This window comes from Microbacterium sp. 16-032, assembly GCF_041079455.1.
GTDB lineage: Bacteria > Actinomycetota > Actinomycetes > Actinomycetales > Microbacteriaceae > Microbacterium > Microbacterium testaceum_A.
This window is the reverse complement of record NZ_JBFYGQ010000007.1, coordinates 1-57671: the sequence shown is the minus strand read 5'-3', so window position 1 is coordinate 57671 and position 57671 is coordinate 1. Positions and strand designations below refer to the sequence as shown.

The following is a 57671-nucleotide window of genomic DNA, read 5'->3' as shown; positions in this document are numbered from 1 at the left end:
GGTCAGCTGGGGCAATCAAGAGGCCGCGCTCGCGCTCGGCGTCGTGCCCGTCGCCATGCCGAAGGTCACCTGGGGTGATGAAGACGGCGACGGCATGCTCCCCTGGGTCAAAGACAAGCTCGACGAGCTCGGCGCGCAGACGCCCACGCTGATGGACGAGACCAACGGTTTCGACTATGAGGCGATCGCCGACGCGAAGCCCGACGTCATCCTGGGCGCCTACTCGGGTATGACGCAGGAGCAGTACGACACGCTCAGCAAGATCGCCCCCGTCGTCGCCTTCCCCGAGATCGCCTGGGGTACCACGTGGCAGCAGATGACGCTGACGGATGCCAAGGCCCTCGGCCTCGAAGACCAGGCGCAGCAGCTGGTCTCCGACCTCGAGAAGCACGTGACCGACGAGTCCGCCACCTACCCGGCTCTGGCGGGAAAGAAGGCGCTGTTCACCTACATCGACCCGACGGACCTCAGCACCGTCGGCTACTACTCGACCAAGGACCCGCGCGCGACGTACCTCGACGAGCTCGGACTGGTGCCCTCGTCGGCCGTCGAAGCCTCCAGCGCCACCGGTGACACCTTCTGGTTCACCGAGAGCACCGAGAAGATCGAGAACTTCTCGGACGTCCAGGTCCTCACCGGCTACGGCACCGACGCGACTCTCGCGCAGCTGCAGGCCGACCCGCTGTGGTCGCGCATCCCCGCGATCGCGAACGGCGCCGTGGCGTTCCTGCCCGACAACACCACCTTGGCCGCGGCCGGCAACCCCAGTCCGCTGTCGATCGGCACGCCCTACGGCGACGACTACATCGCGCTGGTCGGCAAGGCCGCCGAGAAGGCCGCGTCCTGATGCGGGCGCGTCCGGCGCGGGCCGTCCCGACGCCGCAGGTCTCGGTGCGGTCCGTCCGGACGCCGCTCGTCACGATGCACGCCCCTCGCCCGTCGGCGCGATGACCGCTCTCGCACCGGCTCCGACCGCCCCCGGCGACGCCCGCCCGCGTCGCTGGGGGCGGCGACGCGTCGTGGGCGTCACGACCCTCGTCGCCGTGCTCGTCGTCGCCGTGGTGCTGTCCGTGACCTTCGGCGCCCGCGACGTCACCGCCGCGGACGTGTGGGCGGGTCTCACCGGCTCCACCGACACGACGTCGGCTGCCGCCGTCGCCAAGCGCATCCCCCGAACGATCCTCGCGGTCCTGGTGGGCGCGGCCCTGGCCGTGTCGGGCGCCGTGCTGCAGGGGGCGACGCGGAACCCGCTCGCCGACCCGCAGATCCTCGGGATCAACGGCGGAGCGGGACTCGCGATCGTCACGGGGATCGCCTTCTTCGGCCTGAGCTCGCCGTCGATGTACATCTGGACGGGCATGCTGGGCGCGGCAGCCGCGGCCGTCCTCGTCTACACGATCGGCTCACTCGGCCGCGGCGGGGCGACACCCCTGCGCCTGGCCCTCGCCGGCGCGGTGACCGCTGTCGCGTTCAGCTCGCTGACGAGCGCGATCCTGCTCCCCCGGACCGACGTGATGAACGTCTTCCGTTTCTGGCAGATCGGCGGCGTCGGCGGAGCCACGGTCGAGACCATCGGCCAGGTGCTCCCCTTCCTGCTCGCCGGCCTGATCATCTGCCTCGCGAGCGTCCCGGCGCTGAACACCCTCGCGCTCGGCGACGAACTCGCCGCGGGCCTGGGCGCCCGCGTGCGCACCGCGCGTCTGGTCGCGACCCTCGGAGCGGTCGTGCTCTGCGGAGCCGCGACCGCCGTCGCCGGCCCCATCGGCTTCGTGGGCCTCATCGTGCCCCACATGCTCCGCCTGGTCGTCGGCGTCGACCACCGGTGGCTCCTCCCCGTCTCGGCCCTCGGCGGTGCGACCCTGCTGACCCTCGCCGACGTCGTCGGTCGCGTCGTGGCCCGTCCCGAAGAGATCGAGGTCGGCATCGTCACCGCTCTCATCGGCGCCCCGTTCTTCATCGCCCTCGTCCGCCGTCAGAAGATGAGGGCCCTGTGACCACGCACCTCTCCCCCCGGGTCGCCGCGCCCGGTCCGGCCCCGGACGCCCTGGCATCCGTCATCGCCGGACGCCGCCGTCGCCGCCGTCGCTGGACCTTCGTCACCGCGACCCTGGCAGCGGCCGTCGTCGCCGCGTTCACCCTCTCGCTCATGCTGGGCCAGACGTTCTACTCGCCCGCCGAAGTGTGGGGCGTCCTCACCGGGCAGCGCGTCGCCGGAGCCTCGTTCACTGTCGGCGAGCTGCGCCTGCCCCGCGCGATGACGGCCCTGCTGACGGGGCTCTGCTTCGGCATGGGCGGTGTCGTCTTCCAGACCATGCTGCGCAACGCCCTCGCCAGCCCCGACGTCATCGGCATCAACACCGGCGCGAGTGCGGCGGCCGTCATCGGCATCGTCGTGCTCGGCTGGGGCGAGACCGCGGTGTCGTTCCTCGCGATGGCGGCGGCTCTGGCCGCGGCGCTCGCGATCTACCTGCTCTCGTATCGCAACGGCAGCTCGGGCGCGCGACTCATCCTCGTGGGCATCGGGGTCGCCGCGATGTGTCAGGCGGTCGTCTCGTACGTCGTCGCGCGCGCCGCGCAGTACGACCTTCCCGCCGCGATGCGCTGGATCACCGGCAACCTGAACGACGCCACGTGGGACCGAGCGATGCCGGTCCTCTTCGCGGTCGTCGTGCTGGGTCCGGTGCTGCTGGTCCTGGCCGGACGCCTCGAGATCCTCCGCATGGGAGACGACACCGCAGCCGCCATCGGTCTGCCCGTCGAACGCAGCCGCCTGCTGCTGATCGTGGCCGCCGTCGGCCTCCTCGCCTTCGGGACGGCGGCCGCCGGGCCCATCGCGTTCGTCTCGTTCCTCGCCGGCCCCATCGCTGTGCGCCTGCTCGGCCCGGTCGGCTCGCCGATCCTGCCCGCGGGCCTCGTCGGAGCCCTGCTCGTACTGGTCGCCGACTTCGCCGCGCAGTACGCCTTCGGCACCCGCCTGCCGGTCGGCGTCATCACCGGCGTGCTGGGCGCGCCGTACCTCATCTTCCTGCTCGTCCGCAGCAGCCGATCCGAAGGGACGTCGCTATGAGCGCCGACCGCACCCCGGTCCACCCCGTCCCCCAGCACCGAGGAGTCACCCGATGACCATCGAGCGCACCCTGACCGCCGAGAGCGTCACGCTCGGCTACGGCGATCGGACGATCGTCGACTCCCTGGACCTCGCCCTGCCGCCGGGGCGTGTGACCGCCATCGTCGGCGCGAACGCCTGCGGCAAGTCGACGCTGCTGAAGGCGATGGCCCGTCTGCTGACGCCCTCGGCGGGGCAGGTCCTGCTCGACGGCAAGTCGATCCATCGCCTGCCGACGAAGCAGGTCGCCCGCGTTCTCGGGCTGCTTCCGCAGTCGCCGATCGCCCCCGACGGCATCGCCGTCAGCGACCTCGTCAGCCGGGGTCGTCACCCGCACCAGGGCGCCCTCTCGCGCTGGACGAGCACCGATGACGCAGCGGTCGCCCGCGCGCTCGAGGCCACCGACGTCACGCACCTCGCCGACCGTCCCGTCGACGAGCTCAGCGGCGGTCAACGCCAGCGCGTCTGGATCGCGATGGCCCTCGCTCAAGAGACCGACGTGCTCCTGCTCGACGAGCCGACGACCTTCCTCGACATCAGCCACCAGATCGACGTCCTCGACCTGCTCACCGACCTCAATCGCGACCGCGGCACCACCGTGGCCATGGTCCTCCACGACCTCAACCTCGCCGCCCGCTACGCCGACCACCTCGTGGCCATGGCCCAGGGGGAGGTGATCGCGGCCGGCGACCCCTCCGACGTCCTCACCGAAGAGACCGTGCGCCGCGTCTTCGGCCTCGACAGTCGCGTCGTGCCCGATCCCCTGACCGGGCGACCGATGGTGGTCCCGATCGGCCGTCACCACACCGTGGCCGAGCCCGAGCAGTCGCGGGCGCAGACGGCCTGAGACGTCGCGAGAACCACGAAGAGCCCCGGCCGCGGCCGGGGCTCTTCGTCGTCGTCATGCCGGGTAATTACGCCGTACGCTCGACCTGCCCGGCGCGCCAGTAGCCCATGAAGGCGACGCGACCGCGGTCGACGCCGCACCCCGAGACGAGCATGCGCCGCAGGAGCTTCACGGTCGACGACTCCCCCGCGATCCACGCGTAGAACTCGCCTTCGGCGTCGGCGGGGCTGTCCCACAGCAGGTCGACATCGAGGTCGATCTCTTCGAGAACCTGCGGACGGGGCGCGGCCGCGCGCTCCAGAACGTCACCGGATGCCGCGGCCCAGGCCTCCATCGCTTCGATCAGCGCCTCGCCGTGCGGGCGTTCGCCCCGCGGGAGCCAGTGGACGCGCGCGTCTCCGCTGCGCACGGGGAGAGCGTCGTCGACGTCGGGCACTTCGATGAACGCGTCGACGTCGAGACCGGGCTCGAGCCCCTCGAGCACGGCGCAGATCGCAGGAGCGGCGGTCTCGTCGCCGGCGAGCAGAATGCGCCGCGCCGTGCCGGGGTGGAAGTCGATCCCCTGCGCCGAGTCGGCGCTGCGCGCGTCGGGGCCGACGACCACCAGGTGGTCCCCCGCCGTCGCCGCTTCGGCCCAGGACCCGGCCGGACCGGCGTCGTGGTGCACGACGAAGTCGATGTCGAGTTCGAGGGCCTCGGGGTCGATGCGGCGCACGGTGTAAGTGCGGAAGGGCATGCGCTCCTCGTCGGGCAGGTCGCGCCAGCGGGTGTACCACTCGCCGTTGGCGATGGCCTCGGGGTCGTCCTGTCCGATGTCGCAGACGGTGCCGTCGCGGCCGGGCAGCACCAGCTTGACGCGCTGGTCACGGCGGTCGGTGCCGAAGACGTCGAAGTCGGGTGAGGTGAACGTCACGCGCACGAAGTGCGGCGAGAGACGTCGCGCGGTCTTCACCACGGCGACGTACGGGCGGTAGGCGGGACGCGTGGCAGTGATCACGAGATAAGGATATCCTTACCTTGCTTCCGGATGCCACGCCGCTGCCTCGACGGCGAGCTAACCGACCCGGCTACGCGCGATCGACGAGCTTCCCGATCCTCGCGATCGCCTCGCGCAGCACCTCGGGAGCGCAGCCCACGTTGATGCGCACGTGGCCGATCCCCTCGACCCCGAACAGCGGGCCGTGGTGCAGGGCGACCTGCGCCTCGCGACGGATGAACGGGGCGGGGTTGTCGCCCCACCCGTACGCCGAAACGTCGACCCACGCGAGGAACCCCGCCTCGGGGATCCGATACCGCGCGAGCGGCAGATGCTCGGCGAGCAGATCGGCGAGCAGACGACGGTTGTCGTCCAGGGCCACGAGCAGAGAGGCCAGCCATTCGTCGCTCTCGGCCGAGAACGCCGCACGGTTCGCGATGACGCCGAACAACCCGGCCCGCCACTCGACCTCCCACGGCAGGGCGCGCACCACCGCCGCGGTCTCCTCCGAGCCGGTCACGATGACGGCGCACTTCAACCCGGCGAGGTTGTAGGTCTTGCTCGCGCTCGTCACGATGTACCCGACCGCGGCCGCCTCGTCACCGGCATCCAGGAAGGGAGTGAAGACCGCGGGGGCGTGCGTGAGCGGCGCGTGGATCTCGTCGCTGACCACGCTGGCGCCGTACCGCTTCGCGAGACGCGCGAGAGAGGCGAGGGAGTCCCGGGAGTGGACGGTCCCGGTGGGGTTGTGCGGGTTGCACAGCAGCACGGCGCGCGCTCCGCCCGACAGGGCCGCCTCGATGCCGTCGAGGTCGAGGTGCCAGCGCTCCCCGTCGTCGATCAGCGGGACGCGCTCCACGACGGCCCCCGCCTCTTCGACCGTGTCGTAGAACGGCGGGTACACCGGGGGCGTCACGATCACCCGATCACCGGGCGAGGTCACCCCCCGCAACACCTCGACGACGCCCATCATCACGTCGCCCGTCCAGCGGATGCGCGCCGGGTCCGGTCGCCACCCCCACTGCCGCTCGGCGAAGTCGGCGAAATCGAGGTCGATGCCGGGACGCGGAGGCGTGTAGCCCGTGTCGCCGATCTCGACCGCCCGATGCAGCGCCGAGGTGATCGCCGGCGCCAGCGGGAAGTCGGTCTCGGCCACGAACATCGGGATGACGTCGTCGTCGTAGGAGCGCCACTTCGTGCTGCTGCGCTGACGCAGGAGCTCGAGCGGCAGGGCCTGCAACGGAGGAACGCTCATGCGAAAAGCCTAACGAGGACCCCGGATGCCGGCACCCTGCGCGTCAGAGGAGGACACACGGGCGCGAGAAGGGCACCGTTCCCCTCACTGGAACACCGAACGCCCACCCCCGGAGGGATGGGCGTTCAGGAACGATTCTGCGGTCAGATCGCGAAACCAAGGGCGCCATCCCTCTCGCCGGAACGCCGAACGCCCACCCCTGGAGGGATGGGCGTTCAGGAAGGATTCTGCGGTCAGATCGCGAAGCCGAGGGCGCGCATCATGTCGCGGCCGTCGTCGGTGATCCGCTCGGGGCCCCACGGCGGCATCCACACCCAGTTGATGCGGAAGCGTTCCACGACGTTGTCGAGGGCCTGGGCCGTCTGCTCTTCGAGCACGTCGGTCAGCGGGCAGCCGGCCGAAGTGAGGGTCATGTGGATGACGAGCGCGTCGTTCTCGTCGTCCCACGCGAGATCGTAGATGAGGCCGAGGTCGACGACGTTGATCCCCAGTTCGGGGTCCATGACGTCTTTGAGAGCCTCGGTGACCTCGTCGTACTTCTCGGGAGCGAGGGTTGCGGTCATGTAACGATCCTACGCGTCGATCGGCGTACCGGCCTCGAGGAAGCGGTCGTAACCCTCTTCTTCGAGTCGGTCGGCGAGCTCGGGCCCACCCTCTTCGACGATCCGGCCCTTGACGACCACGTGCACGAAGTCGGGGCGGATGTAGCGCAGGATGCGGGTGTAGTGCGTGATCAGCAGCACACCGAGGTCCGTCTGCTCCTTCGCGCGGTTCACACCCTCGGACACGATCTTCAGCGCGTCGACGTCGAGGCCGGAGTCGGTCTCGTCGAGCACGGCGATCTTCGGCTTGAGCAGCTCGAGCTGAAGGATCTCGTGACGCTTCTTCTCGCCACCCGAGAAGCCCTCGTTGACGTTGCGCGAGGCGAACTTCGGGTCCATGCGGAGGTTCTCCATGGCGCCCTTGACGTCCTTCGTCCACGAGCGGATGGCCGGAGCCTCGCCGTCGATGGCCGTCTTGGCCGTGCGGAGGAAGTTCGTCACCGTGACGCCGGGGATCTCGACCGGGTACTGCATCGCGAGGAAGAGGCCCGCGCGAGCGCGCTCGTCGACGCTCATCTCGAGCACGTCTTCACCGTCGAGGGTGATCGAGCCGCTCGTGACGGTGTACTTGGGGTGACCGGCGATCGTGTACGCCAGGGTCGACTTGCCGGAGCCGTTGGGGCCCATGATGGCGTGGGTCTCACCGGTGCGCATGGTCAGCGTCACGCCGTTGAGGATCGGGGTCGTACCGTTCTCCGTCTCGACCGTCACGTGGAGGTCGCGGATCTCGAGGACAGACATGGTGTTCCTTACTCGTAAGTCTTCAGGTCGTGGGCGTTGTCGTGAGCGGCGCTCAGGCCGTCGCCTTGGTGACGGCGGGATCGATGAGCACGTCGTCTCCGTCGATCACGACCTCGTATACGGGGACCGGCTCGTAGGCCGGGAGGTTCAGGGGGCGGCCGGTCTTCAGCGAGAACGCCGAGCCGTGGGCCCAGCACTCGAGCGTCTCGCCCTCGACGAAGCCGTCCGACAGCGAGATGTCGCCGTGCGTGCAGACGTCGCCGATCGCGTGGACCTCGCCGTTGCCGTCGAGCACGACCGCCATGGCGACGCCGTCGATCTCGACGCGACGGGCCTCGTCCTGCACGAGCTCGCTCAGGGCGCAGACGCGCGAAGCGCTCACGCGGCGGCTCCTTCGGCCAGCTCGTGCTCGATGGCCTCGATGAGCTCGGTCTCGAGCTCGGGGATGCCGATGCGCTGCACGATCTCGCTGAGGAAGCCGAGCACGACCAGGCGACGCGCCTCGTCTTCGGCGATACCGCGAGCCTGCAGGTAGAACAGCTGCTCGTCGTCGAAACGCCCCGTGGCGCTGGCGTGGCCGGCACCCTGGATGTCGCCGGTCTCGATTTCGAGGTTCGGGATCGAGTCGGCGCGGGCACCGTCGGTGAGCACCAGGTTGCGGTTCGCCTCGTACGAGTCGGTGCCCGTGGCATCCGGTCCGATGAGCACGTCACCGATCCAGACGCTGCGCGCGCTTTCGCCCTGCAGCGCGCCCTTGTAGAGCACGTCGCCGACGGTGTGCGGACCCTTGTGGTGCAGGTAGACCTGCGACTCGAGGTGCTGACCGGCGTCCGAGAACGACAGGCCGTACAGGCGCCCCTCGGCGCCGGGGCCCGAGAGCTCTACCGAGGGGTTCACGCGCACGACACCGCCGCCGAAGCTCACCACGACGTGCGTGAGCTTGGCGTCGCGGTCGACACGGGCCTGGTGGGATGCCGCGTGCACGGCGTCGTCGTTCCAGCGCTGCACCGACACGACCGTGAGGTCGGCGCCGTCGCGCACGATGATCTCGACGTTCTGCGCGTGATTCGCCGTGCCCTCGTGACGCAGCACCACGGTGCCGCGCGAGTTGGGCTGAGCCTCGATCACGACGTGGGCGTGCGCGAGGCCGCCCGTGCCGGTCAAGCGCACCACGACGGGCTCGTCGAGCTCGACGTTCGCGGGGATCCGCAAGAGCGGAGCCTCGGTCTCGTGCGTCCAGGCGAGGGCCGCGGGCAGGTCTTCGGGCCGGAAGTGCTCACCGCGCGGCGCGTCGCAGGCCGCGAGACGCAGCTGCTCCACGGCGTCCGGCGCCTGCACGTCGACGGAGATGACACCGGACGGACCGGCCTCGTCGACGAACAGCGGAGCCAGGCGCGTGATCGGGCTGAGCTTCCAGTTGACCTCGCGCCCCGTGGGGGTGCCGAAGTCGGCCGGGTCGAACGAGGTCAGACGCTCCGAGCGCGTCTGAACCGGAACGACGGATGCCACGAGGGCTGCCGGGTCGATGTGACCCGTACCGGCGCCAGTCGACTGTGCCGTGGGTGATTCGGTCGCAGTCGTCATTTAGCCTACGGATCCTTCCATGCCCATTTCGATGAGCTTGTTGAGTTCGAGCGCGTACTCCATGGGGAGCTCCCGCGCGATGGGCTCGATGAACCCGCGGACGATCATGGCCATGGCCTCGTCTTCGGGCATGCCGCGCGACTGCAGGTAGAACAGCTGCTCTTCGCTGACCTTCGAGACCGTGGCCTCGTGGCCGAGCTGCACGTCGTCGACGCGGATGTCGATCGCGGGGTAGGTGTCGCTGCGCGAGATGGTGTCGACGAGCAGGGCGTCGCAGCGCACGGTGTTGGCGGAGTGGTGCGCGTTGGCGTCCACCCGCACCTCGCCGCGGTATCCGGCGCGACCGCCGCCGCGGGCGATCGACTTCGAGACGATCGACGACTGCGTGTACGGCGCCATGTGGATCATCTTCGCGCCGGCGTCCTGGTGCTGACCGGGACCGGCGAAGGCGACCGACAGGGTCTCGCCCTTGGCGTGCTCGCCCATCAGGTAGATGGAGGGGTACTTCATCGTCACCTTGGAGCCGATGTTGCCGTCGACCCATTCCATGGTCGCGCCCTCGTGGGCGACGGCGCGCTTGGTGACGAGGTTGTAGACGTTGTTCGACCAGTTCTGGATCGTCGTGTAGCGCACGCGGGCGTTCTTCTTCACGATGATCTCGACCACGGCCGAGTGCAGCGAGTCGCTCTTGTAGATCGGAGCGGTGCAGCCCTCGATGTAGTGGACGTAGCTGTCCTCGTCGGCGATGATCAGCGTCCGCTCGAACTGACCCATGTTCTCGGTGTTGATGCGGAAGTACGCCTGCAGCGGGATCTCGACGTGAACGCCCTTGGGGACGTAGACGAACGAGCCGCCCGACCAGACGGCCGTGTTCAACGCCGCGAACTTGTTGTCACCGGCGGGGATGACGGTGCCGAAGTACTCCTCGAAGAACTCGGGGTGCTCGCGCAGGGCGGTGTCGGTGTCCATGAAGATGACACCCTGCTGCTCGAGGTCCTCGCGGATCTGGTGGTAGACCACCTCGGACTCGTACTGGGCGGCGACGCCGGCGACCAGGCGCTGACGCTCGGCCTCGGGGATGCCCAGCTTCTCGTAGGTGTTGCGGATCTCTTCCGGAAGGTCTTCCCAGGTCTGGGCCTGCTTCTCGGTCGAGCGCACGAAGTACTTGATGTTGTCGAAGTCGATCTCCGACAGGTCGGCGCCCCACGTGGGCATCGGCTTCTTGCCGAAGAGCTGGTAGCCCTTCAGGCGCGTCTTGAGCATCCACTCGGGCTCGGACTTCAGCGCCGAGATGCCGCGGACGACGTCTTCGTTGATGCCGCGCTGCGCGATCGCGCCCGCCGCGTCGGTGTCGTGCCAGCCGAACTCGTATTGCCCCAGGCTTTCGAGCTCTGGTCGGTCGATGAGGACATCGGACATGGTGATCACTCTCCTTCTCGGGCCACAACGGTGTCATCCGCCCCGACATTCCGGACTCCGGTCGAAGTCCCAGGAAGGTCGCTGGTGGGCCCGCTCGAAGGCGCTGGCTGCGCGCCTAGACTGTCGTGGGTGCGGTTCGCGCGAGCGCTGCACCCGGACCCTTCGATTCTACAGGCAACACCCGCTCCCGGCATGGCAGGCCCGCTCTCCCGACAGCCCGGAGCACCTCGACGCCAGGAAGCCGTACGCATGCCCTCCGCCTCGTCCCCCACCGCCTCGACGCGCGTCCCCGCACCCCTGCGACGGATCGTCGAGTGGCTCCCGACCGACGTCGACCGCCGTGTGCGCGTCTTCGCGTGGCTGTCGTTCATCGCCGAAGTGCTGATCATCGGCACCGGCGGGGCCGTCCGACTGACGGGTTCGGGCCTGGGCTGCCCCACCTGGCCGCGCTGCACCCCCGACTCCCTCGTGAACACCCCCGAGATGGGCATCCACGGCATCATCGAGTTCGGCAACCGCACACTGACCGGGCTCGTCGGCATCCTGGCCCTCGCCGTGGTCGTGCTGGTGTGGCGCATGCGTCACGAGCGCCGCGTGTTGTTCGTACTCTCGCTCGTCGTGCTCGTCGGCATCGTCGCGCAGGCGGTCGTGGGCGGCATCACGGTGCTCACCGGCCTGAACCCCTTCATCGTCGGGTTCCACTACATCGCGTCGGTGTCGATCGTGGCGGTGTGCGCGGCGTTCCTCGTGCGCATGAATCAGCCGGTCGGGCCGCGCCTGCTCGCCGCCCCGCGCTGGTTCGCCGGGCTCGTCCACGCGACGACCGGCGTCCTCGCCCTCACCATCGTCTTCGGCGTTCTCACCACCGGCGCCGGCCCGCACTCGGGCGACGCCTCGGCCGGACGCAACGGTTTCGATGCCGAGGTGCTCGAGCACGTGCACTCCTGGCCGGGATACGCCCTGTTCGCCCTGACGCTCGTCGTGGTCATCGCGTCCTGGCGCCTGCGCCTGCCGGTGCGCCGCTGGGCCGTCGCCCTGCTGGCCGTCGAGCTGGTGCAGATCGCCGTGGGGCTCTACCAGGCCCGCAACGGCCTGCCCGAGTGGGCCGTGGGCACCCACATGGTCCTGGCCGCTCTGGCCGCCGCGACCATGACGGTCGTCGTTCTGCGCCTCAAGGTGTCCGCGGTCGCGGGGCGTCAGGGTGCCAAGCGCGAGACGGCGGCTGCTCACGGCTGAGGCGCCGACGACGCGCGACCGAGTTGCGCCGAACGGACCGCGTTCCCCCGCGTAAGGCCCACGAGACCCCCTTATACGCTCATAGGCGATTCATCGGCGACCCCTACACGGAGCACTGGCTCGTAGGTCATCGTTGATCGTGGCACTTCCGTGCCCACCGTCCCGTCGTCCCCCGCTTCGGGACCCGCCGCCCGACAACCCCCTGTCGGAACGACAAGGAGTACTCCCCATGAAGACTCGTCCCCGCCTGGTGACCAGCATCCCGTTCTGGGTGCTCGTCGTCGCATCCCTGGCCGCCATCGCCGGCGGACTCGCGATCGTCCTGAACGGGATCGACGCGATGGAGCAGGTGCTCAACGACCCGAACGCCACCGTCGTGCAGGTCTACGTCGGCCAGTCGTGGGTCGTCGTCGGCGCCGCCGTCCTCGGCGCCGGTGCCATCGGCATCGTCGCGGTCCTGGCGCTCGCCGCCGCGGCCACGCTGACCCGCCGCCCCGACGTCGCGATCGAGACGATCGACTGGAACAGCGACGACGAGACGGCCGCCGAGAGCGCCGTCCCCGCCGCTCCGTTCGCTCCGGCGACCACCGCAACCCCCCTCGCGGTTGAGGACGCCGACGTCGAGGTGCCCTCGACGACCCCCGCTCCGCCGCAGGCCGCCGCCGCGACTCACGACGCGCCCAAGCTCGACGCGGGTGACGGTTCGACCGGCCGCTGACTCGCGACGAGAAGGCGCCCGCTCCCTTCGGGGGGCGGGCGCTTTCGCGTACGGGAGTCCTCCACCCGCGGGCGCGGGATCACGACCGAACAGCATCGTGGGCACCGCGGGTCGCTCGAGGACACCCTCCCTCCCCGCAGCACCATCGCCTCGCACCACCGCGGGGTCTGACCGCACGAGTCGGGTCCGCCTCGCCACGCCGATCGCGCGCACTTCGCTGGTGGCGGAACCGCGCGCGCGCACCGTGTCGCGGCGCGAGATCAGCGGAGGACCGCGCCGTCGCCGCGCTGCCCCGGGGCCCGTCGACCGCCGGTTGAACCGGTCGACCAACCCGACGGACGCGCGGGCAGCCGGCATCCCGAAACGACGAAGCGCCCGCCCCGCAGACGGGACGGGCGCTGTCGAATCCGATCAGAACGGAAGTAGCGGGTCGACGGCGATCGCGACGAACAGCAGCGTCAGGTACGTGATCGAGGCGTGGAACACGCGCATCGGGCGGGGCTCGCCCCCGCGCACGGCGCGCGCGTAGAGGCGGTGCGATTCGTAGATGAACCAGCCACCGAAGACGAGGGCCGACACGGTGTAGACGAGACCCATCGGCGCGACCGGGATCAGCAGGAGCGAGCACGCGACGGTCGCCCACGCGTACAGGATGACCTGCAGTCCGACCTGCGAACCGCTGCGGGTGGCGCCCAGCATGGGCACGTCGACCTCGTCGTACTGCGCCGCGTACTTCATCGACAGCGGCCAGTAGTGCGGCGGCGTCCACAGGAACACCAGCGCGAAGAGGATGAACGGCGCCCACGACAGCGAGCCCGTCACGGCCGACCAGCCGATGAGGACCGGGAAGCACCCGGCGATCCCGCCCCAGACGATGTTCTGCTCGGTGCGGCGCTTGAGGATGATCGTGTAGATCACCACGTAGAAGAAGATCGCCGCGGCCGACAGACCCGCCGCGAGGACGTTGGTGAAAGCCCACAGCCACACCGTCGACACGACGGCCAGCGTCCACGCGAAGACCAGCGCGCCGCGGGGCGAGACCTCGCCCGTCACGAGCGGCCGGTTGACCGTGCGCTGCATGTGCGCGTCGATGTCGCGATCGAGATACATGTTGAACGCCGCGGCCGAGCCCGCGCTCAGCGAGCCGCCGATCACGGTGGCCAGGATCAGCCACAGATTCGGCAGACCACCCTGCGCCAGGATCATCACCGGCACGGTGGTCACGAGCAGCAACTCGAGGACGCGGGGCTTCGTCAGAGCGACGTAGGCCCGGAGGGTGCGTCCGACGGAGCGGCGATCGGTCGTCGCAATGACGTGCGACGTCGTCGAGATGTCCATCGTCCCCCGGGGTAAGCGCGTATAGAACCTCAACGATTCTATGCCATCTCCACCACACGACCGGCCGTCTGTCGAGCCCCGTCACGCACCGCAACCTGCACCGGCGTTCTCGCTATGCTGGCGATGAACGCGCGCCCCGCGCCGACACCCCACCCCTCTCCCACTCCTACGGTGGTGAGTGCGGCGTCGGAAGTGAACCCGGGCGCTCAGTATCGAGAAAGGCGACCCAGTTGTCGGACTTCGAATGGGATGACATCGATCGGCGCGCGGTGGACACCGCCCGCATCCTCGCGGCGGATGCCGTCGAGAAGGTGGGCAACGGCCACCCCGGAACCGCGATGTCGCTCGCACCCGCGGCCTACCTGCTCTACCAGCGCGTCATGCGCCACGATCCCGCCGACACGCACTGGCCGGGCCGCGACCGCTTCATCCTGTCGGTCGGTCACTCCTCGCTCACGCAGTACGTCCAGCTCTACCTCGGCGGCTTCGGCCTCGAGAAGAAGGACCTCGAGGCGCTGCGCACCTGGGGCTCGCTGACCCCCGGTCACCCCGAGTACGGCCACACCGACGGTGTCGAGATCACCACGGGCCCCCTCGGCCAGGGCCTCGCCTCGTCCGTCGGCTTCGCCTACGCCGCCCGCTACGAGCGCGGCCTGTTCGACCCGGAGCCGCCGGCCGGCGAGAGCCCCTTCGACCACTACGTCTACGTGATCGCCGGCGACGGCGACCTGCAGGAGGGCGTGACGAGCGAGGCCTCCTCGCTCGCCGGCCACCAGGAGCTCGGCAACCTCATCGCCATCTACGACTCCAACCAGATCTCGATCGAGGACGACACCAACGTCGCCTTCACCGAGGACGTCCAGAAGCGTTACGAGGCCTACGGCTGGCACGTGCAGACGGTCGACTGGAAGAAGACCGGCGAGTACGTCGAAGACGTCGCCGAACTCCACGCCGCGATCGAGCGTGCGAAGGGCGAGACGAGCAAGCCCTCGCTCATCGTCCTCAAGACGATCATCGGCTGGCCCTCCCCCGGCAAGCAGAACTCCGGCAAGATCCACGGCTCGGCCCTCGGCGCTGACGAGCTGAAGGCCACGAAGGAGGTGCTCGGCTTCGACCCCGAGCAGCACTTCGCCGTCGCCGACGACGTCATCGCCCACACGCGCAAGCTCGTCGAGCGCGGCGAGGCCGAGAAGGCCGCCTGGCAGCAGAAGTTCGACGCGTGGGCCGAAGCCCACCCCGAGCGCAAGCAGCTGTGGGACCGCCTGCAGGCGCGCGAGCTCCCCGAGGGCATCGCCGACGCGCTCCCCGCCTTCGAAGCGGGCAAGGACGTCTCGACCCGCGCCGCCAGCGGCACGGTCATCAACGCCCTGGCCGCCGAGCTCCCCGAGCTCTGGGGCGGTTCGGCCGACCTCGCCGAGTCCAACCTGACGACGATCAAGGATGCCAAGTCCTTCATCCCCGCCAGCTGGTCGACGCACGAGTGGTCGGGCGACCCCTACGGCCGCGTGCTCCACTTCGGCATCCGCGAGCACGCCATGGGTGCGATCCTCAACGGCATCGTGCTCCACGGCCCCACGCGCCCCTTCGGCGGCACGTTCCTCATCTTCAGCGACTACATGCGCCCGCCGGTGCGTCTGGCCGCCCTGATGAACATCCCCACGATCTTCGTCTGGACGCACGACTCCGTCGCCCTCGGCGAGGACGGCCCCACGCACCAGCCGATCGAGCAGATCGCCACGCTCCGCGCCATCCCCAACTTCGCCCTCGTGCGTCCCGCGGATGCCAACGAGACCAGCGTCGTCTGGCTCGAGATGCTGCGCCGCACCGCCGGTCCCGCCGGCATCGCCCTGACCCGCCAGAACATCCCCGTCTTCGCCCGCGGCGAGGGTGCGGCATCCGGAGACGAATTCGCCTCCGCCGAGGGCGCGGTCAAGGGAGCGTACGTACTGGCCGAGGCCAAGAACGGCGAGCCCGACGTGATCCTGATCGCCACCGGCTCCGAGGTGCAGCTGGCCGTCGAGGCGCGCGAGAAGCTCGCCGCCGAAGGCGTGCACGCCCGCGTCGTGTCGGCCCCCTCACTCGAGTGGTTCGCCGAGCAGGACGAGGCGTACCGCGAGTCGGTGCTGCCGTCGTCGGTCAAGGCCCGCGTGTCGGTCGAAGCCGGTTCCGCGCTCAGCTGGGCGGGCATCGTCGGCGACGCCGGCCGCTCCGTCGCGATCGACCACTTCGGTGCGTCGGCCGACTACAAGACCCTTTTCCAGAAGTTCGGCATCACCACCGAGCACGTCGTGGAGGCCGCGCGCGAGTCGCTGGCCGCCGCGAAGAAGTAATCAGAGGAGAACCAGAACAATGAGCACTCCCACCGCAGACCTCTCGGCCGCCGGCGTCAGCATCTGGCTGGACGACCTGTCGCGTCAGCGCATCCAGTCCGGCAACCTCGCCGAGCTCATCGAGTCGCGCAACGTCTCGGGTGTCACCACGAACCCGACCATCTTCGCCGGCGCCCTGTCGAAGGGCGAGGCGTACGAGGGCCAGGTCAAGGAGCTCGCGGCCGCCGACGCCAGCGTCGACGAGGCGATCTTCTCGATCACGACCGACGACGTGCGCGACGCGTGCGACATCTTCCTGCCGGTCTTCGAGGCCACCAACGGCGTCGACGGCCGCGTGTCGATCGAGGTCTCGCCCGACCTCGCCCACGACACCGAGGGCACCATCGCCCAGGCGAAGGACCTGTCGGCCCGCGTCGACCGCAAGAACGTCCTGATCAAGATCCCCGCGACCAAGGCCGGCCTCCCCGCCATCACCGAGGTCATCGGTGCGGGCATCTCGGTCAACGTCACGCTGATCTTCAGCCTCGAGCGCTACGAGGAAGTCATCGACGCGTACCTCGCCGGTGTCGAGAAGGCGCAGGCCGCCGGTCACGACATCTCGACCCTGCAGTCGGTGGCGTCGTTCTTCGTGTCGCGCGTCGACACCGAGATCGACAAGCGCCTCGCCGCGATCGGAACCGACGAGGCCGCAGCCCTCAAGGGCAAGGCCGGCATCGCGAACGCGCGTCTGGCCTACGAGCTCTACGAGAAGAAGTTCTCGGAGGACCGCGCCACGAAGCTGCTGGATGCCGGTGCCACGGTGCAGCGTCCGCTCTGGGCGTCGACCGGCGTCAAGGACCCCGCGCTGCCCGACACGCTGTACGTCACCGAGCTCGTCGCCCCCGGCACCGTCAACACCATGCCGGAGAAGACGCTCGAGGCGACGTTCGAGCACGGCGTCATCGCGGGTGACACGGTCACCGGTGCCTACGCCGAGGCGCACGAGGTCTTCGACCGCCTGGCAGCGGCCGGCGTCGACGTCGCCGACGCCACGCAGGTGCTCGAGGACGAGGGTGTCGAGAAGTTCATCGCCTCGTGGCACGAGCTGCAGGACACCGTGAAGACCGCGCTGCAGGCCGGAAGCGCCCAGGCCGCGCAGTGACTCTCGCCGTCAAGGTCACCGGCCACGTCAAGTCGGTTGTCGACGCGGAGCTGCCGGGCCTGACCGGCTCGCTCATCGCGTCGGGGATCACGGCGGCCGACCCCACCCTGTGGGGCGCGGCGGCCGAGGACGAGGCGTCGCGTCGACTCGGGTGGGTGCGGGCGGTCACCGTCTCGCGCCCGCTCGTGGCCGAGATCACGGCCCTGCGCGACGAACTCGTCGCGCAGGGCGTGACCCGCGTCGTCCTCGCCGGAATGGGCGGGTCCTCGCTCGCTCCCGAGGTCATCGCGCAGTCGGCGGGCGTGCCGCTCGTCATCCTCGACTCGACCGCTCCGGGCCAGGTGCTCGCCGCGATCGACGGCGACGCCGAGTCCGGCGGTCTCGAGCAGACCGTGCTGGTGGTCTCGAGCAAGTCGGGCGCGACCATCGAGACCGACTCCGCCAAGCGGGCCTTCGAGGCCGCCTTCCGCGACCTCGGCATCGACCCCGCCGGTCGCATCGTGGTGGTCACCGACCCCGGCTCCCCGCTCGAGCAGTCGGCTCGCGCCGACGGCTACCGGGTGTTCACCGCCGATCCGACCGTGGGCGGACGCTACTCGGCGCTCACAGCGTTCGGGCTCGTCCCCACCGGCCTCGCCGGCGTCGACATCGAGGACCTCCTCGACGAGGCGGATGCCACTCTGCTCGAGGTCGCGATCGACTCCCCCGAGAACCCGGCCCTCGTGCTCGCCGCGGCGATCGCGGGCGGCGGGGTACACCGCCGCGACAAGCTCGGTCTGGTCACCGACGGAAGCCACATCATCGGCCTGCCCGACTGGATCGAGCAGCTCGTCGCTGAATCGACCGGGAAGGAGGGCACCGGCATCCTGCCCGTCGTCCTGCTCCCCGTGTCGCCCGAGCTCGAGTCGAAGCCCGACGACCTTCAGGTCGTGCGGTTCGTCGACGACGCCGAGGCATTCCACCTGTTCGAGCGGCACACCGGCGAAGTGCTCATGAGCGGTTCGCTCGGTGCGCAGTTCGTCGTGTGGGAGTACGCCACCGCGATCGCCGGCCGACTGCTCGGGATCGATCCCTTCGATCAGCCCGACGTCGAGTCGGCGAAAGAGGCGACGCGCGGCCTGCTCGACGCGCAGCCCGCTCCCACCGCCCCGGTCTTCGTCGACCGCGGCGTCGAGGTGCGCGTGTCCGACCCCGCCCTCGCGGCGAGCGGCACGGTCGCGGGCGTCCTGGAAGCGCTGTGGCGGACGGTCCCGGCCGATGGCTACGTCAGCGTCCAGGCGTACGTGAACCGTCTCGAACTGGCGCAGCTCGCGGGACTCCGCGAACTCGTGGCGGCCGACTCGGGTCGCCCCACCACGTTCGGCTGGGGACCGCGGTTTCTGCACTCCACCGGACAGTTCCACAAGGGAGGACCCGCCAGCGGCGTGTTCCTCCAGATCATCGAACGCACCGACGTCGACCTCGAGATCCCCGGTCGACCGTTCACGTTCGGACAACTCATCCAGGCACAGGCCGCGGGCGATGCGAGCGTGCTGGCGGAGGGCCACGGCCGTCCCGTCGTCACGCTGACGCTGACCGACCCGCAGGTCGACGTGCTCTCACTCTTCGAGGCGGCGCAGTAAAGCATGGTCGTAGAGATCACTCCGGGTCACAATCCGTTGCGCGATCCCGAGGATCGCCGTCTGAGCCGGATCGCGGGGCCCAGCGCCCTCGTGATCTTCGGCGTCACCGGCGACCTCTCGCGCAAGAAACTCATGCCGGCGGTCTACGACCTCGCCAACCGCGGCCTGCTGCCCCCGGGCTTCGCGCTCGTGGGCTTCGCGCGTCGCGACTGGGAGGACCAGGACTTCGCCGAGGTCGTGTACGAGTCGGTCAAGAAGTACGCCCGTACGGAATTCCGCGAGGAGACGTGGAAGGAGCTCCTCGAGGGCATCCGCTTCGTCCAGGGCGAGTTCGACGACCCCGAGGCGTTCGGTCGTCTGCGCGAGACCGTCGACAAGCTCGACACCGAGCGCGGGACGATGGGCAACCACGCCTACTACCTCTCGATCCCGCCGAAGGCGTTCCCGCTGGTCACCACCCAGCTGAAGGCGTCGGGTCTCGTGGGCGACGACGAGACGAAGACCTCGGGCTGGCGCCGCGTCGTCATCGAGAAGCCGTTCGGTCACGACCTCGCCTCGGCGCGCGAGCTGAACGAGGTCGTCGAGAGCGCCTTCCCCGCCGACGCGATCTTCCGCATCGACCACTACCTCGGTAAAGAGACGGTGCAGAACATCCTCGCGCTGCGCTTCGCGAACGAGCTGTACGAGCCGATCTGGAACCGCAACTACGTCGATCACGTGCAGATCACCATGGCCGAGGACATCGGTGTCGGTGGCCGTGCCGGGTACTACGACGGCATCGGCGCGGCGCGCGACGTCATCCAGAACCACCTGCTGCAGCTGCTCGCGCTCACGGCGATGGAAGAGCCCATCAGCTTCAACGCCGCCGACCTGCGCGCCGAGAAAGAGAAGGTGCTGGCCGCGGTCCGCGTGCCCGAGAACCTCGCCGAGGCGACCGCTCGCGGTCAGTACGCCGGCGGCTGGCAGGGCGGCGAGCAGGTGCTCGGCTTCCTCGAGGAAGACGGCATGAACCCCGAGTCGGTCACCGAGACGTACGCGGCGATCAAGCTCGAGATCAACACGCGCCGCTGGTCGGGGGTCCCTTTCTACGTCCGCAGCGGAAAGCGTCTGGGTCGCCGCGTGACCGAGGTCGCCGTGGTGTTCAAGCGCGCGCCGCAGCAGCTGTTCTCGCAGAGTCAGACGCAGGAGCTGGGGCAGAACGCCCTCGTCATCCGCGTCCAGCCCGACGAGGGCGTGACGATCCGCTTCGGGTCGAAGGTCCCCGGCGACGGCACCCAGGTGCGCGACGTCACGATGGACTTCGGCTACGGGCACGCCTTCACCGAGGCGAGCCCCGAGGCCTACGAGCGCCTCATCCTCGACGTCCTGCTGGGCGATCCGCCGCTGTTCCCCCGGCACGAAGAGGTGGAGCTCAGCTGGAAGATCCTCGACCCGATCGAGGAGTTCTGGTCCGCCCAGGGCGGTCCGCTCGAACAGTATTCGCCCGGTTCGTGGGGTCCGGCATCCGCCGACGAACTCCTCGCCCGCGACGGTCGCACCTGGAGACGCCCGTGATCATCGATCTGCCCGACACCACCGTCAGCGCCATCTCGAAGAAGCTCGTCAGCGTGCGCGAAGAGGGCGGCGCCGTCGCCCTCGGCCGCGTGCTGACGCTCATCATCGTCACGCACCATGGCGCCGAAGAAGAGGTCATCGAGGCGGCCAACGACGCCTCGCGCGAGCACCCGATGCGCGTCATCGCCGTGCTGTTCGGCGACGACGACGACGAGCCCCGCCTCGACGCCCAGATCCGCGTGGGCGGCGACGCCGGCGCGAGCGAGGTCGTGGTGCTGCGCGCCCACGGCGCCGCGGGCTCGAATGCCGAGAGCCTCGTCACCGGCCTGCTGCTCCCCGATGCCCCGGTCGTGGCCTGGTGGCCGGCCGACGCGCCCGAGGACCCCTCGCACTCCGCGATCGGTCGGATCGCGCAGCGTCGCATCACCGACGCGTCGTCGCAGGCCGACCCGGCCGCCTGGGTCGCCCGGCTCGGCGAGCACTACTCCCCCGGTGACACCGACTTTGCCTGGACCCGTGTGACGCGCTGGCGCGAGCAGCTCGCGGCCGTGCTCGATCAGCCCCCGTACGAGCCCGTCACCGCGATCGAGGTCCGCGGCGCCGCCGACTCCCCCTCCACCGCCCTGCTGGCGGCCTGGTTGGGGATGAAGCTCGAGGCTCCCGTCGACTACGCCTACCTGCCGGCCGAGGAGTGGGCGAGCGGCATCAAGTCGGTGCGTCTCACCCGTCCGAGCGGCGACACGCTGCTCGAGCGGCCCGAGGCGGGGGTCGCGGTGCTCACGCAGCCCGGTCAGCCCACCCACGACCTGGCGTTCCCGCGCCGCACGTTGCGCGAGTGCCTCGCCGAGGAGCTGCGCCGCCTCGACCCCGACCTCCTCTACGGTCGCGTGATCACCGAGGGGCACGACCTGCTGCTCGCCGCGAGCGAGCGGGACGACGCATGACCGACAACGGCTCGGTCAAGCAGGTCATCATCAAGCCGGACGCCGAGACCCTCGCCTCGTACGTCGCCACGCGCTTCGTGAACCGCATCGTCAAGCGGGTCGCCGAGGGCAAGCGCATGCACGTGTGCCTCACCGGCGGCACGATGGGCGGAGCGGTGCTGCGCACCGCAGCGAAGGACGCGCGGGTCGGCGAGATCGACTGGTCGCTCGTGCACTTCTGGTTCGGCGACGAGCGGTTCGTTCCGCGCGACTCGGACGACCGCAACGAGAAGCAGGCCCGCGAGGCGTTCCTCGACCACCTCGACATCCCGGCCGAGAACATCCACACCGTCGCCTCGATCGAGGACGGTCTCGACCTCGATGCCGCGGCGATCGCGTACGCCGACGAGTTGGCGCAGTTCGCTCCCTCGGACCGCAGCGAGACGGGACCCTGGCCCGCTTTCGACATCTGCTTCCTCGGGGTCGGACCCGACGCGCACATCGCCTCGCTGTTCCCCGATCGTCCCGAGATCTCGGTGACCGATCGGGCCACCGTCCCGGTGCGCAACTCCCCCAAGCCGCCGAGCGATCGCGTCTCGCTGACGCGGCCGGTCATCAACTCGTCGAAGCGCGTGTGGATGGTCGTCGCGGGCGCCGACAAGGCCGCCGCCCTGGGTCTCGCCCTCGCCGGTGCGAGCTATCAGAGCGTTCCCGCGGCCGGGGCGAAGGGCCGCCGTCGCACGGCGTTCTTCGTCGACGAGGTCGCGGCCGATCAGGTTCCGCCGCAGCTCATCGACCGCGAGTACTGAGGAGCGGGAGCTCGCCCGACGGGGACTCTCCCCCGCACGCGCCGCGAGTTCACACGCTCGAGCCGGAGGACCGGATGCCACACGGCATCCGGTCCTCCGCGTTGTCCGCGCACGTCTGTAGGGGACTTCCACCCATTGTCTTCCGCGTGGCGCCGATTTACTCTCTTCGTGGGGGGCATCCTGGTCCGCTCGGCGGGGCTCGATCCGTGAGGGTCGATCCGCGACGAACGGCCGACGCAGTAGGGAGCGTTCGGATGCCATTTGTCGGTCGAGATCGAGAGTTGCACGTCGCCGCGAACCTGATCGGTTCGGGCAGCGGCTCCGCGGGTTTGTTCGTCGGTGAAAGCGGGTCGGGCAAGTCCGCCCTGGCACGCGAGGTCGCCGCGCGCCACGACGCCGTGGTGGTCACGGCCAGTCCGAGCGAGCGCATGTGGCCGCTCTCGGGCGTGACCGCGGTGGTGGCGGCGCTCGACGACGGGCGACGAGATGCGGTCGACAGCGTCCTGTCCCGCAGCGGTGACTGGCCGGAGCACCTCCTCGCCGAGGAGATCAGCCGCACCCTCCACCTGCTGCGAGCCGATCCGTGCGTCGTCGTCGTCGACGACCTCGACGAGATGGACAGCGCGAGCATCACCGTGCTGTCGTACGTCTTCGGACGCCTCCGCGGCACCGGCGTCAGCGTCATCGCCACGAGCGGTTCGTTCGAGGGACGCCACGACTTCGCCGGCATGCTGCAGACCCGCATCCAGCGGTTGTCGTTCGACGAGTCCGTGGATCTCGCGCGCACCGTCCTCGGGGCGGGTGCCGACCGCGCCGTGCTGCGGATCGTGGCGGACCTCGCCGCCGGCGACCCCGGCGTGCTGGTGGGGTTGCGCCTCACCCCCGCCGAGGCGAACGGCGAGGAGCCGCTCAGCGTCCCGCTGCGCGTGCGCGAGCAGCGACCCCACCGGCGGCAGCAGCGCGAGTGCCGCGTCATCGACCCGCGCTGGGCGCACGTGCTCGATCTGCTCGCCGTGGGTCCCGTGTACGGCCTCGACCGGCTGCGCGCCACCGCCGGCGAGCACGATGTCGACATCGACGATCTGCTCGATCACGGCATCGTCTCCGTCCACGGCGGTCTCGCCCGCATCGCCGACCCGGCTCGCCGACTGCGCCTGCACGCCGGATTGAGTCCGGAGGAGCGTCGCGCCCTCCACGCACGGGGAGCGGCCGACCACGCCGGCGCGTACCCGGCGACGCGTCGCTGGCACGAGAGCTTCCTCGACCCGACCGCGGACCGCAGCGCCCTTCTCGAAGGTGCCATCCTGCTCGCTCGAGACGCTGAGACCGCCGCCGCCGTGGAGTTCGCCGAGCGGGCGTTGGCCGGGGAGATGGACGAAGCACGTCGCTGCGAGCTCCTCGTCGACCTCGGCGAGGCGCTCGTGCTCGGAGGACACGACCTCCTCGGTCAGCACTACCTCCGGCGGGCCGGGGTGAGCGCCGATCCCGCGACCCGCACGCGCGCCGCGATCGCCCGCCTCCGCGCTGTCGCGGCGGTGGATCACACGGTCGACGACACCGTCCTCGATCACGTCGATCCGCTCGTCGGCGCCGAGGCCGCGGCATCCGAGAGGCTTCTCTGTGAGAGCGCCTGCCTGCACCTGCACCGGGGAGAGGTCGACCTCGCCGTCGAACGGATCGCCCTCGCCGTGAAGCTCGGCGTCGCATCCACCCAGACGGCGCTGCTCGCCGGTATCGCCGAAGAAATGGGCGGGCGCTCCCACGCCGCGGCGGCCATCCGTCTCGAAGACGACGGCGACGACGTCCAGATCGACCACGCCCTGCTGTACGCGGGGCTCACCCTGCTGCGCGAGGACTACAGCACGGCGAGACGGATCATCCGCGCCGAGCTCGATCGTTCCCCGCGACACGCGCCGATGTGGCGAGAGCATCTTCTGCGCCAGCTCGTCACCGTCGAGGTCCGCGCCGGAGACCCGATCGCCGCGCGCGACGCCGTCATCGCCTGGCAGCGCGAGTGGATTCCGGGACGCAGCACCGACGCCGCCAGCACGCTCATCCTCGCCGCCGAGGCGGCAATGCATGAACCGCCCACCGCTGCCGCCGACCTCGTCGAGCGGGGGCGGGAACGAGCCCGTCGCGAAGGCGCGAGCACCCTGACGCCGTGGTTCGCGGCGATCGAGGGATCCCTCGCCCTCGGCGAGGGGCGGCACACCGAGGCCATCCTGCACCTGCGCGACGCCCGCTCCCTTCACGCCGACGACGACCCCGCCGTGATGCGCCTCGACGCCGACCTCATCGAAGCCCTCTGGCTCGACGGTCGGCACGACGAGGCCCTCGAAGAACTGCAACGCCTCGAGCGCGCGGCCGCCGATTCGACGAGAAGGTGGACCCATCTCGCCCTCGCGCGCTCGCGGGCCGTCTGCCGGTCCGCCCGCGAGGGCGCGGCGGCTTTCCGTGACGCGGAAACGCTCTTCCGCGGCGACGACTCTCCTCTCGAGCGGGAACGTCTCCGCCGGGCGGAGGAACGGTGCCTGCCGGACGTCCGCGTGTCGGCCGTCCGCGCGATCGGTGGCGACGCCGTCCCGAACCCCCGACCGAGTCTCAACGCGCGAGAGCTCACTGGCCACGAACGCGAGATCGTCGCCTTCGTCGAGCGCGGGCTGCGCAACCGCGAGATCGCGGCGGCCCTGTTCATCTCACTCCGGACGGTCGAGCTGCGCCTGACCGGCATCTACCGCAAGCTCGGCATCACCTCGCGGGTACAGCTCGTGGCCCACCTTCGCGGAGCGGCGAGCTGAGCGGAGCGGCCGCCGGTTCGACCGACGGCTGCGACATCCGGCGATCGGGGCTGCGCCAGCGCCCGTCGGACGGACGCCCGAGCGCGGCGACGAGGGCACGCAGGCACAGGGTCGCATCCCACACCCGCAGGAGGGGGAACACGAGCATCCGGGGGTGCGGGCGCGTGCGCGACACCGCACAGGTGAACGCACTCATCACAAAGTCGACGATCAGGAACCCCGCGGCCAGGGGAAGCACCGGAAGCGCCGCGGCCACCCCGGCCGCCGTCGCCGCTGCGGCACCGTCGGTGGTCGCCGCGACCAGCGCCGCCAGAGCTCCGACGACCAGGAGCGGAAGCATCGCCACCAGGACCAGGCTCGACACCACCGTCTCGATCGCGAAGACGCCGACCGATGACCAGAAGAGGCCCGGATGGGGACCGTGGCGGCGCACCGTCTGCCAGAACCCCAGGCTCCAGCGCCGGACCTGCGCCGAGTAGTCGCGCAGCACCGCGGGATCCTGCGTCTCGGCGACGGCGCACTCCGGGTGGAAGGCGATCCGTCCGAGCCTCTTGGCGTGGACCTCGAAGGTCATGTTGAAGTCCTCGATCGACAGCCCGGGGGCGTCGATGTCGATGCGATCCAGCACATCGGTGCGGTACAGGCTGGCGAACCCGGGCACGATCGCCACGGCATCCGCTCCCCGCGCCGCCTGCCCGAACTTGTGCAGGTACTGCGTGCACACGTAGGTCCGCTCGCGATACGAGGTGAGGAGGCGCCCCACGCCCGTGGGCGGAGAATCCGCCGACGTGGTCGCCCGACCGGCCACCGCGACGACACCGTCGTCCGTGAACTGCGGAAGCGCGGTACGCAGGTAGTCGGGGCGGGGCCGGGAGTCCGCGTCGAGCAGGAGGAGCAGGGGGAACCGCTCCGGGATCCGGAAGTGGTCGAGACCCGCCCGGATGGCGCCCGCCTTCCCCCGATTCGGCGTGAGGTCCCAGGCCTCGGCACCGGCGGCCCGCGCCCGCTCGACGGTGCCGTCGCGGGAGCCGTCCGACACGACGAACACGTTGCCCGCGGGCACGAGCCGGCGCGCCGCACGCACGGCGTCGGCGATCACGAGCTCCTCGTCGTGCGCCGCGATGAGGATCGCCACCTCGGCGCTGCGGAAGTACATCGACGGGTTCAGCAGCGCGGCGGACGGTCGACGCTCGGCGACGAGACGGCACACCGCTGCCGTGCCCCACACGAGCGTCGAGACGCCGATCGTGCACACCGCGACGAGCACGACGAGTGCAGGGGTCATGGCATCCCACCTCTTCGGGTCGAGGGTTCGGGTCGCGCCTCCGGATCGGGCGACCGGATGACGCGTCGAAGGCGACCGTACGTGACCCGACGCCCGTCGAGGCCGCCTCGACCCGCAGTTGCGGTTGCGGTTTCCCGCAGATCGCGATGCGGGGAGCGGGACCCCGCAGGATCGTCCGCGATTGCTTGACCCGACCCGCGCCGACGACGCACTGTGATCCCCGGATCAGCGTCGACACCCGATCGGACGCCGTCCCACCACCCGAAATCGTCCGAGGGGGCGCTGCATTTCCCCCGCCGCCCCCTCGGACCCTGCCTTGGAGGATGAAGATGTCCACTCTCGATGTCCGGGCCGACGTGATGACCACGCCGCAGCCCCCGGCTCCCGCCCCGACGCGGACGTTCGACTTCGACGTCGCCATCGTGGGACTCGGGTACGTGGGCCTGCCGACCGCCCTGGCCTATCACGCCAGCGGGTCGCGCGTTCTCGCCCTCGACGTCTCGCCGCGACGCCTGCGCGACATCGCCGCGCGCAGCGCCGACCTCATCGACTCCGACCGGCAGCGCCTGGAGACCGCCCTGCACGCGCCGGCCGGCTTCCGCCTCACGAGCGACACCTCCGAGCTCGGCCGCGCGGCCGCCATCGTCGTGTGCGTCCCCACGCCCGTCGACCACCAGCAGGTCCCGGACCTCACCGCACTCCGGGCGGCGTGCGCCACCGTCGTCGCCGCCGTCCGGCCCGGGCAGCTCATCATGCTCACCTCGACCACGTACGTCGGCTGCACCCACGACCTCGTCGAGAAGCCGCTCCGCGAGCGCGGGATGCAGATCGGACGCGACGTCTTCGTCACCTTCAGCGCCGAGCGCATCGACCCCGGCAACGTGGGCTTCGCCCAGGAGATCGTCCCCCGCGTGGTGGGAGGCGCCACCGGGCAGTGCGAAGAAGAGGGCGCGCGGCTACTCGCCCGCTACGCGGCGCGCGTGCACCGGGTGTCGAGCCTCGCCACCGCCGAGATGACGAAGCTGCTCGAAAACACCTTCCGCGCCGTCAACATCGCCCTCGCCAACGAGTTCGCCGACATCTGCGGTGCCCTCGACGTCCCGGTCACCGAGGTGATCGAGGCCGCGAGCACCAAGCCCTACGGCTTCATGGCGTTCTACCCCGGCCCCGGCGTCGGCGGACACTGCATCCCCTGCGACCCGCACTACCTGCTCTGGCAGCTCAAGGCGCTGCACGTCGACGCGGGCGTCATCACCGAGGCCATGACGCGCATCGCGGCCCGCCCTCGCCGTGTCGTCGACCGCATTCGCGATGTCCTCGGACGCGCCGGCAAGGGCACGCTCGGCGCCCGCGTGCTCGTCGTCGGCGTCACCTACAAGCCCGACGTCGCCGACCTGCGCGAATCCCCCGCCCTCGAGATCATCGACCACCTGATCGACGTGGGCGCCGAGGTGCAGTACGTCGACACCCACGCCCCGCACATCCGCCTCGATTCCGGGCGGGAACGCGATTCGCTGCCCGACCCGGCGGCCTTCCATCCCGACATCGTGCTCGTGCACACCCGCCACCACGACGCCGACCTGGGTTGGCTCGACGGCGACGCGGTCGTCGTCGACGGCACCTACCGCAGCGCCGACATCGCGGGGCGGGTGCTCCTGTGAGCGGCGTGACGGTCTACCCGGGTTCCGCCTCGCCCCGGACGCGCACGCTGGTGACCGGGGGCGCCGGGTTCGTCGGCAGCCACCTCGTCGAGCACCTGCTGACCCTGGGTGACGAGGTCGTCGTCCTCGACGACCTCTCGACCGGCTCGGCCCGCAACCTCGCGGGCGTCGCCGACAACCCCCGCCTCGAGATGATCCACGGCTCGATCCTCAACACCAAGACGGTGAGCGCGGCGATCCAGGGATGCGACCGCGTGTTCCACCTGGCCGCGGCCGTGGGGGTGAAGCTCATCGTGGAGCAGCCCCTGCGGGGTCTGCGCATCAACATCCACGGCACCGAGAACGTGCTGACGGCGGCCATCGAGCACCAGGCCTCGGTGCTCATGGTGTCCACGAGCGAGGTGTACGGCAAGAACACCGCCGATCGCCTGCGCGAGGACTCCGACCGCGTCCTCGGTGACCCGCTGCTCTCGCGTTGGACCTATGCGGGAGCCAAGGGCATCGACGAGGCCTTCGCCAAGGCCTATTGCGATCAGGAGGGCCTCGACGTCTCGATCGTCCGCCTGTTCAACACCGTCGGGCCCCGCCAGACCGGTCGCTACGGCATGGTGCTGCCCAACCTCGTGGGGCAGGCCCTACGCGGCGCTCCCCTCACCGTGTTCGGCGACGGCCAGCAGACGCGCTGCTTCTCCGCGGTCGAGGACGTCGTGCCCGCGATGGTGCTCATCGAGCGGGATCCGCGCGCCCGGGGTCAGGCCTACAACCTGGGCGGTGCGCGCGAGATCTCGATCTTCGAGCTCGCGACCGAGATCATCCGCACCCTCGACAGTCGGAGCACGATCGAGCTCGTCCCCTACGAGCAGGCGTACGCCCCCGGCTTCGAGGACATGCGGCGCCGCGTCCCCGACAACACCAAGGCGCACGACCTCGTGGGCTACGAGCCGCACACCTCGCTGACCTCGACGATCATGCGAGTCGCCGCCGACCTGCTCTCGCGCGAACGCCTCGGCTCCGACGCCATGCCGCTGGCCGGCGCGGGCGCTTTCCGCGGGGTCCTCTGATGTGCGGCATCACCGCGTACCGCGGTCCGACGTCCGCCGCCTCGCGCGCCCGTAGCGCCCTCGAGCGTCTGGAGTACCGGGGCTACGACTCCGCGGGCATCGCCGCGCGGTACATCGACGGCACGGCCCTGCACGTGCGCACCCTGAACGGCGTGGCATCCCTCACCGACGCAGTGCGTTCGGGCGAATCGGGGACGGATGCCACGACCTCGGCGATCGGCCACACCCGCTGGGCCACCCACGGCGGGGTCAGCGAGCGCAACGCCCACCCGATCGAGGACTGTAGCGGTCGGTTGTTCCTGGTGCACAACGGAATCATCGAGAACGCCGATCTGCTGCGGGCGCAGCTCGTCGCCGACGGGCACCGGTTCGCCACCGACGTCGACAGCGAGGTGATCGTCCACCTGCTCGAGCAGGCGTTGCGCCCCGGGGTGGGGCTCGGCGACGCCCTCGCCGACATCGTCACGCGCCTCGAGGGGTCATGGGCGATCGTCGCCCTCGACAGCCGGTCGGGATCGCTCGCGGGAACGGCGCACGGTTCGCCCCTCATCTTCGCCGAGGGCGAGGAGGGGGTCTACTTCGCGAGCGACGTGGGTGCGATCACTCCGGTGGTCGAGACGTTCCGCGTGCTGGAGGACGACGACGTGGTCGAGGTGGACGCGGAAGGCATGCGGTGGCACCGCCCGGGCGGCAGTTGTCGCCCGCGCGGACTGTGGCCCGTCCCGCAGACGGCGTACCTGTCGAGCAAGGGACGCCACCGCGACCACATGGGCAACGAGATCGACGAGCAGCCCGCCGTGGCGCGCCGCGTGCTCGAGGTCCTCACCCCCGGGATCGCCGACGGCGTCCTGTGGCGAGGGGCGGGCCTTCCCCCGCTCGACGAGGTCGATCGGGTGACGGTCATCGGGTGCGGGACGTCGCTGCACGCCGGCCGTGCGGTGGCCGGAGTGTTCTCCCGCCTCGGCGGCCTTCCCACTCGCACGCTCGTCGCGAGCGAGGCGGCGCACGAGGTCTGGGAGCCGCGCACGCTGGTGATCGCGCTGAGCCAGTCGGGCGAGACGGCCGACGTCCTGCGGGCGCTCGACGGTCTCCCGGCCCGCGGGCGCACCGTGTTGGCCCTGACGAACAACCCGTCGTCGACGCTGGCCCGTCGCGCGGATGCGACGCTCGATTGCCTCGCCGGTCCCGAGATCGGGGTCGCCGCGACGAAGACGTTCATCGCCCAGGTCCTCACGGGCGCCTGCCTCGCCCTCTCGGGATTGTCGGTCTCGTCGCGGGCCGACGCGATGGCCCTCGACGGTGACCTGCGCGCGCTCGCCGCGACCCCCGAGGCGCTGTCGGCCGCACTCGACACCTGGCGTGGCCCCGCGGCGAAGATGGCCGCCGAATTCGTCAACGCCCCCGGCTTCCTCTTCATCGGACGCGGCTCGGGTCTCGTCTACGCCGCCGAGGGGGCGCTCAAGCTGAAAGAGCTGTCGTACCGGTGGACCGAGCACCAGCCGGCGGGCGAGCTGAAGCACGGCCCCCTCGCCCTGGTGGATGCCGGCACCCCGGTCTTCGTCGTCGACAACGGCGATTCGCGGCTCGACGTCGACGTCGCCGAGGTGCTCGCCCGCGGCGGCCGCGTGCTCCGCGTGGGAGAACGCGTGCTGAACGTGGGCGGCATCCCCCTGCACCTGCCGCGGACGGGCCCCTCGTGGGGACCGCTCGAGACGGTGGTGCCCCTGCAGATGTTCGCTCGCGAGCTCGCCCTGCGCCTGCGCCGCGACGTGGACAAGCCCCGCAATCTCGCCAAGTCGGTGACGGTCTCGTGACCGGCCGCGACTCCGAGGTCCCCGGCCCGGACGACTCACGGATCCGCCGACGGACCCGCCCCACCCGAAAGGACGCCCCCATGATCCACCGACACGTCGCCCCCGGGCGTCGGCGACTCCGCGCCCTCGCGGTCCTCGCCGCCGTCGCCGTCGGAGCGGGCGGGCTGATCGCCGCGGCACCGCCCGCCGCGGCACCGGCCCAGGCCGCGACCCGCACCATCGTCAGCCTCACGTTCGACGACGCCAACTCCGACCAGCTCAACGCCCTCCCCGCCCTTCAGGCCAACGGCATGAAGGGGACGTTCTACATCAACTCCGGATTCATCGGCGCGGCGGGGCACATGACCCGCACCGACCTGACGAACCTGAAGAACGCGGGTCACGAGATCGGCGGGCACACCGTCAACCATCCCGACCTCGCGCAGGTCAGTGTCGACGAGGCCACGCGCCAGATCTGCACCGACCGCAAGAACCTCACCTCGTGGGGCTTCACGGTGCGCAGTTTCGCCTACCCCTTCGCGTCGTCGACCCCCGCCGTCGAGAAGGCCGTGGCGAACTGCGGGTACAGCAGCGGGCGCCTCCTCGGCGACATCCGCAGTCGCTTCGGCTGCCCCGACTGCGCCTACGCGGAGTCCACCCGCCCGGCCGACAAGTACGCGCTCAAGGCCCTCGACCAGGTCGACGCCACCTGGACGCTCGACGACCTCAAGGCGGGGGTCACGAACGCCGAGAAGAACGGCGGCGGGTGGGTGCAGTACACCTTCCACGACGTCTGCGACGACGCGTGCAGCGACCTGGCGGTCACCACGTCGTTGTTCAGTCAGTTCACCTCGTGGCTGAAGACGCGACAGGCGGCGGGGACGGTGGTCAAGACGATCGGCGACGTCATCGGCGGCACGGCCAAGCCCGTCGTCGACGGCCCCTCGGTGCCCGCCGTGACGGGGTCGACCAACGGCATCGTCAACCCGAGCATGGAGACCGGTGCTCCCGACTGCTGGATGAGGGGCGGTTACGGCAACAACTCCCCCGCGTTCAGCACCGGCTCCCCCGCGCACACGGGGAACATCTCCAGCGGAATCGTCATGTCCGCGTACGTCGACGGCGATGCCAAACTCCTCCCGCAGTTCGACCTCGGCCAGTGCTCCCCCACGGTGACACCGGGCAAAACCTATACGCTGCGCGAGTGGTACCAGTCGAGTGGGGTGACGCAGTTCGCGGTCTACCTCCGGTCGACGAGCGGTTCGTGGTCGTACTGGACCTCGAGCCCGTGGTTCTCCTCGGCCGCCGACTGGACGCAGGCCGACTGGACGACGGCCGCGATCCCCGCCGGCTACAACGGCATCAGTTTCGCGCTGACGATCTTCGGCAACGGCACTCTCCGCACCGACGATCTGCAGCTCTACGACAGCACCGGTGCCCCGTCCCTGGCCCCCGCCACCGTGACCGCCCCGTCGTTCGCCCCGATGACCGCGACGCCTCCCCAGGGCCCGGTGGAGAAGGTCCACCCCACCGAGAGCGACGTCACCGGATGACGCGGACGCTGCGGCCGGCGGCGGCGATCACCCTCGTGGTGGTCGCCGCCGTCGGCCTCTCGGCGTGCGCCCCACCCGCCGTGCCGCGCCCCGACACCGGCTACCCGTGGCATACCGACATCGTGGCGACGACCTTCTGGGTGGGCGAGGTGTTCGACCCGGACGCCTCCGACGGCAGCCAGCGCATCTCGGCGTACGACTCGGACTGGCTGGGGTCCTACGGCGGATGCGATGGGATCGTCGACGGCACCGATTGCCGCACCGAGGCCCGTACCGCCGACGCCGGCTACTTCCCCACCGCCATGACTCCGCGCGAGAACCCGTTCTACCTCGACCTGCCGTTCGACGACGTCAACGACGACCAGGGCTTCGCCACGCGCGGCTCGGTCATCCCCTGGGCGAAGGAGCCCGCGTACTCCTCAGCCGTCGACGACCCCTCGCAAAGCCTCATGAAGAACCGGTGGGTGGTCCTGCGCAAGGACGGACACGTCTGCTACGGCCAGATCGAGGACGCGGGGCCGGGCGAGTACCGCGACGCCGCCTACGTGTTCGGCTCAGACGATCGTCATCCCGCGAACACGCGGTACAACGGCGCGGGCCTCGACGTGTCGCCCGCCCTGAACGGCTGCCTGGGCTTCTCCTATCTCAACGGGGAGGACGACCGCGTCGACTGGGCCTTCGTCGACGACGCCGACGTCCCCGCGGGCCCCTGGACGAGAATCGTCACCGACTCCCCGGTCCGCTGAACAGACTCCGACCGCCGACGCGCGCTAGCGCCCGCACCCTCTCACGTGGGTGTGGAACGGAAAAGGGCCGAATGCCATGGCATCCGGCCCTTCCCTCGCTCGCGCGGTGAGGACCTACTGTCCGCGACGCTCGCGCAGCTGCTGCAGAGCGTCATCGAGGAGCGAAGCGGCTTCTTCGTCGCTGCGGCGCTCCTTCACGTAGGCGAGGTGCGTCTTGTACGGCTCCGCCTTGGCGAGAGCCGGCGGGTTGGCCTTGTCGCGCCCGGCGGGGAGCCCGGAGTGCGGGGAGTCGATCGTCTCGGGGATCTCGTCGTCGGGGATGCCCGCAGCGAAATACCGGACGGTCTCGTTGCCGAGGGCGTCCCAGTACGAGACGGCGACGCGGTCGGCGTGGAAGCCGTGATCCTGCTCGCCCATGGGGCCCGCGCCGACGCGCGAGCCACGGATGGCATTACCGCCAGTGGCCATGTCAGATCTCCGCGAACTTGGTGAGGAGACCGAGACCCACGATGGTGACGAACCACACCAGCGCGAGCACGATCGTGAAACGGTTGAGGTTGCGCTCGGCCAGGCCCGACGAACCGAGGGCGGAACTCATGCCGCCGCCGAACATGTCGGACAGACCGCCACCGCGACCCTTGTGAAGCAGGATGAGCAGGGTCAGCAGGAGGCTGGTGATACCCAGGAGCACCTGCAGGACGAACTCGAGAATCTGCACAGTCGAAAGCCTTTCGTAGCGATCAGGTCGACCGCACAAGCGTCAAGTATACGGGGAGGCGCCCCGGACGCACGGATGCCCGCGGCGAAGCGCCGCGGGCACCCGTATCGGCGTCAGACGCCGACGTGCTTCTGGAAGCGGACGATCGCGGCGAACTCGTCGACGACGAGGCTCGCGCCACCCACCAGGGCGCCGTCCACATCGGGCTCGCGCATGAAGCCGGCGATGTTCCCCGACTTCACCGAACCGCCGTAGAGGACGCGCGTGCGAGCAGCCGCATCGGCGCCCAGCTTGTCGGCGACGACCGCACGGAGCTTGGCGCAGACCTCCTGGGCCTGGTCGGGCGTCGCCGCCTGACCCGAACCGATGGCCCATACCGGCTCGTAGGCCACGACAATGTCGGCGTCCGCCGCCACGCCCTCGAGCGCGACCTCGAGCTGACCGACCGGAACGGCGCTGGCGCCGAACTTCTCGAGGTCCTCCGAGGTCTCGCCGACGCAGATGACCGGCGCGAGACCGTGACGCAGGGCCGCCTGGGTCTTCGCCGCGACGACCTCGTCGGTCTCGTTGTGGAACTGACGACGCTCCGAGTGCCCGATGATCACGTACTTCGCGTCGAGCTTGGCCAAGAACTGACCCGAGATCTCGCCGGTGTACGCACCGGAGTCGTGGGTCGACAGGTCCTGACCGCCGAGGGCGAAGTCGATCTTGTCGGCGTCGAGCAGCGTCTGCACGGTGCGCAGATCGGTGAACGGCGGGAAGACCGCGACCTCGACGCTTCCGGCCTCGTGCTTGGCTTCCTTCAACGTCCAGTGCAGCTTCTGAACGAACGCGACCGCCTGCAGGTGGTCGAGGTTCATCTTCCAGTTGCCGGCGATGAGAGGGGTTCTGGTCACTGCCATCCGAGGACCTCCAGTCCGGGGAGTTTCTTGCCTTCGAGGAACTCCAGGCTGGCGCCGCCACCCGTGGAGATGTGGCCGAACGCCTCGTCGGCGAAGCCGAGCTGACGCACGGCTGCGGCGGAGTCGCCACCGCCGACGACGCTGAGGCCGTCGACCTCGGTGAGTGCCTGGGCGACGGTCTTGGTGCCGGACTCGAACGCCTTCATCTCGAACACGCCCATCGGGCCGTTCCAGAAGACGGTGCGCGAGCCGCGGACGGCGTCGGCGAACATCTCCGCCGTGCGGGGGCCGATGTCGAGGCCGAGACCGGACGCACCGAAGGCGGTGTCTTCGAGGGCGTCCGCGTCGGCGACCACGTGATCGGCGTCCGCCGAGAACGAGGCGGCGACGACCGCATCCACCGGCAGCACGATCTCGACGCCGCGCTCCTTCGCCGTGGCGAGGTAACCCTTCACGGTGTCGATCTGGTCCTGCTCGAGCAGGCTCGAGCCGACCTTGTGCCCCTCGGCGACGAGGAAGGTGAACATCATGCCGCCACCGACGAGAAGCTTGTCCACGCGCGGCAGCAGGTGCTCGATGACGCCCAGCTTGTCGCTCACCTTCGAACCGCCGAGAACGACCGTGTAGGGCCGCTCGGGGTTCTCGGTGAGACGGTCGAGGACCTCGAGCTCCTTCTGGATGAGAAGGCCGGCGGCCGAGGGCACCAGCTGAGCGAGGTCGTAGACGCTCGCCTGCTTGCGGTGCACGACGCCGAAGCCGTCCGACACGAGGGCATCGCCGAGAGCGGCGAGCTCTCGGGCGAAGGCCTGGCGCTCGGACTCGTCCTTCGAGGTCTCGCCCGCGTTGAAGCGGAGGTTCTCGATGACGGCGACCTCACCGTTCTCGAGCGAGGCCACGGCATCCTGAGCCGACTCGCCCACCGTGTCGCGCGCGAACGCGACCGGCTGGCCGAGGAGCTCGGACAGGCGCTGCGCGACCGGCTCGAGGGAGTACTTCGGGTCGGGGGCCCCGTCGGGGCGGCCCAGGTGCGAGCACACGATCACACGCGCGCCGGCGTTGATCAGTGCGTTGAGGGTCGGCAGCGACGCGCGCACGCGGCCATCGTCCGTGATGATCCCGTCCTTGAGAGGAACGTTGAGATCACAACGGACGATGACGCGCGTGCCGGCCAGCGACCCCAGCGAATCGAGGGTGCGCAGAGCCATGGAGGGTCAGAGACGCTCGGCGACGTACTCGGTCAGGTCGACGAGACGGTTCGAGTAGCCCCACTCGTTGTCGTACCACGACGACACCTTGACGAGGTTGCCGCTGACGTTGGTCAGCTCGGCGTCGAAGATCGACGAGTGCGGGTTGCCCTGGATGTCGCTCGAGACGATCGGGTCCTCGGTGTACTGGAGGATGCCGTTGAGGCGACCCTCGGCAGCGGCCTTCTTGTAGACCTCGTTGACCTGGTCGACGGTCAGGCCCTCGGTGGGCGTGACGATCGTGAGGTCGACGATCGAGCCGGTGGGAACCGGAACGCGGTACGACGAGCCACTGAGCTTGCCGTTGAGCTCGGGCAGCACCAGGCCGATGGCCTTGGCGGCACCGGTCGAGGCGGGAACGATGTTGATCGCCGCGCCGCGCGCACGACGCAGGTCGCTGTGCGGGCCGTCCTGGAGGTTCTGGTCGGCGGTGTAGGCGTGAGCGGTCATCATGAAGCCGCGCTCGATGCCGAAGGCCTCGTTGAACACCTGGGCGAGGGGCGCCAGGCAGTTCGTGGTGCAGGACGCGTTCGAGATGATGACGTCGGTCTCGGGGTTGTACGTCTCTTCGTTGACGCCCATGACGATCGTGGCGTCGTCGCCCGTGGCGGGAGCCGAGATGAGGACCTTCTTGGCCCCACCGGTGATGTGCTTCTTGGCGTCTTCGGCCTTGGTGAAGCGACCGGTCGACTCGATGACGATGTCGACGCCCAGCTCACCCCAGGGGAGGTTCGCGGGGTCGCGCTCTTCGAAGACCTTGATGGTCTTGTCGCCGACGGTGATGGAGTCTGCGGTGTACGAGACGTCCTCGGTCAGCACGCCGCCGACGGAGTCGTACTTGAGGAGGTGCGCCAGCGACTTGTTGTCGGTGAGGTCGTTCACCGCCACGATTTCGAGGTCGGCACCCTGCGCGAGAGCCGCGCGGAGGTAGTTGCGTCCGATACGGCCGAAGCCGTTGATTCCGATCTTGACGGTCACGGAATATCTCCTGAATCAGTTGTGCGCGAGAAGCGCGTGATTGCGGTGTTCGCTGGCGGACAACGGCGTCCCGGTGAGGTGTCCCACCGGGACGCCGCACCGTTTACGACAGTACCAGCAGACCCGCGGTCTTCTCTCGGGCGGCGGCGAAGCGCTGCTGGGCGTCATCCCAGTTCGCGATGTTCCAGAACGCCTTCACGTAGTCGGCGCGGACGTTCTTGTAGTCGAGGTAGTACGCGTGCTCCCAGACGTCGAGGAGCAGGATCGGCACGGTGCCCGCGACGATCTGACCCTGCTGGTCGAAGAACTGCTGGATGACGAGGTTCTCGCCGATCGAGTCCCAGAACAGACCCGCCCAGCCGGAGCCCTGCACGCCGAGGGCGGCGGCGGTGAACTGCGCACGGAAGGCGTCGAACGAGCCGAACTGGTCGTCGATGGCCGACTCGAGGTCGCCGGTGGGCTTGTCTCCACCGTTGGGCGAGAGGTTCGTCCAGAAGATCGAGTGGTTCGTGTGACCGCCGAGGTTGAACGCGAGGTCCTTCTGCAGGCGGTTGATGTTGGCGAAATCGCCCTTCTCGCGCGCTTCGGCGAGGAGGTCGAGAGTGGTGTTGGCACCGTTGACGTAGGTCTGGTGGTGCTTGCTGTGGTGCAGCTCCATGATGGTCGCACTGATGTGCGGCTCCAGCGCCGAGTAGTCGTAGGGCAGTTCGGGCAGCGTGTACTTCGCCATGATCTCAACTTCCGAATCGGGCGCTGCCGAAACCTCTTCGCCGAGACGACGTGCCGAGGGATCGAGCAGCGAGGGTGACGAGTTCATCCTACTGAGGGGTAACCACGGCGCACCGGGGTTGCTTCCCCGGATGACGGAAGATAAACGCCCGGGCGCGTCGGAAGGGGGCGATGGATGCCGTGACCCGCGGGGCCCGGACGAGCGAGGTCGCACTCAGCGGGCGTCGGTGATCGGGACAGCCCGAGCGTCACCGGGGCGCCCCGAGGACGGCATCCCCCTCCGCCCCCGGATCTCACCGGAACAGCGGCCTCGATCCCGGGATGCCCGCAACGGCGGCATCCCGCCCGGACTCACTCCTCGGCACCGGCCGGAACAGCAGCCTCGGTTCCCGGGATGCCCGCAACGGCGGCGCCCCACCCGGGCTCAGTCCTCGGCACCGACCGGAACAGCAGCCTCGGTTCCCGGGATGCCCGCAACGGCGGCGCCCCACCCGGGCTCAGTCCTCGGCACCCACCGGAACAGCAGCCTCGGTTCCCGGGATGCCCGCAACGGCGGCATCCCACCCGGGCTCAGTCCTCGGCACCCACCGGAACAGCAGCCTCGGTTCCCGGGATGCCCTCGACATCGGCCTTCTTGTCGGCCATGGCGAGGAGGCGGCGGATACGGCCGGCGACGGCGTCCTTGGTGAGGGGCGGGTCGGCGTGGTGGCCGAGCTCGTCGAGGCTCGCGTCGCGGTGCGCCAAGCGCAGCTCACCCGCCTGCTGAAGGTGCGCGGGAACGTCGTCGCCGAGGATCTCGAGAGCGCGCTCGACACGCGCGCACGCCGCGACGGCGGCCTGCGCGGAGCGGCGGAGGTTCGCGTCGTCGAAGTTCACGAGACGGTTGACCCCGGCCCGCACCTCGCGGCGCTGGCGCATCTGGTCCCACTCCCCCGCGGTGCGGCGGGCACCCATCTCGTACAGGGCTCCGCGGATCGCCTCGCCGTCGCGGACGACGACGCGCGGCACTCCGCGCACCTCGCGGGCCTTGGCGGGGATGCCGATGCGGTGGCCCGCACCCACGAGCGCCATCGCCGCCTCAGACGAGGGGCACGAGATCTCAAGGGCCGCGGAACGACCGGGGTCGCTCAGGGTGCCGGCGGCGAGGAATGCTCCACGCCAGATGGCGCTCAGGTCGGGACGCGAACCGGTGGTCAGCTTGTTCGGCAGGCCGCGCACGGGGCGACGGCGCTGGTCGAGGAGTCCGGTCTGCCGCGCGAGGGTCTCGCCCGCCTCGATCACGCGCACCGCGTAGAGCCCGCCCGCACGCCCGCCGGAACCCTGCACGTGGTGCAGTTCGGGACGGACGCCGTAGAGCTCCATGAGGTCGCGAGCCACGCGGCGCGCGAGGATGTCGGAGTCGAGTTCGGCCTCGACCGCGACGCGGTTGGCGATGGAGTGCAGACCACCGGAGAAGCGCAGGAGGGCCGTCAGCTCGGCGACGCGCGCGGTCGGGCGCGGGTCGCGAACGGTGATGAGTTCGGCCTTCACGTCGGCGGTCAGCGGCACGGTTCTCCTCGGGTGGGGGCGGCGGGGACGACGGTCCAGCCTACTCGCGACCGAGGTCGCGGTGAGCCACACGGACGGCCACCCCGGGCACATCGGACAGACGTGCAGCCAACTCCCGGGCCATCACCACCGAACGATGCTTGCCCCCCGTGCAGCCCACAGCCACGACGGAATGCCGCTTGTTCTCGCGCTGATACCCCTCCATCACGGGGCGCAGCGCCGCCGCGTACGCATCGAGGAACTCCGCCGCGCCCTGCTGACCCAGCACGTATTCCCGCACGCGGGGATCCTCTCCGGTGAGCGCGCGCAGATCGTCGTTCCAGAACGGATTCGGCAGGAAGCGCATGTCGGCGACGAGATCGACGTCGGGCGGCAGGCCGTACTTGAACCCGAAACTCATCAGCGTGACGGTGTGACGCGCAGCGCCCTCTTCGCCGAACAGCTCGACCGCCCGCAACGACAACTGATGGACGTTCAGGGCGGAGGTGTCGATCACGACGTCGGCGGCCTCGCGGACCGGAGCCAATCGCTCGCGCTCGCGACGGATGCCGTCGAGAATCGTGCCGTCGTGCTGCAGGGGGTGCGGCCGGCGCACCGCCTCGAACCTGCGCACGAGCACCGCGTCACTGGCATCCAGGAACACCACCCTCACCTGCCGGTGCGCCTGCAGGGTGCGCATGGCCTCGGGAAGGTCGCCGAACAGCGATCGGCCGCGGACGTCGACCACGACCGCGACGCGCGGAACCGCCCCACCGGCGAGCTCTGTGAGCTCGAGAAGCGGCCGCAGCATGCGCGGGGGCAGGTTGTCGACCACGTACCAGTCGAGGTCTTCGAGGGCGTTGGCGACCGTGGATCGCCCGGCGCCCGACATGCCCGTGACGATCAGCACCTCGCCTGGCTCGTCGTCGCGTGCCGGTTCCATGGGCGATCGCCTCCCGTCGTGTCGGTCCAGCCTACCGAGCCAGATGACTGTGGATGTTCTCGGCGAGCGTCGGCCCGATGCCGGGGAGCTCCATGATCTCTTCGGGCGTGGCGTTCTTCAACGCCGAGACCGACCCGAAATGCCGCAGCAGCGCCTTGATGCGCGTATCGCCGAGTCCGGGCACCTCGGTGAGCACGCTCGTGATGTCGCGCTTGCGGCGCTTGCGCTGGTGGACGATCGCGAAGCGGTGGGCCTCGTCGCGCAGACGCTGCAGCAAGTACAGCGCCTCCGAGGTACGCGGAAGGATCACCGGGTACTCCTCCCCCGGCAGCCACACTTCTTCGAGACGTTTGGCGATGCCGCACAGCGCGATCTCCTCGTGCCCCGCGTCGGCGAGGGCACGGGCCGCGGCGGCGACCTGGGGCTGACCGCCGTCGACCACGAGCAGCTGCGGGCGGTAGGCGAAGCGCGGCCTCTTGCGGGCCGTGACGACCTCGCCGTCGGCCGTCGCCTCCTCGGAGTCGGGATCGGCCACGATCGCCCCGTCGATGGTCTCGGGCTCGATTTCGTCGGGCCGGTCGAGGTACGCCAGCCGGCGACTGAGCACCTGGTACATCGAATCGGTGTCGTCGGTCGTCTCGGCGACGCCGAAGGAGCGGTACTGGTCCTTGCGCGGAAGGCCGTCCTCGAACACGACCATGGATGCCACCACGTTGGTGCCCGACAGGTGCGAGATGTCGAAGCACTCGATGCGCAACGGCGCCTCGGTCATGCCGAGAGCCTCTTGCAGGTCGGTGAGGGCCTGCGACCGGGCGACGTAGTCGCTCGTCCGGCGCGTCTTGTGGAGCATGAGGGCCTGTTGCGCGTTGAGCGTCGCGGTCTTCAGCAGGTCGGCCTTGCGGCCGCGCTGGGCGACCTGCAGGGTCACCGGGCGGCCCCGGCGTTCGCGCAGCCAGTCCTCGAGCTGCTCCGCGTCGTCGGGGAGTTCGGGAACGAGCACCTGACGGGGGATGTCGCTCGAGTCCGCGTCTCCGTAGGTGCGCTGGAGGACCTGGTCGACGAGATCGGCACCGGAGATGTCGATCTCTTTCTCGATCGTGGTGGCGCGGACTCCGCGCACGCGTCCGCCGCGCACCACGAAGTGCTGGACGGTCGCGGCGAGCTCGTCCTCGGCGATGCCGAAGAGATCGGCATCCGTGTCGGAGGCCAGCACGAGCGCGCTCTTGCCGAGCACGGCGTCGATGGCCTGCAGGCGGTCGCGGTAGTGCGCGGCCGACTCGTAGTCCATCGCGGCCGAGGCCTCTTTCATTCGCGATGTCAGCTCGCGCGCGAAGCGCTGGTCGCCGCCCGACATGAAGGCGACGAAGTCGTTGACGATCGCGCGGTGCTCCTCGATCGTCACCTTCATCGAACAGGGACCACCGCAGCGCCCGATCTGACCCGGGAAGCACGGTCGACCGGAGGCCATCGCCTTCTTGTACGACGAGTCGCTGCACGTGCGGATCGGGAAGACCTTGATCATCAGGTCGATCGTGTCGTGCACCGCCCAGACCTTGGGGTACGGGCCGAAGTACTTTGCCCCGCGGATCTTCGGGTTGCGCGTGACGATCACCCGCGGCGCCTCGTCGGCGAGGGTGATCGCCATGAAGGGGTACGACTTGTCGTCCTTGTAGCGGACGTTGAACGGCGGATCGAACTCCTTGATCCACATGTACTCGAGCTGCAGAGAGTCGACGTCGCTGGGCACGACCGTCCACTCCACGCTCGCCGCCGTCGTGACCATGCGGCGCGTGCGCTCATGCAGCGAGTGCAGCGGAGCGAAGTAGTTCGACAGGCGCGCGCGCAGGTTCTTCGCCTTGCCGACGTACAGCACGCGCCCCTCGGCGTCCCGGAACCGGTAGACCCCCGGATTGGTGGGGATCTCGCCGGCCTTGGGACGATACGGAAGGTGCGAGACCCGTTCGCGGGACGCCATGCTCAGCGCGCCGCGCTCACGAGCTCTCGCTCGGTGTCGCCGGTCTCGACCGTCGCCGCGTTGCGCTGCGCGCCGGTGCGACCGGTCTCGAGGAGCTCCGCGAGGAAGGCACCGGTGTGGCTGCCCTCGACCTTCGCGACCTGCTCGGGCGTGCCGGTGGCCACGATCGTTCCCCCGCCGGCGCCGCCCTCGGGGCCGAGGTCGATGACCCAGTCCGAGCTCTTGATGACGTCGAGGTTGTGCTCGATGACGATGACGGTGTTGCCCTTGTCGACGAGACCGTTGAGCACCTTCAGCAGCAGGGACACGTCTTCGAAGTGCAGACCGGTCGTCGGCTCGTCGAGCACGTAGATCGAGCGGCCGTTGCTCCGGCGCTGCAGCTCGGTCGCGAGCTTGACGCGTTGCGCCTCACCGCCCGACAGGGTAGTCGCCGACTGTCCGAGGCGCACGTAGCCCAGGCCGACATCGACGAGGGTCCGCAGGTAGCGGTGGATCGCCTGGATCGGCTCGAAGAAGTCCGCGGCCTCGGAGATGGGCATCTCGAGCACCTCGGCGATGTTCTTGCCCTTGTAGTGCACCGACAGGGTGTCGCGGTTGTAGCGCTTTCCGTGGCAGACCTCGCAGTCGACGTAGACGTCGGGCAGGAAGTTCATCTCGATCTTCAGCGTGCCGTCGCCGGAGCACGCCTCGCAGCGCCCGCCCTTGACGTTGAAGCTGAAGCGCCCGGCCTGGTAGCCGCGCACCTTGGCCTCGGGCGTCTCGGCGAACAGGCTGCGGATGCGGTCGAAGACGCCGGTGTAGGTGGCCGGGTTCGAGCGCGGCGTCCGGCCGATGGGCGCCTGATCGACGTGCACGACCTTGTCGAGGTTGTCGAGTCCGGTGACGCGCGTGTGCTTGCCGGGTACGCGCCGCGCGCCGTTCAGCTTGGAGGCGAGGACCTCGTACAGGATGCCGTTGACGAGCGTGGACTTGCCCGAGCCACTGACCCCGGTGACGGAGGTCAGCACACCGAGCGGGAAGTCGGCCGTCACATTCTGGAGATTATTCTCGCGTGCCCCGACGACCGTGACCTGGCGCTTCTTATCGATCTTGCGGCGCTTTTTGGGTGCCTCGATCGAACGGCGGCCCGAAAGGTAGGCACCGGTGAGGGAGCGCTCGTCTTCGAGGAGTTCGGCGAGAGGGCCGGAGTGGACGACGTTTCCGCCGTCGACGCCCGCGCGGGGTCCGATGTCGACCACCCAGTCGGCCGCGTGGATCGTCTCTTCGTCGTGCTCGACGACGATCAGCGTGTTGCCCAGGTCGCGAAGGGTCTCGAGGGTCTGGATGAGACGGCGGTTGTCGCGCTGGTGCAGGCCGATCGACGGCTCATCGAGGACGTAGAGCACACCCGTGAGGCCGGAACCGATCTGGGTGGCCAGGCGGATGCGCTGGGCCTCGCCGCCCGAGAGCGTACCGGCGGCGCGACCGAGGCTGAGGTAGTTCAGGCCGACCTGCAGCAGGAAGTCGAGACGAGCCCGGATCTCGCGCAGCACTGCGGCGGCGATCGTGGCCTCGCGGTCGGTCAGCGTGAGCTGCGAGAAGAAGTCCCGCGCGTCGGCGAGGCTCATGCGCGATGCCGCGGCGATCGAGGTGCCGTCGACGAGGACCGAGAGCACCTCGGGCTTGAGACGGTCGCCGTCGCAGACCGCGCAGGGAACCTCGCGCAGGTACTCCGACCAGCGCTGGCGCTGCGTGTCGGACTCGGCCTGGAGATACTGACGCTCGATGTACGGAACAACGCCCTCGAAGCCCGAGGAGTACCGCATCTCACGGCCGTAGCGGTTCTTCCATTTGACGGTCACCTTGTAGTTCTCGCCGCGGAGGACAGCCTGCTGGACGTCGTGCGAGAGGTCCTTCCACGGGGTGTCGAGCGAGAACTCCAGGTCGCGCGCGAGTCCTTCGAGCAGGCGCTCGTAGTACTGGAACAGGCCCTTGCCCTGCGTGGTCCACGGCAGGATCGCTCCGTCGCGGATGGAGAGTTCTTCATCGCCCAGCATGAGGTCGACGTCGACCGACATGCGCGTGCCGAGGCCCGAACACACGGGGCACGCACCGAACGGCGCGTTGAACGAGAACGTGCGCGGCTCGATCTCGGTCAGCTGCAGGGGATGGCCGTTGGGGCACGCGAGCTTCTCGGAGAACGACTGCCAGGCGTCGTCGCCCTCTTCGTCGACGTAGTTGACCTGCATGATGCCGCCGGCGAGGCCCATCGCGGTCTCGACCGAGTCGGTGACGCGGCTCAGGTTGTCACCGGAGGCTACGAGGCGGTCGACGACGACCGCGATGTCGTGCTTGTAGCTCTTCTTGAGTGTCGGGGGCTCGGCCAGCTGGACGAGCTCGCCGTCGACGACCGCGCGGGCGTAGCCCTTAGCGCTGAGCTCTTTGAAGAGGTCGACGAACTCGCCCTTCTTCTGGGTGACGACGGGGGCGACGATCTGGTAGCGCGTGCGCTCGGGCAACTCCATGAGCTGGTCGGCGATCTGCTGGATCGTCTGACGCTGGATGCGGGCGCCGCAATCGGGGCAGTGGGGAACGCCGACGCGCGCCCAGAGCAGGCGCATGTAGTCGTGGATCTCGGTGATCGTGCCGACCGTCGAGCGGGGGTTGCGGTTGGTCGACTTCTGATCGATCGAGACGGCCGGGCTGAGGCCCTCGATGAAGTCGACGTCGGGCCGGTCGACCTGTCCGAGGAACTGACGCGCGTACGCGCTCAGCGACTCGACGTACCGACGCTGCCCCTCGGCGAAGATCGTGTCGAAGGCGAGGCTCGACTTGCCAGAACCCGACAGACCGGTGAAGACGACGAGCGAATCGCGGGGGATGTCGAGGTCGACGTTCTTGAGGTTGTGGACACGCGCGCCCCGGACACTCAGCTTTCCGCTGGTACCGGAATTCGCGGATGACGAGGGCTGGGCGACAGGAACGATGGGCACCTGTTAAGTCTAGGTCGGACCTCCGACATCGGCCCCGGGTTCGCCCGGGGCGCACGGATGTGCGAGAGTGCGGGCCCCGCGGCGTCGCGCCCGGACGCCTCGGACGGTCGCCCCGGGCCGGGCGTCAGTCGCGCGTCGGTCCCGCGAAGGGAGCCAGACCATCGCGCAGCGCCACGAGCGCATCGTGGTCGACCCCGACCCGCTCCATGATCTTGCCCGGAACTTCGAGCGCGGCCGCGCGCAGAGCGCGGCCCTCGTCCGTCAGCGCGATGTCGAGCACGCGCTCATCGTCGGCGCGTCGTGACCGCGCCACCCTCCCCTGAGCCTCGAGGCGCTTGACGAGCGGCGACAGCGTGGCGGGCTCCATCGCGAGTTCGACGGCCAGAGCGCCGAGGGAGCGCGGCTCCTCCTCCCAGAGCGCGAGCATCACAAGGTACTGCGGGTGCGTCAGTCCGAGCGGCTCGAGCACGGGGCGGTAGATCGAGACCACGTTCCGGGCGGCCGTGACCAACGCGAAGCACACCTGGTTCTCGAGCTTCAGGAGGTCGTCCACGTGCGCTCCTCTCCATTCGTTAGTACACTAACTATCATGACACGAAGGGATGCCGACCGCCCGCCTCTGCGCGAGCGCGTCCGCGACGCCGGCGGCTGGTACCAGTACCTCAACACGCGCCTCATCCGGGTCGCCGGACCCGCGTCGGTCGGCCCGTACGAGGACACCCCCGAGCCCGTCCGCACGGAGCGCCCCTGTCCGCTGTGCGGTCACGCGATGTCCGAGCACGCCGTCGATCGGTCGGGGCCGAAGCCCCTCCTGCACTGCCCCTAATCTCCGACGCGGACCCGACTCACTCGTCGAGCACGGGCCTCCCCCGGTCATCGAGTGGCCAGCCTGGGTTGACCGCGACCTCCCAGGGGTGGCCGTCGGGGTCGACGAAGACGCCGGAGTACCCGCCCCACGGGGTGTCCACGCCCGCGCGCGCGAGCCGGGCTCCCGCCGCCTCCGCCTCCGCGAGGATCGCATCGACGTCAGCCGGGTGATCCACGTTGTGGGCGAGGGTCACCCCGCCCCAGCCCCCGGCATCCGAGACCCCGGAGTCCTCGGCGAGCTTCGCCCTGTCCCACAACGCGACGACCATACCTCCGACGTCGAAGAACGCCACCTCTCCGACGACCGACGACGGATGCGCTCGCCACCCGAGCGCCGTGTAGAAGGCCATCGCCCGTTCCAGATCGCTGACGCCGAGGGTGACGAGCGTGACGCGTTGTTCCATGACGACCTCCGTGCGCCGGACCCGATCAGGGTCAGGCGTGACCGGCGCGCTCCATGGCGCGCAGCTCTTTCTTCATGTCCTGCACCTCGTCGCGCAGGCGTCCGGCGAGCTCGAACTTGAGCTCGGCCGCGGCCGCGAGCATCTGCTGCGTGAGATCCGCGATCGTGGACTCGAGCTGATCGGCGCCCTCGGCCGCGATACCGGTGCGGCGCAGGGACGGCGTGGGCGATTTGCCCTTGCCGGACTTGTCGTTGCGTGCCAGGAGGTTCTTCGTGTCGGACGCCTCGCGGTTGAGCACCTCGGTGATGTCGGCGATCTTCTTGCGCAACGGCTGCGGGTCAATCCCGTGCTCGAGGTTGTAGGCGATCTGCTTCTCGCGACGACGCTCGGTCTCTTCAATGGCCTTGCTCATCGAGTCGGTCATCTTGTCGGCGTACATGTGCACCTCGCCCGAGACGTTTCGCGCCGCACGGCCGATGGTCTGGATGAGCGAGGTGCCGCTGCGCAGGAACCCCTCCTTGTCGGCATCGAGGATCGACACCAACGAGACCTCCGGAAGGTCGAGACCCTCCCGCAGGAGGTTGATGCCCACCAGCACGTCGTAGACGCCGGCGCGCAGTTCGGTGAGCAGCTCGACACGGCGCAGCGTGTCGACGTCGGAGTGCAGATACCGCACGCGGACCCCGTGCTCGCCGAGGAAATCCGTGAGCTCCTCCGCCATCTTCTTCGTGAGGGTGGTGACGAGCACGCGCTCGTCGCGCTCGACGCGGACGCGGATCTCTTCGAGCAGGTCGTCGATCTGTCCCTTCGAGGGCTTGACGATGATCTCCGGATCCACGAGACCGGTCGGACGGATGATCTGCTCGACCACGCCGTCGGCGATCCCCATCTCGTAGCGGCCCGGCGTCGCCGACAGGTAGACCGTCTGGCCGACGCGCTCCTTGAACTCGTCCCAGCGCAGCGGGCGGTTGTCCATCGCGCTCGGGAGGCGGAATCCATGCTCGACCAGAGTGCGCTTGCGCGAGGCGTCGCCCTCGTACATCGCCCCGATCTGCGGGACGGTCACGTGGGACTCGTCGATGACGAGAAGGAAGTCGTCGGGGAAGAAGTCGAGCAGGGTGTGCGGCGGGTCGCCGGGCATCCGGCCGTCCATGTGCCGCGAGTAGTTCTCGATGCCCGAGCAGAACCCGAGCTGCTGCAGCATCTCGAGGTCGAAGGTGGTGCGCATGCGCAGACGCTGCGCCTCGAGGAGCTTGCCCTGCGACTCGAATTCCTTCAGACGCTCCTCGAGTTCGTGCTCGATCGTTCCGATCGCACGCTGGACCGTCTCGGTCCCGGCGACGTAGTGCGATGCGGGGAAGATCGGCACGGAGTCCATCTTCTCGATCACATCGCCCGTCAGGGGGTGGAGGAGATACAGGGCCTCGATCTCGTCGCCGAACATCTCGATGCGGATGGCGTACTCCTCGTACACCGGGATGATCTCGATCGTGTCACCGCGCACGCGGAAGTTTCCGCGCGAGAAGTCGACATCGTTGCGGTTGTACTGCATCGAGATGAACTTGCGGATGAGGGCGTCGCGGTCGTACCGCTCCCCCACCTGCAGGGCCACCATCGCGCGGAGGTACTCTTCCGGCGCGCCGAGGCCGTAGATGCACGAGACCGTCGACACCACCACGACGTCGCGGCGCGAGAGCAGCGAGTTCGTCGTCGAGTGCCGAAGGCGCTCCACCTCTGCGTTGATCGAGCTGTCCTTCTCGATGAAGGTGTCCGTCTGCGGAACGTAGGCCTCGGGCTGGTAGTAGTCGTAATACGAGACGAAGTACTCGACGGCGTTGTTGGGCATCAGCTCGCGGAACTCGTTGGCCAGCTGGGCGGCCAGCGTCTTGTTGTGCGCGAGCACCAGCGTCGGGCGCTGCACCTGCTCCACCAGCCACGCCGTGGTCGCCGACTTGCCGGTACCCGTGGCACCCAGCAGCACGACGTCGGTTTCACCGGCGTTGATGCGCCCCGCGAGATCGGCGATCGCCTGTGGCTGATCACCGGAGGGCGTGTATTCGCTGATGACCTCGAAGGGGCGGACGGAGCGCGTGGCCTGCATACTTCCAGCGTAGGCGGGGCCTCCGACATCGGGGTCGGGTTGCGTTCGCCGTGGGCGAGCGCCCGGGTCCGCATCGGCCCGATCAGGCGGGACGGACCACCCGAGCCCAGAGCTCGTCGACCTGTCGACGCGTGGCATCCATGTCGGCCGCGGTGTCGATCACGACGTCCGCCAGAGCGAGTCGCTCCTCCTCGCTCGCCTGCGAACCCACGCGCGCGCGGGCGTCGGCCTCGCTCAGCCCCCGGTGCTCGACGAGGCGCCGCACGCGGAGCTCCGCGGGGCAGTGTGCCACGACCACCAGGTCCCACGAGTCGCCGCCGCGGGCCTCCGCGAGCAGGGGGACGTCGTACACGACCACCGCACCCGCGTCCGCGGCGAAGGCCTCCTCGAAACGCCGCTGCGACTCCTCGCGCACGGCCGGGTGCACGAGCGCGTTGAGGCGCCCGAGTCGATCGGGATGACCGAACACAAGGGTTCCGAGCGCGGCCCGATCGAGAGACCCGTCGGGTCGCACGACGCCCGCGCCGAACTCGTCGGCGATCGCGCCGAGCACCACGGACCCCGGGGCCTGCACCTCCCGCACGATCGCATCCGCGTCGACCACGACGGCTCCGCGGTCGGCGAGAAGGCCGGCGATGGTGGATTTGCCCGAGGCGATCCCACCCGTCAACGCGAGAAGAGGCACCCATCGAGGATGCCATATCCGCACGTCCTCTCACCGGGGAGGCGGATCGTCCACCTGTCGTCTACGATTTGCCCAGGCCGCACGCCCGTTCCGGCCCGACGAAAGCTCCGCCATGACCTCCCCACACACCACTGTGGTGATCGAGGACGACCTCGACATCCGCCTCCTCGTGACGGCGGTCCTCGAGAGCGCCGGATACGTCGTCCACGCGGCCGCGACCGGCCTCGACGGCATCGAACTCGTCCGTCGGCACGACCCCGTTGTGACGACGTTGGACGTGAGCATGCCGGGGATCGACGGGTTCGAGACGGCGCGCCGCATCCGCGCGTTCAGCGACACCCGCATCCTCATGGTGAGTGCGCGGGCTGATGAGAACGAACAGCGGGCGGGCCGCGAGGCCGGCGCCGACGACTACCTCACCAAGCCGTTCCGTCCGCGCGAGCTCCGCCAGCGGGTCACCGACCTCGCCCAGTCCGTCCGGGACTGACCCCCGACTCAGGCTAGCCCGAAGGCCTGTTCGCCGGTCGCAGCCGCGTGCGCCGCGGCCTCGTCCGCTCGCGTCGTGAGGGCGACGGAGTGATAGCCGTGATCGGCGGCCAAAGCCATTCCGACGCCCACGGTGGGCACGACCGCGGCGCCCAGGCGCGCGAGGTCGGCGACCACGCGCTGATGCAGGACGCGAGCGGCGCGACGCACGTCCGTCGTCGGCGTCGTGGTGAACGCCACGGCGAGGCCGGCGGCATCCGTCTCCCCCACGAGAGCCATCGTGGGCGAGTGCCGACGCACGGACGCGCGCACCTCGAGGGCCAGCCGCTCGGCGTCATCGGGGCCGAAAGCGACCGCGACGCGCTTGAGATCGTCGATCCGGATGCCGATCACGCACACGCCCTCGCCCGCCTCCTCGGCCCGCGAGCAGATGATGGCGAGAGTGGCCTCGAACGATTCGCGGAAGAGCACGCCGTTCGCGTCCACCGACAGCCGTCGGGTCTCGGACGTCCCGCGCAGCGCCGACTCGTTCGCCCGGAGGACGGAGGTCACCACCACCGCCGCGATGACGAGCGAGATCGTGAGGATCGCCGACACCCGCGTGTCGAACGCGTCGCGGAACAGCGCGCTGTCGGGGCCGAGCGAGAGGAACACGATCGCGCGAGCGACAAACCACACCGTCTCGACCGCCAGGACGACGGTCAGTCCCGACGAGCTCCAGCGACGGGCGATCGCCCCTCGACGCGTCTCGATCGCCCCCGTCGCGGCGAACACCGCGTTGCCGAGGAAGAACGGCACGGCCCCCGCCCACGATCCTCCCTCGGGCCCTGCGGCCAGAGCGGCGACGACGACCACGAGGACGGTCGCCGTGAGGATGAGCGCGGCGCGGCGAACCGATCCGCCGTTGAAGGCGACGCACCCCAGCCAGATGAAGCCGGTCGCGGCGACGAACGCGCCGTTGCCCACCGCGATCGCGACGTACACGTCGGGGAGCAGCAGCCAGGCCAGGTAGCACATGGCCGAGAACGTCCCCGACAGGTAGGCGCTCGCCCACAGTCGCCCGGGGAGACCGTCCTTGAGCATGAGGGTGTCGAGCAGGTACATGACCGTCGACATGACGATCACGAGGGTCGCCGCGGCCTGCAGGGTGAGGACGTCGAGGTTCACGGGGTCTCCCTCGGATCGCGTGGCAGCCGCACGGTGAAGGTCGCCCCTTCGCCCGCTGCCGTGTGCACGGTGATCTCGCCGCCGTGGGCGCGGACGAGGTCTCGGCTGATGGCGAGGCCCAGCCCGCTGCCGTGGGTCGAGGATTTGCGCACGGCGTCGCCCCGGAAGAACCTTTCGAACAGGCGCGCCTGTTCGCTCGCGCTGATGCCCGGCCCGTCGTCCGAGATGACGACCGTGATCGAGCGCGGTTCGTTTCCGACCGAGACGGCCACCGACCCCCCGCGCGGGTTGTACTTCACGGCGTTCGAGAGCAGATTGTCGATGACCTGGCGCACCCGGCGTCCGTCGACCAGCGCGTGCGCCGTCGGCAGGTCGCCGGCCTCGATCAGGATGCCGTGATCATGCGCCTTCAACGCGATCGACTCGATCGCGGAGCGGACGATGGCCGAGACGTCGGTCGGGCGCAGATCCAGGTCGACGCCGAAGCCCTCCCTCGACGTGGACGACACCGCGAGGATGTCGGCGACCAGCTCGAGCAGCCGCGAGGCGTTGCGCTCGGCCACCTCGAGCCTCTCCCGGGTCGCGGGATCGAGCTCGTCGTCGTCGAGCGCGAGGTCGAGGTAGCCGATGATCGAGGTGAGCGGGGTGCGCAGCTCGTGCGAGACGCTGGCGACCAGGTCTTCGCGGGCTCGACGGGCTTGCTCCTCCACCGTCACGTCGCGCGAGACGACCACCGCCCCGGCGTCGCCGGCGTCGCTGCGGGGCAGACGGCGCGCGGTGACGTTGAGGGCGCGGCGGTCCTCCCCCGGGAGGCCGTACCAGACCACCTCACCCTCGAACACCTCTCCCGAACGCGCGCGAGCGAGCGGAGCGGATTCGGGGGCGATCGCGGTGGACCCGTCGGCGGCGAACACCGCGACCTCCCGGCCGAAGGCGTCCGTGCTGTTCAACAGGAGCCCGTGGGCGGTGTTGGTGACGGAGAACTCCCCGGTCGGGGTGATGCGCGTGACGCCGAAGTCGACGGCATCCAGCACCTCGGTGACGAGGTCCTCCTGACGCCGGGCACGATCGAGGGCTCGACGCAGCTCGGCGGACTGCTTCTCGAGCAGGACCCGCTGGGCGCGGGATCGTCGAGCGGTGAACGCGGCCATCGACGACAGCGCCGTCACGGTGAAGGGCAGCACGAGGGTCGACGCGGTGAATCTCTGCAGGTCATCGGTCGAGAGCTGGTGGACCATCACGGCGGTCACCGTCAACGACACGGCGACGACGCCGCGCAGACCGAAGACCGTCCCGATCCAGATCGCGGGGAACGTCCACAACAGACCGACTCCGGCCAGCGGCGAGCTCTCGCGCATGACGGCGATCGCCACGACGTCGACGATCGGCAACAGCCCGACCACCCACCGGGGCATGCGCTGCCAGGGCAGGAGCACGGCGGCGATCGCACCCGCGAAGACGAGCGAGGTCCCTCCGAAGAACAGCGAGGCGTGGCCCACCTGCCCCACCGAGATCGACACCACGACACTCAGGAGGGTCGCTGCGGCGAGAAGCGTCTGGCTCGCCACGATGCTGCGGCGCAGACCGAAGCGCTCGCTCGAGGTCGGAGGCGCCATGGCCTCGACCATAGCGTTTCCCGAGTGCGCGACAGGGGCGGTGTGCTCCGGCACGCCGGTCAGGGGGTCGTGACGGCTCGCGCGAAGGGGTCAGAACCCGAAATCGCCGCCGAAATCTCCCCCGAGGTCCCCGCCGAAGTCACCGCCGAAATCGGCCGCGCCCGCGTCCGTCTCCGACGCGTCCGCGACGCCGGCGGCATCCGCGTCGGCCTGGGCGTCCGCTACCGCGCCGTCGGCGTATCCCGCGTCGTATCCGGGGTCGAACAGCGCCCCGACGAGAGCGGAACCGACGACGTACCCCCCGATTGTCCCGAGCATCGAGGCTCCGAGCATCGACCCGAAACCCGGCCCGTTCGAGAACCCGCGCCCGCCGAAGGTGCGCTCCATGAAACCCGGCTGCGAGTACTCGGCGCGGGTGGCCGCGCGGGCCAGGGATGCAGGATCATCGCTTGCGGGACACTCGGCGGGTGCCAACCCGGCCGACATCTCGGCGAGCACCTGTTGACGCTGGGCCGGGGTCAACCGGCCGAAGGCTTCGGCGTGCACCTGCTCGACCGTCTCGGGAGGCGCCGTCCGGAGCAGGTAGCGGTAGCGTTCGATCGCCTGGCGGTCCTCGTCGGACCCGGATGCGGCGGCCGGCGCCTGCTGCTGCGCGGGCGGAGGGGCGTACCGACCCTCGGCGTCGCGAGAGCCGCTCGCCGAACCGCGGGGCACCGGCGTCTCGGGGGCTCGTCGCGAGGCGTCGTCGCCGGAGCCGAACAGTCTGTCGAACAAACCCATGGGTACGCCTCTCGGATCGTGTGTCTCGAACCGTAGACCGCTCGCCTCGGAGCGCCCTGAGGCTTGTGGACGGCGGAGCACTCGTGGCAGACGGGGCGGCGGAGCGTGCGACAGCCGTCAGCCCCGGCGCGCGATCGCCGCGCTCGTCCACCGGGCGTACAACGCCCAGGGGTCGTCGACGCCCGCCGCGAGCTCGGCCACGTGCGCGTCGAGCGCGGGACTGCGGTGGAACCACTCGGTCCTGCCGAATCGCTCGTCGCCGAACTGCGCGTGTCGACGCCGCTCGACGAGCCTGTCCCCCGGCTCGAAGGCGAGGAGTTCGTCGTGCCAGATCGCGGCCAGCCGCTGGCGGGGGCTCGCCGTGGTGCCGATCTTGATGCGGTCGTCGAACCGGAGGTAGTAGACGACGTCGACGCGCGGCGGCGGCAGTTCGCCGTCGACGGGGTCGCCGTGCCGCCACTCGCACACCGCGCAGAGCCACCCGCTCGGCCACCGCACGCCCAGCCGCGACCCGCACAATCGGCAGGGCGCCGGGAGCACGTCGGTCACGCCGTCGTGTCCGGCGGCCCAGTCCGCGCTCACGCTCAGGTGCCAGGTGCACATGGCCACCGGGGCGGAGGAATCGCCCGCTCGCCGGCAATCGGGCACGAGGCAGTCGGGGTCGGACATGCGCTCACGCTACGCCCGACCCCCGACATCGCCGTCAGTCGTCGGCGGCCGGCGCCTCCAGAACGAGGAACAGACCGGCGTACGGCCCGAGCTCGAGAGAGAAGCTCTGCAGTTCGTCCACTCGGCCGACGGCCTCGCCGGTCGCGGCGTCGATCGCGGTGCTCTGCGGTACCAGCCACTCCGACCGGACCGTTCCCTCGATCGTCTCGCCCGAGAAGTTCAGCACCGTGATCTGCAAGGGCGCCGACTCGTCCCGTCGGTCGCCCCCGTCGAGACGATGGACCATGACGAGCATGCTCGGATGCCCGACCTGCGGGATGTCGACCTGAGAGGCGATGGCGATGCCGTGATCGCCGCGGATCCGCAGGATCTCTTTCAGCCCCGACAGGAAGGATTCGGGGTCTTCCTGCTGCCGGCCCAGCGAGCCGTAGAGCGAGCGCGCGCGCGGCACGCCCGACATCGACGACGCTGCGTCGGGGGCCACGTCGAGCAGGTCGTGCGCTCCCCGCTCGATCCAGCGTGTGTCGCCGGTCGAGATGAGGTGTCGCACGTCGTCCGCCGGAAGCGTGAGCGAGCCCGTGAGGTCCCAGCCCGAGAGGGCGAAGACCCCCGGCTGCCAGGAGTTGTACTTCGCGAGCAGCAGGTGCGCATCGCGGATGGCCGGGATGTCTTGGTCGGTGATCTCGTCGAGCGTCGCCTTGCCCTGCGTCGCGGCGATGAGGGATGCCGATGTGCAGGCGATCCCGTTCTGCGTGAAGACGAGGTTGTAATCGGCGTCGACGGTGAGCTTCTCGGTGAGCTCGGCGCGCACCATCTCGGCGATTTCTCCCCCGGTGTGCTCCTCGTGCCGGAAGGGGTAGACGGTGTCGCGGTGGGTCGTGGCCCAGTGCACGAGCTCGTAAGTCAACTCGTCGTGATTCTGCATGCCGTGCACGAGCTGCACGGGCTCGACGCCGGTCTCGAGCGCCGTGGTGAGCGCGAGCCGCAGGAACTCCGTGTTCGCCGTGGCGAGGGCGTGGTGATACCCGGGCCGCGTGACGAAGTCGTACGACAGGTCGGCGCCGACCGCACTTGTGTCGCGGATGTCCTCCATCGTGAGGTTCAGCTCTTGGAACGTGAACCCGCCGACCTTTCGGACCATCCCGGCGATGATGTGGTTGGCCGCGTGCGACAGCGGGTGCCCCTCCGACCACGCGGGCAGACCCTCTGCGCTCTTCTCCACACCAAGGAAGCCGTTCGCGTCGAGTCGCAGCGCGCTCGTCCCGAGATCGCCGAGGGAGTGCAGGGCGTCTCCGATCACGAGCCGCATCCCCGCGAAGGTGGGGTCGAGCCAGTTGATCGACGGCTGCCCCTCCTTGAAGTAGTGGAGGTACACCCAGCGTCGCTCGAGACCGTCGGTGCCGACGACCGGGGCGGTCGTACTCCAGTTCGTCTCTTTCACCCCCGGGGTGTAGAAGATGACGCGCTGCAGCTCGCCGATGATGTAGCCGCGTGCGCTGAGCTCGCGCTCGGTCTCGGCGTCGAGGTTGACCGAGTCGCGTCCGGCGGGCACCTCGGGAAGCAGGTCCCAGTCCTCACGCGGGATCTCGACCATGTGGTAGATGCCCGGGTAGTCCTTGTAGGCCATCTCGGCGAGCCGGAAATCCGCGCCCTTACCGGTGTGACCGGGAACGATGTCGTCGATGACGCTGCCGCCGTGCGACTCCGCCACGTCGGCCACGCGGCGGAAGGCGTTCTCGTCACCGAATTCGGGGTCGATCTGCGTGCTGATGCGATCGAAGTGACCGTCGACGCTGGGGGTCTCCTGCCAGCCGGTGATGCCTCCGGCTCTCTTGACGGGACCGGTGTGGATGCCGTTGATCCCCACCCACTCGAAAGCCTCCCACAGCGCCTCATCGCCGAGTGCCTCGAGGAAGGACTCTCCCGGGCGGGTGATGAGCGAGATCGGATAGGCCGTGAACCAGACGTCGGTCGATTCGATGGCTCGGCGCGCGTCCGGGCGCGCGTACGGATTACGCCACATCGAGGGCTGACCGGACAGCTGCCGGCTCAGCACATCGGCGTCTTTGAGCATCGACTGACGGACGAGCCACTCCACATAGGAGGGATTGCCGCCGTTCGCGTTGCGGGGATCGGTGAGGAATCGACGGAGAGTGCCACCGCGGAACTGGTCGCGGGGACGCAGCCGACGGGGTCGCGCCGGATAGCGCTGCTCGTCGTAGCTGATTTCGGTCGTCGTCTCGACCGCCTCTTCGGCATCGATGTCATCCGCGTCGTTCCGACCGGCATCGACCATCTCGTCGTCCATCACAGCGCGCTCATCGGCGTCGTCCACTCCCGACCTCCCTCACGTCATATCCGACGCTAGTCGCTTCCACCGACATCGACCTCGGGCATTGACCTCGACCCGCCGGGTGTCGACAGATCCGTCGTGCGCGCATTCCTCCGGGCTCACCGCGGACGCGACGGGGCCCCGCGCAGGGCCGACCAGGCGATCACCAGCGCGAGCAAGCACATCCCGAGCACCGCGGCGAGGAACACCCCCCACCCGACGGAGGAGAAGACCAGTCCCAGCAGCCATCCGAACAGGCTCGAGCCCGCGTAGTACCCGAGGTAGTACAGCGACGACGCCTGCGCGCGGGCCTCGGGATCGGCGGCGACGGGTGTCCAGCCCGAGGCCACCGCGTGCGCTCCGAAAAAGCCGGCGGTGAAAGCGAGCAGCCCCACGATCACCGCGGCGATGAACGGCAGGAACATCACGATCACGCCCGCCGCCATGAGTCCGGTGCTGCCGAGCAGGAGGGGGAGCCTGCCGTACCGCACGGCCAGCGCGCCCGCCCGCGGAGACGAGACCGTCCCGGCCAGGTACGCGAGGAACAACAGCGTCACGATCGCCGGCGGCAGAGCGAACGGCGGGGCCGCCACGTGGAAGCCCAGATAGTTGTAGACCGCGACGAAGGCGCCCATCAGCAGGAACGCTTGCGCGTACAGCGCCATCTGCACCGGAGAGCAGAGGTTCAGCGCCAGACGCCGCCTCACCGACGGTCCCCTCACCGTCCGGGACCGACCGGGAACGAATCCCCTGGCGGCCGGCACAAGCCACAAGAAGACCACCGCCGCGACCACGCAGAGAAGGACGACGGATGCCACCCCCCACCGCCACCCGGCCAGTTCGGCGATCCAGCCCGAGGCCACGCGTCCCGACAGACCACCCACGGTCGTTCCCGCGATGTAGGAGCCAGCCGCGGCCGCCACGAAGCGGGGCGACACCTCCTCGCTCAGGTAGGCGAGAGCGACAGCCGGAACGGCGCCGAGCGCCGCCCCCTCGAGAAGGCGCAGCGCCAACAGCACGCCGAGGTCGCCGGCGAAGGGCGTGACAGCGCCGAGAAGCGTGGCCGCGATCAGGCCGATGGCCATGGCGGGCACGCGGCCGATGCGATCGGCTACCAGCGACCAGGGGATGACCGCCACCGCCAGGCCCAGAGTGGATGCCGAGACGGTCAGCGCCGCCCCTGCCGGACCCGACGTCAGATCGTCGGCGATCGCCGGGAGGACGGCCTGCGTCGCGTACAACTGCGCGAAGGTCGCGACGCCACCGAAGAAGAGTCCGATCAGCAGGCGACGGTAGTCGCGACTCCCGGGGAGATGGCCCGAGAACTCGCTCACACCCTCGAGCCTATCGACCAGTGCCCCGGGGTAAGACGAAGCGCCGGTACCCACACCACCTTCTCTAGGTGGTGTGGGCACCGGCGCTGAAACCCAATCCCCGGGCGGTCGACCGGGGTCGATCACCGGGGGATTGTGCCCGTA

At 69.8% G+C, this 57671-nt stretch carries 49 protein-coding genes (1 of these 49 running past the window's edge); 20 read left to right on the top strand and 29 right to left on the bottom strand.

The window, feature by feature from the left end; genetic code table 11:
- The 4 genes from AB6V31_RS15195 to AB6V31_RS15180 form a co-directional block, all read left to right on the top strand.
- Nucleotides 1–847, top strand: the 3' portion of a protein-coding gene (locus AB6V31_RS15195; protein WP_369366661.1) for an ABC transporter substrate-binding protein. 191 nt of this gene lie to the left of the window's left edge; the window shows 847 of its 1038 coding nt (coding positions 192–1038); its start codon lies off the left edge, out of view; the stop codon is at nucleotides 845–847.
- 100 nt (nucleotides 848–947) lie between these two features.
- Nucleotides 948–1994, top strand: coding sequence for a FecCD family ABC transporter permease (locus AB6V31_RS15190; RefSeq protein WP_369366658.1), 1047 nt, complete (start codon nucleotides 948–950; stop codon nucleotides 1992–1994).
- The gene (locus AB6V31_RS15185; RefSeq protein WP_369366656.1) at nucleotides 1991–3067 is read left to right on the top strand and encodes a FecCD family ABC transporter permease; all 1077 of its coding nucleotides are present in this window, start codon (nucleotides 1991–1993) and stop codon (nucleotides 3065–3067) included. Before AB6V31_RS15190 ends, AB6V31_RS15185 begins: the two co-directional genes overlap by 4 nt.
- 52 nt (nucleotides 3068–3119) lie before the next feature.
- A complete protein-coding gene (locus AB6V31_RS15180) occupies nucleotides 3120–3953 on the top strand; it encodes an ABC transporter ATP-binding protein (protein WP_056232114.1) in 834 nt (277 codons plus the stop codon).
- A 67-nt stretch (nucleotides 3954–4020) separates the two neighbouring features.
- On the opposite strand, the gene AB6V31_RS15175 is transcribed toward AB6V31_RS15180, so the two are convergent.
- From AB6V31_RS15175 to sufB, 7 genes are all read right to left on the bottom strand, one after another.
- Nucleotides 4021–4950, bottom strand: coding sequence for a siderophore-interacting protein (locus tag AB6V31_RS15175; RefSeq protein ID WP_369366653.1), 930 nt, complete (start codon nucleotides 4948–4950; stop codon nucleotides 4021–4023).
- A gap of 70 nt (nucleotides 4951–5020) precedes the next feature.
- Nucleotides 5021–6184 carry a MalY/PatB family protein gene (locus AB6V31_RS15170; RefSeq protein ID WP_369366652.1) on the bottom strand — a complete coding sequence of 388 codons (1164 nt, stop codon included), beginning with the start codon at nucleotides 6182–6184 and terminating at the stop codon, nucleotides 5021–5023.
- Nucleotides 6185–6417: 233 nt separating this feature from the next.
- A complete protein-coding gene (locus tag AB6V31_RS15165; RefSeq protein ID WP_056232125.1) occupies nucleotides 6418–6747 on the bottom strand; it encodes a metal-sulfur cluster assembly factor in 330 nt (109 codons plus the stop codon).
- A gap of 9 nt (nucleotides 6748–6756) precedes the next feature.
- Entirely contained in the window at nucleotides 6757–7527 is a 771-nt protein-coding gene (gene sufC, locus AB6V31_RS15160) for a Fe-S cluster assembly ATPase SufC (protein WP_056232130.1), read from the bottom strand.
- A 52-nt stretch (nucleotides 7528–7579) separates the two neighbouring features.
- Complete coding sequence (locus tag AB6V31_RS15155; protein WP_056232135.1) at nucleotides 7580–7909, bottom strand: non-heme iron oxygenase ferredoxin subunit; 330 nt, start codon at nucleotides 7907–7909, stop codon at nucleotides 7580–7582.
- On the bottom strand, nucleotides 7906–9111 hold the full coding sequence (gene sufD / locus AB6V31_RS15150) for a Fe-S cluster assembly protein SufD (protein WP_369366651.1): 1206 nt from the start codon (nucleotides 9109–9111) through the stop codon (nucleotides 7906–7908). The genes AB6V31_RS15155 and sufD overlap by 4 nt, the downstream gene beginning before the upstream one ends.
- A complete protein-coding gene (gene sufB / locus AB6V31_RS15145) occupies nucleotides 9112–10530 on the bottom strand; it encodes a Fe-S cluster assembly protein SufB (RefSeq protein WP_056232442.1) in 1419 nt (472 codons plus the stop codon).
- 249 nt (nucleotides 10531–10779) lie between these two features.
- Here sufB and AB6V31_RS15140 point away from each other — a divergent pair, with 249 nt between their 5' ends.
- Both AB6V31_RS15140 and AB6V31_RS15135 read left to right on the top strand, forming a co-directional pair.
- On the top strand, nucleotides 10780–11766 hold the full coding sequence (locus tag AB6V31_RS15140) for a heme A synthase (RefSeq protein WP_369366649.1): 987 nt from the start codon (nucleotides 10780–10782) through the stop codon (nucleotides 11764–11766).
- 229 nt (nucleotides 11767–11995) lie between these two features.
- On the top strand, nucleotides 11996–12484 hold the full coding sequence (locus AB6V31_RS15135) for a hypothetical protein (protein ID WP_056232144.1): 489 nt from the start codon (nucleotides 11996–11998) through the stop codon (nucleotides 12482–12484).
- 411 nt (nucleotides 12485–12895) lie between these two features.
- On the opposite strand, the gene AB6V31_RS15130 is transcribed toward AB6V31_RS15135, so the two are convergent.
- Complete coding sequence (locus tag AB6V31_RS15130) at nucleotides 12896–13822, bottom strand: heme o synthase (RefSeq protein WP_295845736.1); 927 nt, start codon at nucleotides 13820–13822, stop codon at nucleotides 12896–12898.
- A 230-nt stretch (nucleotides 13823–14052) separates the two neighbouring features.
- Between AB6V31_RS15130 and tkt the strand changes: the two genes are divergently transcribed.
- The 7 genes from tkt to AB6V31_RS15095 all read left to right on the top strand — a co-directional run bounded on the left by tkt (nucleotide 14053) and on the right by AB6V31_RS15095 (nucleotide 24999).
- Complete coding sequence (gene tkt, locus AB6V31_RS15125; RefSeq protein ID WP_369366647.1) at nucleotides 14053–16152, top strand: transketolase; 2100 nt, start codon at nucleotides 14053–14055, stop codon at nucleotides 16150–16152.
- 19 nt (nucleotides 16153–16171) lie between these two features.
- Nucleotides 16172–17293: a transaldolase gene (tal, locus tag AB6V31_RS15120; RefSeq protein WP_369366646.1), complete on the top strand. Its 1122-nt coding sequence runs from the start codon at nucleotides 16172–16174 to the stop codon at nucleotides 17291–17293.
- Nucleotides 17290–18915, top strand: a complete 1626-nt coding sequence (locus tag AB6V31_RS15115; protein WP_056232157.1) for a glucose-6-phosphate isomerase — start codon at nucleotides 17290–17292, stop codon at nucleotides 18913–18915. The genes tal and AB6V31_RS15115 overlap by 4 nt, the downstream gene beginning before the upstream one ends.
- 3 nt (nucleotides 18916–18918) lie before the next feature.
- Entirely contained in the window at nucleotides 18919–20469 is a 1551-nt protein-coding gene (gene zwf, locus AB6V31_RS15110; protein WP_056232160.1) for a glucose-6-phosphate dehydrogenase, read from the top strand.
- Nucleotides 20466–21413 carry a glucose-6-phosphate dehydrogenase assembly protein OpcA gene (locus AB6V31_RS15105; protein WP_056232163.1) on the top strand — a complete coding sequence of 316 codons (948 nt, stop codon included), beginning with the start codon at nucleotides 20466–20468 and terminating at the stop codon, nucleotides 21411–21413. Before zwf ends, AB6V31_RS15105 begins: the two co-directional genes overlap by 4 nt.
- Nucleotides 21410–22201: a 6-phosphogluconolactonase gene (pgl, locus tag AB6V31_RS15100; RefSeq protein ID WP_369366643.1), complete on the top strand. Its 792-nt coding sequence runs from the start codon at nucleotides 21410–21412 to the stop codon at nucleotides 22199–22201. The genes AB6V31_RS15105 and pgl overlap by 4 nt, the downstream gene beginning before the upstream one ends.
- A 254-nt stretch (nucleotides 22202–22455) precedes the next feature.
- Nucleotides 22456–24999, top strand: a complete 2544-nt coding sequence (locus AB6V31_RS15095) for an AAA family ATPase (RefSeq protein ID WP_369366641.1) — start codon at nucleotides 22456–22458, stop codon at nucleotides 24997–24999.
- Here AB6V31_RS15095 and AB6V31_RS15090 read toward each other — a convergent pair.
- Nucleotides 24950–26284, bottom strand: coding sequence for a glycosyltransferase family 2 protein (locus AB6V31_RS15090; RefSeq protein WP_369366638.1), 1335 nt, complete (start codon nucleotides 26282–26284; stop codon nucleotides 24950–24952). The genes AB6V31_RS15095 and AB6V31_RS15090 overlap by 50 nt on opposite strands.
- A gap of 329 nt (nucleotides 26285–26613) precedes the next feature.
- Here AB6V31_RS15090 and AB6V31_RS15085 point away from each other — a divergent pair, with 329 nt between their 5' ends.
- From AB6V31_RS15085 to AB6V31_RS15065, 5 genes are all read left to right on the top strand, one after another.
- Nucleotides 26614–27945 carry a nucleotide sugar dehydrogenase gene (locus AB6V31_RS15085; protein WP_369366637.1) on the top strand — a complete coding sequence of 444 codons (1332 nt, stop codon included), beginning with the start codon at nucleotides 26614–26616 and terminating at the stop codon, nucleotides 27943–27945.
- Nucleotides 27942–29006, top strand: coding sequence for an NAD-dependent epimerase/dehydratase family protein (locus AB6V31_RS15080; RefSeq protein ID WP_369366635.1), 1065 nt, complete (start codon nucleotides 27942–27944; stop codon nucleotides 29004–29006). The genes AB6V31_RS15085 and AB6V31_RS15080 overlap by 4 nt, the downstream gene beginning before the upstream one ends.
- Nucleotides 29006–30820: a glutamine--fructose-6-phosphate transaminase (isomerizing) gene (glmS, locus tag AB6V31_RS15075; RefSeq protein WP_369366633.1), complete on the top strand. Its 1815-nt coding sequence runs from the start codon at nucleotides 29006–29008 to the stop codon at nucleotides 30818–30820. Before AB6V31_RS15080 ends, glmS begins: the two co-directional genes overlap by 1 nt.
- Before the next feature lie 80 nt (nucleotides 30821–30900).
- Nucleotides 30901–32352: a polysaccharide deacetylase family protein gene (locus tag AB6V31_RS15070; RefSeq protein ID WP_369366631.1), complete on the top strand. Its 1452-nt coding sequence runs from the start codon at nucleotides 30901–30903 to the stop codon at nucleotides 32350–32352.
- Nucleotides 32349–33098: a hypothetical protein gene (locus AB6V31_RS15065; protein WP_369366629.1), complete on the top strand. Its 750-nt coding sequence runs from the start codon at nucleotides 32349–32351 to the stop codon at nucleotides 33096–33098. The genes AB6V31_RS15070 and AB6V31_RS15065 overlap by 4 nt, the downstream gene beginning before the upstream one ends.
- A gap of 114 nt (nucleotides 33099–33212) precedes the next feature.
- Here the strand turns inward: AB6V31_RS15065 and AB6V31_RS15060 are convergent, their stop codons facing one another.
- The 11 genes from AB6V31_RS15060 to AB6V31_RS15010 all read right to left on the bottom strand — a co-directional run bounded on the left by AB6V31_RS15060 (nucleotide 33213) and on the right by AB6V31_RS15010 (nucleotide 45639).
- A complete protein-coding gene (locus AB6V31_RS15060; RefSeq protein WP_055955187.1) occupies nucleotides 33213–33566 on the bottom strand; it encodes an RNA polymerase-binding protein RbpA in 354 nt (117 codons plus the stop codon).
- A 1-nt stretch (nucleotide 33567) separates the two neighbouring features.
- Nucleotides 33568–33816, bottom strand: a complete 249-nt coding sequence (gene secG / locus AB6V31_RS15055; protein WP_056232190.1) for a preprotein translocase subunit SecG — start codon at nucleotides 33814–33816, stop codon at nucleotides 33568–33570.
- Nucleotides 33817–33929: 113 nt separating this feature from the next.
- Nucleotides 33930–34718, bottom strand: coding sequence for a triose-phosphate isomerase (gene tpiA, locus AB6V31_RS15050; RefSeq protein WP_369366627.1), 789 nt, complete (start codon nucleotides 34716–34718; stop codon nucleotides 33930–33932).
- Nucleotides 34709–35923 carry a phosphoglycerate kinase gene (gene pgk, locus AB6V31_RS15045; protein ID WP_369366625.1) on the bottom strand — a complete coding sequence of 405 codons (1215 nt, stop codon included), beginning with the start codon at nucleotides 35921–35923 and terminating at the stop codon, nucleotides 34709–34711. Before pgk ends, tpiA begins: the two co-directional genes overlap by 10 nt.
- 6 nt (nucleotides 35924–35929) lie before the next feature.
- Nucleotides 35930–36940 carry a type I glyceraldehyde-3-phosphate dehydrogenase gene (gap, locus tag AB6V31_RS15040; protein ID WP_094734144.1) on the bottom strand — a complete coding sequence of 337 codons (1011 nt, stop codon included), beginning with the start codon at nucleotides 36938–36940 and terminating at the stop codon, nucleotides 35930–35932.
- 103 nt (nucleotides 36941–37043) lie between these two features.
- Nucleotides 37044–37670 (bottom strand): superoxide dismutase, encoded by a 627-nt coding sequence (locus AB6V31_RS15035; RefSeq protein WP_056232453.1) that lies wholly within the window; start codon nucleotides 37668–37670, stop codon nucleotides 37044–37046.
- Between the two features lie 569 nt (nucleotides 37671–38239).
- Nucleotides 38240–39217 (bottom strand): DNA-binding protein WhiA, encoded by a 978-nt coding sequence (gene whiA / locus AB6V31_RS15030; RefSeq protein WP_056232204.1) that lies wholly within the window; start codon nucleotides 39215–39217, stop codon nucleotides 38240–38242.
- Nucleotides 39218–39257: 40 nt separating this feature from the next.
- Nucleotides 39258–40139 (bottom strand): RNase adapter RapZ, encoded by an 882-nt coding sequence (gene rapZ / locus AB6V31_RS15025; RefSeq protein WP_369366623.1) that lies wholly within the window; start codon nucleotides 40137–40139, stop codon nucleotides 39258–39260.
- A 31-nt stretch (nucleotides 40140–40170) separates the two neighbouring features.
- Nucleotides 40171–42114 (bottom strand): excinuclease ABC subunit UvrC, encoded by a 1944-nt coding sequence (gene uvrC, locus AB6V31_RS15020; RefSeq protein WP_056232210.1) that lies wholly within the window; start codon nucleotides 42112–42114, stop codon nucleotides 40171–40173.
- Between the two features lie 2 nt (nucleotides 42115–42116).
- Nucleotides 42117–45086, bottom strand: coding sequence for an excinuclease ABC subunit UvrA (gene uvrA / locus AB6V31_RS15015; protein ID WP_074694853.1), 2970 nt, complete (start codon nucleotides 45084–45086; stop codon nucleotides 42117–42119).
- 124 nt (nucleotides 45087–45210) lie between these two features.
- Entirely contained in the window at nucleotides 45211–45639 is a 429-nt protein-coding gene (locus AB6V31_RS15010; RefSeq protein ID WP_279367172.1) for a MarR family transcriptional regulator, read from the bottom strand.
- Between the two features lie 36 nt (nucleotides 45640–45675).
- On the opposite strand from AB6V31_RS15010, the gene AB6V31_RS15005 reads away from it, so the two are divergent.
- Complete coding sequence (locus tag AB6V31_RS15005) at nucleotides 45676–45912, top strand: hypothetical protein (RefSeq protein WP_369366620.1); 237 nt, start codon at nucleotides 45676–45678, stop codon at nucleotides 45910–45912.
- 19 nt (nucleotides 45913–45931) lie between these two features.
- Here the strand turns inward: AB6V31_RS15005 and AB6V31_RS15000 are convergent, their stop codons facing one another.
- The 3 genes from AB6V31_RS15000 to coaE all read right to left on the bottom strand — a co-directional run bounded on the left by AB6V31_RS15000 (nucleotide 45932) and on the right by coaE (nucleotide 49143).
- Nucleotides 45932–46357: a VOC family protein gene (locus tag AB6V31_RS15000; protein ID WP_369366618.1), complete on the bottom strand. Its 426-nt coding sequence runs from the start codon at nucleotides 46355–46357 to the stop codon at nucleotides 45932–45934.
- Between the two features lie 31 nt (nucleotides 46358–46388).
- Nucleotides 46389–48458, bottom strand: a complete 2070-nt coding sequence (uvrB, locus tag AB6V31_RS14995; RefSeq protein WP_074694849.1) for an excinuclease ABC subunit UvrB — start codon at nucleotides 48456–48458, stop codon at nucleotides 46389–46391.
- Nucleotides 48459–48540: 82 nt separating this feature from the next.
- On the bottom strand, nucleotides 48541–49143 hold the full coding sequence (gene coaE, locus AB6V31_RS14990; protein ID WP_369366615.1) for a dephospho-CoA kinase: 603 nt from the start codon (nucleotides 49141–49143) through the stop codon (nucleotides 48541–48543).
- Between the two features lie 112 nt (nucleotides 49144–49255).
- Between coaE and AB6V31_RS14985 the strand changes: the two genes are divergently transcribed.
- On the top strand, nucleotides 49256–49630 hold the full coding sequence (locus tag AB6V31_RS14985; protein WP_144784740.1) for a response regulator transcription factor: 375 nt from the start codon (nucleotides 49256–49258) through the stop codon (nucleotides 49628–49630).
- Nucleotides 49631–49638: 8 nt separating this feature from the next.
- Here AB6V31_RS14985 and AB6V31_RS14980 read toward each other — a convergent pair whose 3' ends face one another.
- The 6 genes from AB6V31_RS14980 to AB6V31_RS14955 form a co-directional block, all read right to left on the bottom strand.
- Nucleotides 49639–50796, bottom strand: a complete 1158-nt coding sequence (locus AB6V31_RS14980) for a diguanylate cyclase (RefSeq protein WP_056232238.1) — start codon at nucleotides 50794–50796, stop codon at nucleotides 49639–49641.
- Nucleotides 50793–52412: a sensor histidine kinase gene (locus AB6V31_RS14975; protein ID WP_369366612.1), complete on the bottom strand. Its 1620-nt coding sequence runs from the start codon at nucleotides 52410–52412 to the stop codon at nucleotides 50793–50795. The genes AB6V31_RS14980 and AB6V31_RS14975 overlap by 4 nt, the downstream gene beginning before the upstream one ends.
- Nucleotides 52413–52502: 90 nt before the next feature.
- A complete protein-coding gene (locus tag AB6V31_RS14970; protein ID WP_369366610.1) occupies nucleotides 52503–53192 on the bottom strand; it encodes a hypothetical protein in 690 nt (229 codons plus the stop codon).
- Nucleotides 53193–53309: 117 nt separating this feature from the next.
- Nucleotides 53310–53861, bottom strand: coding sequence for a GIY-YIG nuclease family protein (locus AB6V31_RS14965; protein ID WP_056232249.1), 552 nt, complete (start codon nucleotides 53859–53861; stop codon nucleotides 53310–53312).
- A 34-nt stretch (nucleotides 53862–53895) separates the two neighbouring features.
- Complete coding sequence (treS, locus tag AB6V31_RS14960) at nucleotides 53896–56196, bottom strand: maltose alpha-D-glucosyltransferase (RefSeq protein ID WP_200914225.1); 2301 nt, start codon at nucleotides 56194–56196, stop codon at nucleotides 53896–53898.
- Between the two features lie 116 nt (nucleotides 56197–56312).
- Entirely contained in the window at nucleotides 56313–57527 is a 1215-nt protein-coding gene (locus tag AB6V31_RS14955) for an MFS transporter (protein WP_369366608.1), read from the bottom strand.
- Between the last annotated feature and the right edge of the window lie 144 nt (nucleotides 57528–57671).

What these genes read in the sequence shown, in the direction of transcription:
- pgk (WP_369366625.1), bottom strand. Translation starts at nt 35,923, where the DNA reads ATGGCTCTGCGCACCCTCGATTCGCTGGGGTCGCTGGCCGGCACGCGC.
- uvrB (WP_074694849.1), bottom strand. Translation starts at nt 48,458, where the DNA reads ATGCAGGCCACGCGCTCCGTCCGCCCCTTCGAGGTCATCAGCGAATAC.
- AB6V31_RS15005 (WP_369366620.1), top strand. Translation starts at nt 45,676, where the DNA reads ATGACACGAAGGGATGCCGACCGCCCGCCTCTGCGCGAGCGCGTCCGC.
- AB6V31_RS14985 (WP_144784740.1), top strand. Translation starts at nt 49,256, where the DNA reads ATGACCTCCCCACACACCACTGTGGTGATCGAGGACGACCTCGACATC.
- tal (WP_369366646.1), top strand. Translation starts at nt 16,172, where the DNA reads ATGAGCACTCCCACCGCAGACCTCTCGGCCGCCGGCGTCAGCATCTGG.
- glmS (WP_369366633.1), top strand. Translation starts at nt 29,006, where the DNA reads ATGTGCGGCATCACCGCGTACCGCGGTCCGACGTCCGCCGCCTCGCGC.
- AB6V31_RS15000 (WP_369366618.1), bottom strand. Translation starts at nt 46,357, where the DNA reads ATGGAACAACGCGTCACGCTCGTCACCCTCGGCGTCAGCGATCTGGAA.
- AB6V31_RS15065 (WP_369366629.1), top strand. Translation starts at nt 32,349, where the DNA reads ATGACGCGGACGCTGCGGCCGGCGGCGGCGATCACCCTCGTGGTGGTC.
- sufD (WP_369366651.1), bottom strand. Translation starts at nt 9,111, where the DNA reads ATGACGACTGCGACCGAATCACCCACGGCACAGTCGACTGGCGCCGGT.
- sufC (WP_056232130.1), bottom strand. Translation starts at nt 7,527, where the DNA reads ATGTCTGTCCTCGAGATCCGCGACCTCCACGTGACGGTCGAGACGGAG.
- AB6V31_RS15070 (WP_369366631.1), top strand. Translation starts at nt 30,901, where the DNA reads ATGATCCACCGACACGTCGCCCCCGGGCGTCGGCGACTCCGCGCCCTC.
- AB6V31_RS15190 (WP_369366658.1), top strand. Translation starts at nt 948, where the DNA reads ATGACCGCTCTCGCACCGGCTCCGACCGCCCCCGGCGACGCCCGCCCG.
- AB6V31_RS14965 (WP_056232249.1), bottom strand. Translation starts at nt 53,861, where the DNA reads ATGTCCGACCCCGACTGCCTCGTGCCCGATTGCCGGCGAGCGGGCGAT.
- AB6V31_RS15035 (WP_056232453.1), bottom strand. Translation starts at nt 37,670, where the DNA reads ATGGCGAAGTACACGCTGCCCGAACTGCCCTACGACTACTCGGCGCTG.
- AB6V31_RS15180 (WP_056232114.1), top strand. Translation starts at nt 3,120, where the DNA reads ATGACCATCGAGCGCACCCTGACCGCCGAGAGCGTCACGCTCGGCTAC.
- AB6V31_RS14970 (WP_369366610.1), bottom strand. Translation starts at nt 53,192, where the DNA reads ATGGGTTTGTTCGACAGACTGTTCGGCTCCGGCGACGACGCCTCGCGA.
- AB6V31_RS15090 (WP_369366638.1), bottom strand. Translation starts at nt 26,284, where the DNA reads ATGACCCCTGCACTCGTCGTGCTCGTCGCGGTGTGCACGATCGGCGTC.
- AB6V31_RS15085 (WP_369366637.1), top strand. Translation starts at nt 26,614, where the DNA reads ATGTCCACTCTCGATGTCCGGGCCGACGTGATGACCACGCCGCAGCCC.
- AB6V31_RS15165 (WP_056232125.1), bottom strand. Translation starts at nt 6,747, where the DNA reads ATGACCGCAACCCTCGCTCCCGAGAAGTACGACGAGGTCACCGAGGCT.
- rapZ (WP_369366623.1), bottom strand. Translation starts at nt 40,139, where the DNA reads ATGGAACCGGCACGCGACGACGAGCCAGGCGAGGTGCTGATCGTCACG.
- zwf (WP_056232160.1), top strand. Translation starts at nt 18,919, where the DNA reads ATGGTCGTAGAGATCACTCCGGGTCACAATCCGTTGCGCGATCCCGAG.
- uvrC (WP_056232210.1), bottom strand. Translation starts at nt 42,114, where the DNA reads ATGGCGTCCCGCGAACGGGTCTCGCACCTTCCGTATCGTCCCAAGGCC.
- AB6V31_RS14975 (WP_369366612.1), bottom strand. Translation starts at nt 52,412, where the DNA reads ATGGCGCCTCCGACCTCGAGCGAGCGCTTCGGTCTGCGCCGCAGCATC.
- pgl (WP_369366643.1), top strand. Translation starts at nt 21,410, where the DNA reads ATGACCGACAACGGCTCGGTCAAGCAGGTCATCATCAAGCCGGACGCC.
- AB6V31_RS15170 (WP_369366652.1), bottom strand. Translation starts at nt 6,184, where the DNA reads ATGAGCGTTCCTCCGTTGCAGGCCCTGCCGCTCGAGCTCCTGCGTCAG.
- tpiA (WP_369366627.1), bottom strand. Translation starts at nt 34,718, where the DNA reads ATGGCAGTGACCAGAACCCCTCTCATCGCCGGCAACTGGAAGATGAAC.
- sufB (WP_056232442.1), bottom strand. Translation starts at nt 10,530, where the DNA reads ATGTCCGATGTCCTCATCGACCGACCAGAGCTCGAAAGCCTGGGGCAA.
- AB6V31_RS15060 (WP_055955187.1), bottom strand. Translation starts at nt 33,566, where the DNA reads ATGGCCACTGGCGGTAATGCCATCCGTGGCTCGCGCGTCGGCGCGGGC.
- AB6V31_RS15135 (WP_056232144.1), top strand. Translation starts at nt 11,996, where the DNA reads ATGAAGACTCGTCCCCGCCTGGTGACCAGCATCCCGTTCTGGGTGCTC.
- AB6V31_RS15130 (WP_295845736.1), bottom strand. Translation starts at nt 13,822, where the DNA reads ATGGACATCTCGACGACGTCGCACGTCATTGCGACGACCGATCGCCGC.
- AB6V31_RS15095 (WP_369366641.1), top strand. Translation starts at nt 22,456, where the DNA reads ATGCCATTTGTCGGTCGAGATCGAGAGTTGCACGTCGCCGCGAACCTG.
- AB6V31_RS15140 (WP_369366649.1), top strand. Translation starts at nt 10,780, where the DNA reads ATGCCCTCCGCCTCGTCCCCCACCGCCTCGACGCGCGTCCCCGCACCC.